This window comes from Chryseobacterium sp. sg2396 (genome assembly GCF_042610505.1).
Lineage (GTDB): Bacteria > Bacteroidota > Bacteroidia > Flavobacteriales > Weeksellaceae > Chryseobacterium.
The window spans coordinates 1-57,671 of sequence record NZ_JBHGAQ010000010.1 but is presented as its reverse complement, the minus strand read 5'-3'; the positions used below and the strand labels follow the sequence as shown (position 1 = coordinate 57,671).

Here is a 57,671-nt window from a genome sequence, read left to right as displayed (position 1 = left end):
TCAGCGGATTTTTTATATCAATAGACGATATTTTCAGTTGCTTGGGATCCAGGGCTGCTGCTTTGGCTACAGGCGCAGTAGTCTCAACAACACTTATCGTATCGGGTGAGGGCTGCAGGGAATCTTTTGCAGCTTCAGCTTTTTCATCTGTTTTTGCAGGTTCAGCAGTTCCTTTCGGGCTAACCTGTTTGTTGAATTCTACCGTATTCGGTGCAAGGCAAACCCTGTCATCGCAGGTCTGATAGGTAATTTCAGCAACAACATCGCCCGGCTTGGTTCCGTCCTTTAATTTAAATTTCTGCTTAAAGCCCGCTGCATTGGAATAATAAACGATTTTTCCGCCAAAAGCTTCTGAAAATTCTTCATGCTTTTTACCGGTTTCCGTAAACTTTCCAATCAGTTCGATGTTTTTTCCCGAAACTTTGTAATCCGTCGGAATACCGGTGTCCTCCGGAAGGTCTTTGGAGTAAATGTGCCAACCGTTTTCTATGATTGCATTCAGTACGGCTTCATATTGATTGTCGCCTAATTCGTTGATTGTAAATTTAAATTTTACAGGATTTTTGATTTGTGCATTGATTCCGGTTGCCAGAAACAACAGAATCAATAAAAACCAGTTTTTAAATTTCATTTTTACTTTTTATTAAAAATTTTGAGAACAGCTTCGGTATTCTCATCCCTAGAATATCTTCGGTCCTGCCGGAAAGGAATCACCCCAAGTACGGAATTTTCGCCATCGGTCAGAAGCCATATTTTTTGCCTTGCTAAAATAGATAATTTTTCGTCCCTAAAAAACTTGGAAACTTTCTTTTTACCTGAAAATCCCAAAGGATAAAATTCATCCCCTTCTTTCGGCCTCCGCAACCGCAATGGAAAGCGAAGTTTCAGTGCGTCAAAATCCCAGTTTATGCTTTTATTGATTTCCTCAATTCCCGTTATATTTTCGAGATTAATTGTCATCCGGTTTTCGGAAAAGTCGAATTTCTCCATCAAAATAATTTCGTGTTCAGATTCCTGTACCTCTTCTTCTGTTTTTTTGCTTAAAACAAGTTCATTATAATTTATCATCAGCTGATGGGTTTCCGATAAAAATAGGCTCCCGTTTCCGGCAGTAAAAATTTTAGGAATTTCCTTTTCCTGATGAAAGCCGTATTTTTTCAGAATCTCAAATTTTACAAAATCACTTTCATTGTTTAGCTTTTCCTTTGACAGAATTTTATGGGAAGGGTTAAATATCGTTATTCGGTTTTCAATATCCAGGATCTGCTGCTGAATAAACCCCCGGGCCTGATTGAGATAAGAAGAACTCTTTCTAAAATTTTCTAAAAAATGCTCATTGGTTTCCATCAACTTGGGAACTATCTCATTCCTGATTTTATTTCTTAGATAATCACTTTTTTTATTGGAAAGATCTTCCCGGTATTCAATCCTGTTTTCTTTCGCGAAAGTGTAGATTTCCTCTTTTGAAAAAGGCAGCAAAGGCCGGAGGATATGATTTTCATTGGCGGGAATCCCGCTCAGTCCATTAATTCCCGCAGCTTTGGAAAGGTTGATGATAAAGGTTTCCAGCTGATCGTTCAGATGATGGGCCGTCACCAGGAATTCCAGATTTTCATTTTTCCGGATCTGTTTGAAAAAAGTATACCTCAGTTCCCTTGCCCAGAGCTGGATGGAATTTTCAGGCTTCCGGTCTTTTTCCGAAACCGAATATAAATGAAATTTAATATAATGCCTTTTGCAGAAATCCTCCACTACTTTCTGGTCCTGCTCAGAATCCTCTCCGCGGAGTTTATAATTGATGTGGGCTACTTGAAATGCAATCCCTAACGTCTTAAAACACTGGGCCAATACCATAGAATCGGCGCCGCCGCTAACCGCAAGCAGATAGCTTTGATTTTCAGGACTATGAATTAACAGGGCCAGCTGGTTTTTAAATGCTGATATGTCCAACATAGAGATTCGGAATTTCTTTCTGCAAAGATAATCCATATAATTAAATTGAATTTTGTTACCTTTGATCCGTCTAAAAATGATTATTTATGAAAATTTTTAAAATTTTAGCAGTTTCTGCAATGGCGCTGGGAATGACATCTTGTATCAGCAAAAAGCAGTATGATGCGTTAAGCACAAATTACAAGCAGTGTATAGAAAACGTAGGAGAAAGGCAGAGGGAAATTCAGGATCTGAAATCTCAGAATTCAGCTTTGGCCAGTGAGAATAGTTTACTGAAGAGCCAGCATGATGCGTTGAAATCTTCATTGGATGCGTGTCTGTCGAACTCAGGGAAAAGCTCTGCGAATATCGATAAGTTAGTTGGGGAAATCAACTCTTCAAACTCATACATCAAGCAGCTGATTTCAAACAATGCGAAGAATGACAGTCTGAACATGGCTTTATCCAATAAACTGAAGAGATCTTTGGATAACGTAGCAGACAGCGATGTTCAGGTAAAAGTGCTGAAAGGCGTGGTTATGATTTCGCTTTCAGACAAAATGTTATACAAAACCGGAGATTACAATGTATTGCCTGCCGCTCAGGAAGTGTTAGGAAAAGTAGCGAAGGTAATCAACGACTACGACAAATATTCCGTACTGATCGAAGGGAACACGGATAACGCCGCTTTAAACTCACCGAACCTGCCAAGAGACAATTGGGATCTTTCTGCTTTAAGAGGAACTTCGGTAGCTAAAATCTTACAGACGCAGTTTGGAGTGGATCCGGCAAGGATTACTGCAGGAGGACGTTCAGAATACAATCCTAAAGCAACCAACATGAGTGTTTCCGGAAGAGCTGAAAACAGAAGAACCGAAATCATCATTATGCCTAAGCTGGATGAATTCATGAAACTGATGGACATCGCGCCGAAGAAATAATTTTAATCGTCTAACCGACATAAAAAGAAATCCCGAAGTCATTCGGGATTTTTTTATCTTCTCAAATTAAATCTTGTTGTTTTAATAAATAATTCTCTTAAAAAATGAATTGGATGTTTATGGGTAAGTAGTTTTTCAGAAAATATGTTTGCATATGTTTTTACTCTTAGACAAAAAATTAGACATATCTTATATTTTTACTGTAATTGCGCCCGGGATTTTCTATATCGGCAGAATATTCCGGTTTTTACACTCGTTTTTGTTATATTTAAGTAAATTTGAACTGCCTAAAATTTGTAGAATGAGCTTTTTTGAAGAAAAAAATCCGGAGATGGACAGGTATCTGGAAACACACGCTTCGTCGGAACCTGAAATGCTGAGAAAACTGAGACGTGAAACCTATCAGAAAACTACGCAGCCCCATATGATTTCCGGGTATCAGCAGGGAAGATTATTAACGATCATTTCCCAGATGATACAGCCGGAAAATATTCTGGAAATAGGAACTTTTACCGGATATGCCACGCTATGTCTTACTGCGGGAATGGCTAAGAACGGGAAGATCACCACTCTGGATGTGAATGAAGATCTGGCCTATTTACCAAGAAAATTTTTTTCGGAAAGCGAATTTTCCGGGCAGATCCATTTTAAGCTTCAGGATGCCAAAGAATTTTTAAAGGAAACCAATGAGATGTTCGACTTGGTGTTCATTGATGCCGATAAAGAAAATTATGCGGAATATTTCAGGCTGATCAAGCCGAGAACGAAATCGGGATCGGTCGTGATGTTCGATAACGTGCTCTGGTACGGAAAAGTGCTGGAAGAAAATCCAAAACAGAAATCTACTCAGGTGATTAAAGAACTGAATGATTTGATCGCGAAAGACGACGATTTTGAAAATCTTATTTTACCTTTGCGGGACGGGGTAAACTTCCTGAGAAGAAAATAGACGAATGAGTATAATGTGAGGATCATGTGTCATTTCTAAGCTTTATTTTCAACCTGTAAACCAAATATAAACTGATGAATAAAGGAATTTGTAGCGTTACGGTAGCACCAGTCCGGGCGGAAGCATCCGACCGTGCTGAAATCGTCACGGAAATACTCTTTGGCGAAAGTGCGGATATTCTGGAAGTGAATAAAAACTGGACCAGAATAAAAATGCATTACGACGGCTATGAAGGATGGATGGATACCAAACAGCTCCGTCCGGTTGAAGATGAGGTACTTGCAAAACGTAAAGTGACGGTTGTTACCGAAGATTTCGCTTCCGTATTGATGAACGACGGAAAAACACTGCTTTCGATGGGTTCGGAAGTGGAGTTTCCGGTGGTTGCTTCAAAAAGAAGCCATGAGGTACGCGAAAGCATTGCTTTGACGGCAAAAGAATTTATCAATGTACCTTACCTGTGGGGCGGGAAGAGTTTCTTTGCGGTAGACTGTTCCGGCTTTACCCAGCTGGTCTATAAAATCCACGATATAAAATTACCGAGGGATGCTTCCCAGCAGGTAAATGTTGGCGAATCCTTAAGCTTTGTGGAAGAAAGTCGGCCCGGCGATCTTGCTTTTTTTGAAAATCCGGAAGGGAAAATCGTACATGTCGGGATCATGCTGGAAAATCAGCGAATTATTCATGCTTCCGGAAAAGTGAGAATCGATACGCTGGATTCTACCGGGATCTTCAATATAGAACTGAACAAGCACACGCATAAACTGAGAGTGATTAAAAGTGTGCTTTAACTTAAAATCTGTCTGAAATGGAAAATATTCTATTTACTGTTTTTGATATTTTAAATTTCGTACTACTGGTTTTTCTGTGGTGGTTTACCGTAAAACAGTATAAATCTTTACCACAGGTCATTCCGATCCATTTCGATTTCGACGTAAAGGCGGATAATTTCGGGAATAAGAAATATGCCTTTCTGATGCCGGCGGTCTTAACGGGTCTTTATTTTCTATTTGCCTACGTGGTCAGAAGTCCGGAGTCCTCCAACTATCCTGTAGAAATTACCGAAGCAAATAAAAATGCACAGTTTTTGATTATGAAAATTTTTGTAAGATGGCTTTTTCTGTTGATTACATTGATCTTTCTGAACGGCCAGGATTATATGTTCCGATATTCCAAAGATGAGAAGGCAAAACCAAGGGTTGCCGTGTCTTCTACGCTGTTTTCGGTAATCGGAAGCCTGATCGTCCTGTTCATCTTCGTAGGTATTTTTAAATGATAAAACAATACGGTTCCAATGGTACAGACAGAAACACTTCTGTGGGTGGTTAAAATGGATGCTGTTTCAGATCCTTCAGCATAAATGATTGTGAAAAATTAAAATTGAATTATGATGGCTTTTCTGTATAATCTGTTCATCCATCTTCTCATTTTCGGGATGAAAATGTTTTCTTTATTTGATGATAAAACTAAAAAAGGCGTTGAAGGCAGGAAAGAATCCCTGCAGAAAGTAAAAACCGAGTTTTTAAAATCCGATAAAGTGATCTGGATGCATGCTTCGAGCTTAGGGGAATATGAACAGGGGCTGCCTGTTCTGGAAAGATTGAAAAACCATTTCTCCGATCATAAAATCCTGATAACTTTCTTTTCACCTTCCGGATATGAGCATGTGGTTAAAAAAGAAAATATTGCCGATGTGATCTGCTATCTTCCTTTTGATACAAAATCCTGTGTAAAAGAATTTGTACGCCAGTTTGATGTTCAACTATTTTTTACGGTGAAATATGATTACTGGTATCATCTGTTGGAAGAGCTGAAAAGCAAAGGAGCCAAAACCTATGTGATTTCTGCTTTGTTCTACGACCGCCAGTCTTTCTTTACCTCTTACGGGAAATGGTTTGTAGGGCAGCTTCAAAAAAATATTGACTGGTTTTTTCATCAGACCCAGATGTCTTATGCGCTGGCAAAAAATGTTGGATTAACGAAATCCTCAGTGACGGGAGACACAAGATTCGACCGGGTAAAGCAGCTACGAGACCGCAACAACCATGTTGATTTTATCCGGGAATTCATCGGAAAAGATAAAGCTGTTGTCTTCGGGAGTTCATGGCAGCCGGAAGAAAAAATAGTGGAAGAAGTTTCACAGTTGAGCCCTTATGCAAAGCTTATTGTTGCCCCGCATGATCTAAAAAGGGTTGAGGCCCTGAAACAGATGTTTCCGAATGCCCTTTTGTACAGTAAAATTGATTCTTCCGTAGCTGGTTTTAATTCCCATATTTTAATCATAGACAGCATCGGACTTCTGTCGAAACTCTATTCCTATGCCGATATCGCCGTAGTGGGCGGAGGTTTTCACGATGCGGGCCTTCATAATATTTTAGAAGCGGCAACTTTTGGTGTTCCCGTAATTTTCGGAAATCATTATAAGAAGAATCCGGAAGCTGATGAACTGATTTCCGTTGATGGAGGCAGAGCTTTTGAAAATACAGGACTTGCCGCCGATTTTGTTCTGTTTCTGATCAATAACGAAGAATTGCTTAAATCAATGTCTGAAAATGCTGAAAAATTCGTTTCCGAAAAATCGGAATCTACTGAATTGATTCTGAAGAAGATTCTAGCGTAAAAAGCCCCGGCTTTTAATGTCTTTGATAATTTGGTCGAAATTTTCGGGAATCCGGTCACTGGTCAGCCAATTGAAATCGATTCCGTTGTTGATGAACAGCTTAGACAGGTATTTGTTCTGAAGGATTTTTTCTTTCAAATGGTCAAGGTGTTCATCAATCTCCATCCAGTAATCAACATCCAGTTTTCTGGTTAGCAGAAGAGCCTTTACCGTTTTGTTGATTAAATACAAGTACAGTTTATAAACATTATCGAATCTCTGGCGGCTGAGGTCTTCGTTATGCTTCAGGATTTCATTTACCAAAAGGATATTCAGGGAAACTTCCCCGAACTTATCGGTGGTAATCTTTACATGTTCGGTAATTTCCGCACTGATCTTACGGATAATCGAAAGGAAATATTTCTGGTTGCTGATGTATTTTGAAGCCAGCAGAACTTTCTCCTGCACAATTTCTTCCATCGCATCGCGTTTATTATCGGTAGTTTCGGGATCGATCAGCTCGAAATACAGTTTTTTAGACAGCAGCTTGTCTTTCTTCAGCAGTCTGAAAATCAGCTTATCCTTTTCCACAGATGAAAAATTGCTGAGGGCAGCTTTAAACTCTTTTGAATATTCCATTTTTAAATTTAATTAAAAATTTTCGAATATTTCAAAAACCCGTTAAGGGCCCAGTTGGCGGTATAGTATAAAGAAGTTAGGGTGGAAAACCCCATAAACTCTTTGTAAACAAGATATTGGTCTTTAATGATGTTTTTCTTTTTGCGGGAAACACTGTTTTCGCGCATCCTGTATTTTGCCAGCGTCTTATTCAGAGGATAGCCTTTCGGAATTTCTTTCAGCAGATTCAGCCACATCACGTGATCTTCACGCTTGCTTTTTACCGGGAAGAAAAATTTTCCAACGCGTTGGGTGTCATATATTGTTGAAACAGGGGCCAGTCTGCACGTTTTAAGAAGATTGGAAAACGTAACAACCGTATCCGCTTCAAAATCCTTTAAAATCGGCTCCATCGAATGTTCATCACATCTTGAATAGTTGCAGTATACCAATTCTGCTTTGTTTTCCTGCATGAAATCCGTCATCGTTTCCAGATATTCCGGGAGCCAGAGGTCATCGGAGTCCAGAAAGGCGATGTATCTTCCTTCAGCCCTTTCCAGGCTTTTGTTGCGGGCATTTCCTGCACCGGCGTTCTGTTCCAATATCTGAAGTTTGATTCTGGGATCGTTGTATTGACGGATAATCTCAACCGTATTATCGGTAGAACGGTCGTCGGAAATCAGCCATTCCCAGTTTTCATAGGTTTGGTCCAGGACCGACTGTATCGTTTCCCCGATGAATTCTGCGGAATTGTAAGAAGGCGTAATAATGGAAACAAGTTCTTTCATTCGTGTTTTATAAAAATTTTTTCTCGTAAAAATGCCATGAACTTATCCCAACGGCGATCACCACAAGCATACAGGCTACAGCCATGAGATAAGGATTGTAATCCCTGAAAAGACCTAATGTCGTAAAAGTCCGGATAATCGGAAAGTGGAAGATGTAAATGCCATACGTGAAATCCCCGTACTTCCCGAAATTGTTGAGAAATTTAAAAGAATAAGCGATGTATAGCACAATAATCCCGATCATCATCGGCGAAAAGAATTTGATGTTAAAAATCAAATCGATCCAGACCGTAAGAATGGCGATGATAAAAAGCGTGTGCTTATGTTTGATGAACAGATCAAAATTAAAATAAATCAGCATTCCCGGAATAAAGTATGACAAAGTGCCCGGAAGCTGCTTGGCTACGGAGATCTTATTCAGCGATTCAAAATAATTAAGATAGATCAAAGAAAGGAAATAAATAACGATTAAGCTGATATTTCTATATTTATTATTCTTTCCGAAAAGGAGAAACAGCAGAGGAACAGAAAAATAATAGCTCATTTCGATCTTGAGCGTCCATAAAGCTCCGTTCACCGCCTGATTTCCGAAAACTCCAGGCAGCCACGGTGCCTTGAAATTCAGGAAGATGGAATTCCAGAACAGGTATTTGTAAACCTGGGTGTTGCTGAAATATTCCTGAAAAGTGTAAGTGCTGACAAGGCTCAATAAAACAGCGCAGAGGAAAACAACCAGCAGATAGGCAGGAACAATTCTCCGTATCCTTTTTTTGATATAACTTTTGAGGCTCGACGAGCGCTCGTAGCTTCTGGCAATCAGAAAACCGCTTACTACAAAAAATCCGAAAACAGCAATTTCTATAGGGCTGTTCTCAAAAATTTTAAGATCGGGAGAAGCACTCAGTGCCCCCAAATGCCCGACGAAAACGATAAAAGCGAGAAGAACACGGATGAAATCAAAATTATTTTTCGTTAAGTCCTGCATTTGCATTGTTTTGTGCAAAAATAGTTTTTTTCACAGAATACAAAAGGGTTGCGGTTGATGAATGTTTATTAAATAAAGGTCATTTAAAGGATTTTATAAAGGCCGTAATCAGAAAATGATAAATTTTAATAATATTTTTTCAAAAATATTGTATAATAATATAAATAAATCATAATTTTAGCCCTTGAAAAATTTGATACATGAAGAAATTAGCATTATTATTTGCAGGTTTATCATTATTCGTAGCAACGGGTTGTAACAACGATACCACGGAAGTGATGGAAGCTCCGCTGGTAGGAGTGTGGCAGCCGGTAAAAAAAGTAGTAACCAGAGTGCCAACCGGTGGGCAGCCGGTTTCCGATGGGATTTCTTTTGATACTACATGCCAGCAAACATCAAGATGGACTTTTTCCTCTGGAAACGCCGGGAAAAGAAAAGATATGGGAGACAGCTCAACGCCGGGAACCTGTACGCCTACTTTCGACAGAACCTTCAGCTATAGCTATGATAAATCAAGCAAAGCGATCCAGATAAAATATCAGGGAATTGTTGAGCCTGATCAGGGAAGGATCATCAGCATCAGCGATACTTCTTTAAATATAATGTTTGAAGATAAAACGGACCCTACAGAATTTCATTCCGAAACCTATACCTTCAAGAGAATTCCACAGTAATGCTCTGAACGAATTAATCAACATACAATACAGGATCTCATCTTCGGATGGGATTTTTTGTTTTATGAGATTTAATTCAAAATTAAATTTACATTTCTTTTAAAATCATTATTTTTGTGAATCTTGAATGAGGGATAAATTATAAAATAATCTGATTTCAAAAGTCTAACATATAATATCTATAATAATAAAGTGTTTTACGATCATCAGCAGATAGAAAAAAAGTGGCAGAAATACTGGGAAGAGCATCAAACCTACAAAACTTCCAACAGCACAGATAAACCTAAATTTTATGTTCTCGATATGTTTCCGTATCCTTCCGGAGCAGGTCTTCACGTAGGCCATCCGCTGGGATATATTGCTTCTGATATCTATGCGAGATACAAAAGACATCAGGGATTTAATGTGCTTCACCCGGTAGGTTACGACAGCTTCGGACTTCCTGCTGAGCAGTATGCGATCCAGACCGGGCAGCATCCGGCGATCACAACTGAGCAAAATATTACAAGATATGAAGAGCAGTTGAGAAAAATCGGTTTCTCTTTCGACTGGAGTCGTGAGGTGCGAACTTCCGATGCATCTTATTATAAATGGACGCAGTGGATTTTCATTGAGCTGTTCCATTCCTGGTATAACAAAGATGCAGATAAGGCAGAATCTATCCAGACCCTGATCAAACATTTTGAAGAAAGAGGTACAGAAGGATTGAATGCTAATCAAAATGATGAGCTTGATTTCACCGCAGAAGAATGGAACGCCGCTTCTGCAATAGATAAAGAAGATATTCTATTAAATTACCGTCTGGCTTACAGAGCAGAGACTACTGTTAACTGGTGTCCTGCTCTAGGAACGGTACTGGCGAATGATGAAGTAAAAGACGGAAAATCCGAAAGAGGAGGATTCCCGGTTTTTCAGAAAAAGATGATGCAGTGGAGCATGAGGATTTCTGCCTACTCCGAAAGATTGCTGCAGGGATTAAAAACACTGGACTGGCCACAGCCTCTGAAAGATTCCCAGGAATACTGGATCGGGAAATCGCAGGGCGCACAGGTTAAATTTAATATCGAAGGGCAGAATGAAACGGTAGAAGTTTTCACCACAAGACCTGATACGATTTTCGGAGCAACCTTTATGGTGCTGGCTCCTGAGAATCCTTTGGTGGAAGCCCTTACAACCGAAGCTCAGAAAACGGAAATCGAAAACTACATCGAAGAAACTTCCAAAAAAACCGAAAGGGACCGGATGTCTGACGTGAAGAATGTTTCTGGTGCCTTTACCGGAAGCTATGCCGTAAATCCTTTCAGCAATGAGAGAATGCCGGTCTTTATTTCGGATTATGTGCTGATGGGCTACGGAACCGGAGCAGTTATGGCCGTTCCCGCACACGATGAACGCGATCACCGTTTCGCCAAAAAATTCAATCTTGAAATCAAAAAAGTAGTGGAGACGGATGAGGATGTTCAGGAAGCTTCTTTTGATTCCAAAGATTCGGTATGCGTGAATTCCGATTTCCTGAACGGACTGAATTATAACGATGCCAAAGCATTCATCATTTCGGCTATTGAAAAAAGAGGAATCGGCCACGGAACAACAAATTACAGACAGCGGGACGCGATTTTTTCAAGACAGCGCTATTGGGGAGAGCCGGTTCCCGTATATTATAAGGATGGAATGCCTTACACTTTGCCGGTTTCGGCTTTGCCGCTGGAACTTCCGGAAGTAGAAAAATATTTACCGACTGAAGACGGTGATCCGCCATTGGGAAATGCCAAAACTTTTGCCTGGGATGAAATCGCTCAGAAAGTTGTAGATACTGATCTTATTAATGAAACCACCGTTTTCCCGTTGGAATTATCTACCATGCCGGGATGGGCAGGAAGCTCATGGTATTTCCTGAGATATATGGATCCGAATGACGATAAGGCTTTTGTGGAAAAAGAGCTTGCAGATTATTGGGGACAAGTAGACTTATACATCGGCGGAAGCGAACACGCTACCGGCCACTTGTTGTATTCCCGATTCTGGAACATGTTTTTAAAGGACAGAGGATATATCAGTCATAATGAACCTTTCCAGAAGTTGATTAATCAAGGGATGATTTTGGGAATGAGTGCGTTTGTATATAGAGTTGACGGTACTAATCAATATGTATCTAAAAGTTTGGCCAAAGATTACAACACCCAGCAAATTCATGTAGACGTATCCTTATTAAAAGGGACTTCTGATGAACTGGATACAGAGGCCTTTAAAGCATGGAGACCCGATTATGCCGATGCCGAATTTATTCTGGAAGACGGAAAATACATTACCGGCCGTGAAGTGGAAAAGATGTCCAAATCGAAATACAACGTTGTAAACCCGGATGACATCTGTGACGAATACGGAGCCGACGGATTGAGGTTGTACGAAATGTTCCTTGGACCCCTGGAACAATCCAAGCCCTGGAATACGCAAGGATTAAGCGGCGTTTACGGATTTTTGAAAAAATTCTGGAACCTGTACTTTGACGGCGATACATTCTCTGTTTCCGATGAAGAGCCGACGAAAGCGGAATATAAAGTGTTGCATACCTTAATAAAGAAGGTCGTTTACGATATTGAAAACTTCTCTTTCAATACATCAGTATCTTCATTTATGATCGCGGTAAATGAACTGCAAAAAATAAAATGCAACAAACGCAATATTTTGGAACCTCTTGCCGTTATCATTTCTCCGTATGCACCTCATATTTGTGAAGAGCTTTGGAGTTTACTGGGACACAACAAATCCATTGAGTTTGAAAAATTCCCTGTACTTAATGAAGAGTACCTGGTAGAAGACGAAATCCAGTATCCGGTAAGTGTAAACGGTAAAATGAAGTTTAAAATTTCGCTTTCTGCACAGCTTACCGCTAAAGAAGTGGAAGATGAGATATTGAAAGATGAAAAAATGCAGCAGGTTCTGGAAGGTAAAACACCTAAGAAAATCATTGTGGTGCCTCACAGAATTGTGAATATAGTAATTTAAATAAAATTTAACATTGGCAATTTAAAAAAAATGAAGGCTGAATTTTTTTAACTTTTTAATGTAAAAGCTTAAATTAAAAAATATTGCCAAAAAAAAAGAAAATAATTATAATATCGGAATTGTATTAAAATTTTGTTATCAAAAAAAAGCAAAATGTTTATTTAAGACTCTTGCATTTTAATTATTTTTGCCTTTAATTTACATCTTGTAAAATTTTAAAACAATATAATTTAGTTAAATATGGAAATGAATGTTTCAAAAAATGATGAGCAAGTAATTGCTAGAAAATCGGGAGGTCTAAACCCTGCTATTATTATTCCTATCATCTTTGCAATAGGAATTTGTATTTATTTATTCGTTCTGGGTAGTCCAGGAAACTTTAAAGATGCAGACAAACTTGGTGCAGGATCTGTTGCTTTCTCAGATGTTGAAGGAAAAGACATTCACCCAGAGTCGTTCTTAGGTATTATCTACAAAGGTGGTGTTATTGTACCGATCCTTATTACCTTCATGCTGACCGTAATCGTATTTTCCATTGAAAGAGCATTGGTTTTAGGTAGAGCTGCAGGAAAAGGTAACTTGGATAACTTCGTAATTCAGGTAAGAAGCCTGCTGAATCAAAACAAAATTGATGAAGCTTTGGAAGAGTGCGACAGACAGCAAGGTTCTGTTGGAAATGTTGTGAAAGAAGGTCTTACCACATACAAGGCTCTGTCTCATGATACTACGCTGAACAAAGAACAGAAAATGGTAGCGCTTAACAAAGCGATCGAAGAAGCTACAACGCTTGAGATGCCAATGCTTGAGAAAAACATGATGATTCTTTCTACTTTAGGTACTGTTGCAACGTTAGTAGCACTTTTAGGTACGGTAATCGGGATGATCAAGGCATTCTTCGCATTAGGTTCAGGAGGTGGTACTCCGGATGCTGCGGCTCTTTCTACAGGTATTTCCGAGGCCTTGATCAACACGGCTTTAGGTATTGGTACTTCAGCAATCGCTATCATCCTTTATAACTTCTTTACTTCTAAAATCGACGGATTAACTTATAAGATCGATGAGATCGCTATGAGCATCCAGCAGTCTTTCGCTGAATTTAACTAATCAGCAGAGAATTTGTCTAAGTAAAAAGAAGTTTAATTAAAAATCATTAATAATAATGGCGAGAGTCAAACCAAAAAGACATGGAGTAGTGACGGATATGACGGCAATGTGTGACGTTGCATTCCTGCTGCTTACATTCTTTATCTTGACCACTCAGTTTAAAAAACCTGATGTGGAGCAGATCAAACCGCCATCTTCAATATCAGAGAAGTTACTTCCAGATGCAAGCTTGATGACCATCAACGCAACTCCGGACGGAAAATTTTATTTCCAGCCGGTAGATAATGGATCGGAAAGAGTACAGCTTTTAGAGAATATGGGTAAAAAGTACGGCGTTACTTTTGACAATAACGAAAAAACTGCATTCAAAAAAGTACAGGCTATCGGCGTTCCTATGAACCAGCTGAAAAGCTATCTTGATTTGCCAGATGACGAACAGAAGAGTTTCAAGAGTCCTACCGGGATTCCTATGGATAGTACAAATAAGCAATTAGTAGATTGGGTAAAAGAAAGTTTGGCCGTTAATCCTGGTTATAAACTAGCGATTAAAGGTGACGTTACTACTCAGTATCCTAAAGTAAAAAGCTTATTTGAGGGTTTAAGAGATATTGATTTTCTTAAATTTTGGTTGATTACATCACAAGAAGGTAAACCTAATGAATAATATCATTTAGAAATGGCAGAAGTACAAGTACAGGAAAAAGGCGGGAAAGGCGGCAAGGTTCGATCCAAGAAGCAGAATACCCGCGTAGATATGACTCCGATGGTGGACTTAGGGTTTCTTTTGATTACCTTCTTTATGTTCACCACGACATTCTCTAAACCGAATGTGATGGATTTGGGTCTTCCGGCAAAACCGAAAGATGACAAGCAAAAACCACCTCCAACGGAAATTAAACTTTCAAATTCTATTTCTTTATTATTAGGAAAAGACAATAAGATATTCTGGCACCAGCAGGATAATACCTCTCTGACAGACCAGAATCTTAATGAAACAACTTTTGATAGAGAAGGAGTGAGAAAGGTGATTGAGCAGGCAAAAGCAAATGCGGCAGATAAATCCAAATTTACAGTGATTATCAAACCGACTGATGATGCCGTATACAAAAACTTTGTAGATATTCTTGACGAAATGGCCATCACGAAGAGTGAGCAGTACGGGGTTACCGATCTGAAACCTTGGGAGAAAGCTATTTATGACAGAAAAGTTGGTAATTCCGGAGCGGCTGCTGCTACAACAGCACCGGCTACAAAGTAATTTAAACCATAAAATTGTAAATCTATGGCAAATGAAAATGTATACGATTCTAATCTTACTTTAGATGAGATCGTATTTGAAAATAGAAACAAGGAATATGGCGCGTACGATTTAAGAAATCAGTATCCAAAACTTCTGACGAAATCTTTTATCATTGGAACCGCATTATTCCTTGTGGCTGCTTTGTCTCCATTTATTTATCTTACCATTAAGAGGCTTACCGCGCCGCCTAAACAGGAAGTGAAGGCAGACTTGGTAGATGTTCTTCAGGAAGATAAAATTATCGAGCAGCCTAAAGAAAAAGAACCACCTCCACCACCTCCACCACCGAAAGAGGAGAAGATTGAGGTGATTCAGAACGTAGTTCCTGAGCCTGTAAAAGCGCCGAAGGTTGAAACGCCACCGCCACCGATTTCCAAGCAGTTGGAAACGACGACAGGTCTTACAAATCAGGAAGGGGTAAAAGCTCCGGCATATACACCGCCACCTCCGCCGCCATCTACCGGTACCAGAGCTTCAACTGCCGAAGTTAAGCCTCAGGTTAATGAAAACCAAGTATATACGGAAGTAGAGCAGACTGCGGAATTCCCTGGAGGGATTAATGCTTTCCGAAACAAAGTTTCCAGTAACTTTGACGGTTCTGCAATGAATGGTGATGAAGGTACTGTAAAAACAGAAATTACTTTCGTAGTAGAAAGAGATGGAAGTATTACAGACGTAAAAGCGTCAGGGGGAAATTCAGATTTCAATGCTGAGGCAATCAGAACCATTAAGTCAATTAAAAACAAATGGACTCCGGCTAAAATTAACGGACAGTCTGTGCGTTACCGGTTCAGATTACCGCTGACAATGAACTTTGAAGGATAAATGTTATCTATCTTTTAAATAATATGAAAAAAGAGAAGCTTATGCTTCTCTTTTTATTTTTTTTGGTATTTTTGTTATATGATGTTCAATTGGTTATCCTTGGTTACAGGATTGTTTTACATCGTCCTTGGGGGCGTGGTGATTTTTTATAAATTCTTCTTTACAGTTCTGGAGCCGGGTGTTGCGTATGTATTAGGCACCCTTCTTATTCTTTACGGTATTTTCAGGATCTACAGAGCGGTTACAAAAATTAAAAATTCAGGAAATGAAGAATAATTTTAGACTGATGATACTGTTTTTCCTGGGTGTTATAGTATTGAATAGTTGTAAAAACGAAGACAAATCACCATCTTATCATAAAGGGGAAATGACGATTCTTACGGATGAATCTTTTAAAGGCGTTACCGAAGCTTTAGCGGAAGGCTATATGCTTAGCTATCCGGAAACCAAAATAAAGGTTTCTACGAAAAAAGAAGATTTGGGATTTCTTGATTTACTGAATGATAAAACAAGAATTATCGTCATGTCCAGAGATTTGTCTCCTGAAGAAATGAAAACTTATAAAGAGCGGGTGGACCGTAACTTTTTACCTGCCAGGTTCGCTGCAGATGCAGTACTTTTTATTGTTCCTAAAGATTCCCCAAAGAATAGTATTTCAATGGAGGAAATAACCAAAGGAATGCAATCTGATAACAAAGAATTCATTTTTGACGGGACTAATTCCAGTAACCTTAATTTTGTTGCACAAAAGCTTAATCAACAGCCGAAAAATTTAAAATTTTCTGTTATTCCGGGCAGTAAGAATATAATAGAGGAGTTAAACAAATATCCCAATAAAATAGGTGTTATCGGGTTGAATACCTTCAGTCGTCCTTATGATAAAGAATCGGAACAGCTAAGAAGTATGGTGAAAATTCTTCCTGTTGAAAATAAAGGAAAATTATACAGTACAGATTATGAAAACCTTCGAAACATGACTTACCCTTTTACCAGAGTTTTGTATTTTTTAACAAATGAAGGTAACTTTAATATTGCTAACGGTTTTATACGGTATTCCTGCACACAGCTTGGGCAGATGATTGTTCAGAAAGAAGGATTACAGCCTTATAACCTGTATAGGAGAGAAGTACAGATGCGTTAAAAAGTATTAAATTAATCCTTTAACCAAAATAAATATAGTATTTTGGTCTGGAAATTGTGTAAATATAAATCGGAATTTAGATTGAATTATAAAATGAAAGATATAATGAATATGAATGTAAAGAAGATTGCTTTGGGAGCCGCTGTGGTATTTTTTACCAATTTTGCTTATGCGCAGACCGTACAGGATGGTATTAACAGCGTAGACAGCGATAAATACGCTCAGGCAAAAACTAATTTTACGAACATGATTGCTTCAGCACCTACTGCTGAAAATTATTTCTATTTGGGAAATACATACTTGAAACAGGGAGAGCCTGACTTTACCGCTGCTACAGAAAATTTTAATAAAGGTCTTGCAGCCGACAGTAGAAGCTATCTGAATAAAATTGGTCTTGCTACCGTGAAGCTTGGAAAAGGGGATAAAAATGCAGTCGCTGAAATTCAGAAGATAGTATCCGATTCAAGAGAGAAAGACGCTGAAGTACTGTTCAGAGCAGCTGAAGCATTGACATTATTTGAAAAGAATAACTCTCCGGACCTTGCCATTCAGTTCCTGAATAAAGCAATCGAGCGAGCAGAGAAAAAAGGAGTTCCTGCTTACTACTACTATACTTTAGGAGATGCTTACCGTATCAAAAGAATGCCGGGAGATGCGATGACAGCTTATGACAAAGCATTGCCTCTGGCAAAAAATAAAGCTTCTGTATATACGAGAATCGGAACGCTATGGATGGCTGCGCAACAGTGGCAACAGGCTAAAACCAGTATCGACAAGGCAATTGCAACAGATCCTTCTTATGCACCGGCTTACAAAGCATTGGCTGCGTATGATATCAGATACCAGCAAAATGCTAAAGCGACTCAGGATTTGATCAATTATACGAAATATGCTGACGAAGATCCTTATACGCAGTTGGAGATTGCCAAACTTTATTTTACCAATGAAGATTACGCGAATTCTAAGCAGGTATTGGATAAAATTTTCGACAAAATCAATGATCCGATCAAATTTAAGCTCAGAGCTTATCAATTATACGCTGATGGCAAATATGCAGAAGCTAAACAAAATTTAGACAGTTTTATCTCTCAGGCTGAAAAGTCAAGAGTACAGCCTGCAGATCAGGGACTTCAGGGACTTATCGCAGCAGGATTAGCAAAAACTGAGACTGATGCATCTAAGAAAACTGCTTTGATGTCAGAGGCACAGCAAAAAATAGCTATTGCAAAAGCAGCTAAAGATGAAACCTTAAAGTGGGATTTGGAGTTAGTGAAAATTGCAGGAGGAGGAGCTTCTCAGGCTGATGTAGATGCGGGTCCTACCAACCCGACGATTGAAGGATTGAAACAGAAAGTTGCTGCCAATGCTCAGGATTCGGATTCCCTTTTCAAACTGGCAACGGCTTATCAGGATGCTAAAAACTGGAACGGAGCGATCCTTACATGGCAGAAGATGAATGCCCTTTTACCTGATTGGGCACCTGGTTATTACAGCTTAGGATATTCTTACCAGCAGGCAGGAAACAATGATGCAGCTAAAATGGCTTACGAAAAATTCATCAGTACCGTTAAGCCGGCTGATCAGGAAGCTAACAAGCAGACATTGGCATATGCTTACTTCGCAGTGGCGTATATGAATAAAGATTCTGATCCTGCAAAAGCAAAAGAATACGTAGCGAAATCAGTTCAATTAGATCCTACGTATCAGGACGCGGTAAAACTGAACGCAGAAATTAATAAATAATTTAAATTCTAAATTATAGATCATCAGCTTCCCATCCTAAGGTTTGGGAAGTTTTTATTTTAAATCTTATCTTTGAAAATATGAAAACAGATATACTTGCTTTTGGGGCGCATCCTGACGACGTGGAACTGGGGTGTGGCGGAACACTTGCCAAAATGGTTTCAGAAGGAAAAACCTGTGTCATCGTTGACCTTACAAAAGGAGAACTCGGAACACGGGGAAATGAAGAGACCCGGAAAGCGGAAGCGGCAGACTCAGTCAGAATTTTAGGAGTTGCGGCAAGAGAAAATCTTGGAATGAAAGATGGCTTTCTTGAAAATTCCGAGGACTATCAGATGAGGATCGTAAAAATGGTCCGCAAATACAGGCCGGAAATCGTCTTGGCAAATGCAATTGATGATAGACATCCGGATCATGCAAAAGGAGCGAAATTAGTGTCGGATGCGTGCTTTTTAGCAGGCCTGAGAAAAATTGAAACGGTTTTGGAGGGAGAAAGTCAGGAGGTCTGGAGGCCGAAGCATATTTTTCATTACATCCAGTGGAAAAATATCGAGCCTGAGTTCGTTATTGATATTTCAGACCATCTGGATAAAAAAATTGCTGCCTGTATGGCCTTTAAAACACAGTTTTATGACCCGGCTTCAAAAGAACCTCAGACTCCAATTACTTCAAAAGACTTTTTCGAAAGCCTGACGTACCGGGCTCAGGATCTAGGGAGGCTTTCGGGAGTGACTTATGCTGAGGGATTTACGTCTGAGAAGCTGATTGCATTGAAAAATTTTGACGGAATTATTTGGTAATTAAAAAATCTTTCCTATATTTGCACTCACAAAACGGTGATTGTAGCTCAGTTGGTTAGAGCGTCGGATTGTGGTTCCGAAGGTCGTGGGTTCGAGACCCATCATTCACCCAAACTAAAGTACACTTTTCAAAAGTGTACTTTTTTATTTTATATAAATTCAAGATTAAACGGATCAAGCACAAAAGTTGGGAACTAAGCAAAAAGTTTGGTTGATCTAAAAAGGGATCAACCAAAAAATTTGGCTAATCTGAATACTATAATTACATAAAAATATATTTTATAAGAGTGCTTTTCTGATAATCTTTTTCAGGCACAAAAAAAGCATCTTTTTCCAGATGCTTGTGTTTTTAGAATTATTCTTTTTTAAACTTCGTCGTCAGAATCGATCGTGTATGATCTGCTTTTGAAGTCTTTATCATGCTTTTCCGATATTACATCCTCACCCTTCTCGTTAATGATGAAATCTGTGGATTCATTAAACATCTCCTGAAAACTTTTAAAATCTTCTTTGTAAAGATAAATTTTGTGTTTCTCAAATGTAGCTTCTCCATTCTCTCCGAAATTCTTTTTGCTTTCGGTAATCGTAAGATAATAATCTCCTGCTTTCGTCTCGCGCACATCAAAGAAATAAGTTCTTCTCCCTGCTTTTAACACCTTTGTGAAAATTTCATTTTCATGGCGTTCCTTGTATTCACTCATTGTTAGATATTTTTTAATCTTGTTAGGAACAAATATAAAAGTTTTCTTTTAATCACAAAATTTTTTTTATGATTTATTTAACATTTGTGAATGAATAAGCTATGCGGTTATGGAATTGTTAATTTCGGTTAAGTTAAGGATTTTATCGGCCCGCTGTGCGCTAGACTCTCTGTGCGTGATGATTATAGAGGTAGCATTGCGGATTTTGCGGTCGATATTTTCAAGAATATTCTGTTCCGTTTCCGTATCGAGTGCGGAAAGGGAGTCATCGAAAATGATAATATTCGGGTCCTTAATCAATGCCCTAGTGATACATATTCTCTGCTTCTGGCCTCCCGAAAGCATGACGCCGCGTTCCCCAACCATCGTCTTGTACTGTTCCTTGAATCCCACGATGTTTTTGTCCACATCGGCTATTCTGGCATATTCAACCACCTTTTCATGGGAAGGATGGTCGATGGCAAAACCAATATTGTTTTCTATGGAATCGGAGAAGAGATAACTTTCCTGTGGAATATAGCCGATATAGTTCCTGTAATTTTCCAGATTATGCTCTTTAAGATTTTTACCGTCGATTAAGATTTGCCCTTCCGTAGGATCAATCAGGCGGCATAAGAGCAGGGCAATGGTAGACTTTCCGCTTCCGGTTTTTCCCATAATCGCCATAGATTCCCCGGCTTTCAGTGTAAAGCTTAAATTATCAAGTGCCTTAATTCCGGTATTCGGATAGATATAAGAAACATTCCTGAACTCGATGTCTCCTTTGATGCCGTATTTTTCAAAATTGGTGTTGACAATCTCTGATTTTTTATCCATAAATTCATTAATCCTTTGCATGGAAGCCTCAGCCCGCTGGTTCACGGAAGTCACCCAACCTACCATGGAGAAAGGGAAAATCAGGGTGTTAATGTACATGAAAAAGTCGGCAATTTTACCGATGCTAAGCTCTCCGGCAATGTATTTCTGGCCGCCGACCCAGATAATGGCTACATTCAGCAGACCGATCACAAATAAAATAATCGTAAAGAAATATGCTTCTGTTTTTGCTAAATCCAGAGCTTTGTCCTGATAATCGGTAACTTTCGCTCCATAATTTTTCTTAATGTAATTTTCCTTGGCGAAGAACTTCACCACCCGGATCCCGGAAAAGCTGTCCTGTACAAAAGTGGAAATCCCCGACTGGCTTTTTTGCATGATCTTCGACTTTTTATTGATGATCGAGCTTACTTTATAGATGGCAAACGATAGAACCGGAAGCGGCAGCAGGGTCCAGAGCGTCATCGAAATATTCGTTTTGAGCATATAGATCGCAGTGATGACGACCAGGACGATAAGGTTGGCTACATACATAACACCCGGCCCAAGATACATCCGTACCGCTACAACATCTTCACTCAATCGGTTCATTAAATCTCCGATGGTAGTTTGTTTATAATCGGTTAACGATAAATCCTGATAATGCCGGTAAATTCTGTTTTTCAGTTCATATTCGATTCTTCTTGAGGCTACGATAATCGTCTGACGCATCATAAAAGTGAAAAAGCCGGTGAGCAGTGAACAGCCGACAATAATGGCAACATAGATCAAAACCTGACGGTTGAAGCCAAGGTTTCCGTTTTTTGTAAGCTCGTCCACAGATTTTCCCACGAACTGCACTTTATAAATGTTGAAAAAGTTGCTGGCGATGATGAATAATACTCCCCAAAACAACAGGAGTTTGTGTTTAAAGAAGTACGGGTTTAATGTTTTTAGCGCTTTCATAAAGTTTTACAAAATTACGAAAATGTATCCGACTTCGAATTTCATAAATTTTAAATTTTGTATCTTTGCACCCATAAAAAGCTCTTTGAATGTTAGGAAGACGACAAATCCGTGAAAAAGTAGTACAGACTGTGTATTCTTATTACCAGAATCCTGTGAAGTTTGATGTGTTAGAGAAAAACATGTTCGCCGGAATAGAGAAAATCTATCATCTCTATATCTATGAACTGAATTTCCTGGTTTCCCTGAAAGAACTGGCCGAAAACCAGATCGAAATCGGTAAAAACAAATATCTGAAAACCGATGCCGATATTAATCCTAACCAAAAATTCATCAACAATCAGGTTTTAATTAAATTGGAGGAAAACCCGGAAAGGTTATTTTTCACAGGGCAGCACAAGCAATTGAAGTGGGACCTGCATGATGACCTTCTGGTGAAAACATTCCAGAGGATTACGGCAGGCAAGCGTTACCAGGATTTTATGAAGGAGGACGGCTATTCTTTTGAAGATGACCAGAAATTTATCGGAAAATTATTCTTAAGATATATCGCTGAAAATGACGACTTCCACGATTATCTCGGAGACAAGGAACTTTCATGGTATGACGATATCCACATAGCGAATTCCATGGTACAGAAAACCATCGGTTTCCTGAAAGAAGATGAAGAAAGCCGTACTTTAATTAAAATGATTAAAGACGATGAAGATAAGACTTTCGCCGTTAAATTACTGAGAAATACTTTGGACAGCTGGGAAAACAACGAAAAGAAACTGGAAGAAAGACTTGAAAACTGGGATCTGGAGAGGGTTTCTTTAATGGATAAAGTAATTTTATCAACGGCCATCGCGGAGCTGGACAATTTTCCTTTTACCCCTTCAAGAGTTATTATCAACGAATATATCGAAATTGCAAAAATATTTGCCACGGACCGTTCTAATATTTTCGTTAACGGTATTCTCGATAAATATTGTAAAGATTTAAATAGAATATAAATATTGAAATATGAAAAAGACATTATCAATCATCGCTTTGTCTGTAATAGCATTTGGAACGGTTTCCTGCAAAAAGGAAAATAAAGAAACTGCGGCAACGGAAACAGCGGTTGCACCAGCAGATTCCAGTGCTGTTACAACCCCTGCTCCTATGGGAGATTCAGCTGCTACAGCTCCGGTTTCAGAACAGACTGCTGCTGCTAACCCTGCTTCCAAACAGCCGCTGACAACAATAGCTCTTTCCGAAAGTAATTTCGATTTCGGAAAAATTAAAAAAGGAGATAAGGTTCAGCATGTTTATGAAGTTACCAATACGGGTAGCAATCCGTTGGTTATTTCTGAGGTAAAACCGGGATGCGGATGTACGGTACCTGATTTTACAAAAGAACCGATTATGCCTGGTAAAAAGGGAAAAATCACATTACATTTCGATTCTACCAACTTCGACGGAAATGTGAGTAAGTTTGCCGATGTATTTGCCAATGTGGAAAAAATGCCTATTAAATTAACGTTCACTGCGAATATTCAACCATAAAGATCATGAATCTACTATCAATATTTTTACAGGCTCCTGCCCAGGGAGGAAATTCTATGATGCTGATCATGATGGGAGTAATGTTTGTCGGATTTTATTTCCTGATGATCAGACCGCAGATGAAGAAGCAGAAACAGGAAAAAAACTTTCAGGAAAGCCTTAAAGTAGGAACCAGGGTAGTGCTTACTTCCGGTCTTCACGGAAGAATCGCGCAGGTTCAGGATGACGGTTTTGTGATCGAAACGTTATCAGGTAAACTGAAATTTGAGAAAGCTGCCGTTTCCAGAGAATTTACGGAAAACCGTTTCGGAGATAAGGCAAAAACTGCTGAAAAAGCGGCAGAGAAAAAAGAAGCGGAGAAAAAAGAAATCGACCTCGAGAAAAAATAATTTCCCGTTTTAAGATATCCGTTTCGGCGGGGTAAGCTTTGCTTACCCCGCCGAAACTTTTACAGGCATTCCATAGCAGTGCTCAGAGATACATCTTCTTTATAATCTAAGTGCATTTATTAATGAGAAACATTCGTGAGGTTAGTGTTTAAACAAATATCTTTGCCATTATGAATCAAAACACAAACAAGACCGTTCTCATTCTTGGTGCCAATTCCGATGTGGCCAAGCAATCTATTAAACTATATTTTGAAAAAGGCTTTTCAGTGATCGCTGCTTCCAGGAATACAGCTTCTCTGGAAGAATTTGTATCAGTAAACAATTTAGGTTCAAAAGTCAGTATTTTATCTTTTGATGCTGTAGATTTTGATTCTCATCAGGAATTTTATGATCAACTTCCCGTAAAACCTCATATTGTAATCTACGCAGCAGGGTTTTTAGTGGATAATGAAAAGGCTTTAAAAGATTTCCAGGACACCCGACAGATGATGATGGTGAATTACATGGGCGCAGTTTCCATTCTGAATATCATAGCTACGGATGAAAACAATGAGAATTTAGAAAGAATTATCGGATTGTCTTCGCTTTCCGGGGTTCGCGGCCGGAAAAGCAATTTCGTTTACGGAAGTACAAAGGCAGCATTTACCACTTATCTTGCCGGATTAAGACAGGAGCTTGCTTCAAGAAATATTAAAGTGAATGCTTTGGTCATCGGCTACATCCGCACCAAAATCAACGAAGGGCTTCAACTAAATGAATCCCTAATCATGGAGCCGGATTATGTCGCCAAATTCATTGTCAATGCCGGAAATTCTTTCACCATCGTTCCGAATTTTAAATGGAAACTCATTTATTTGATTCTGAAACTGCTGCCGGAAAGCCTGGTGGCGAAACTGCCATAAATTCAATGATGAAAGATGAACTTTTACAGGTAAAGAATTATATTGACGAGATCGATATTCATGGTACTTCAGAGAATTTCGAATATGACTTTTGCCCTTTTTTACAGAATATCCTGAATTCCTTTACACCGAAACAGCAGGATGATTTTGTGAGAGAAGTATTGCAGTGTGAAAATCCTTATCTTTATTTCATAGCCAGATTTTTAGATTTTACAGATTATGATTTGAAAGGCAGATATGAATCTTCTTACGTTTTCTGCGAGTGCTTTTCTAAAATTGAAAGGGTAGAATATTTGGAATGTTTATATGACAATCTGGAATTACATCTGATGCAAAGAAAATTTTTTAAAAATAGTTTAATCCTGCCTCTTGACGATATCGTTAACAATCTGTATCTGCTGATTAATCATCTCAAAGATGAAAACAGCATTGATCATTGCCTGAAAATTATCGATAATCTTGATGATTAATTTTATTCTGTATCTCCTAACAGCTCCAAAGCTTTCATCATATCAATTCCCTTACCTAAGACCGGTTTGAATAAATCCCCTTTTGCCTCAATTCTTTCCAGTGCATTATGAATATTGAAGTCTGTTGGTTTTAAGCCTTTTTTCAGTTCCTTCCATTCCAGAGGCATGGAAACAGAAGCTCCTTCTTTCGGACGGATGCTGTAGGCGCTGGCTAATGTCTGTCCGCTCCGGTTCTGCAAATAATCGAGGTAGATCTTTTTGTCATCCCGTTTCTGCAGGCTTCTTTCCAGCGTAGTGATTTTAGAAAGCTGATCGTGAACCTGCTTCATCAGGATATGGGCGAAATCTTTCACCTGGTCGAAATCGTATTTCCCGCCCATCGGAATATAGATATGAATTCCGGTACTGCCCGAGGTTTTGCAGTAGCCCTCGATCTTAACGGTTTTCAGGACTTCATTTACCTGTAAAGCGGTTTCAATTACGTCATCAAACGTATTTTTTTTGGAAGGATCAAGATCCAGAACCAGGAAATCAGGATGTTCCAGATCGGGGAGGGAAGCGTTCCACGGATTCATGTCGATACAGCCCAGATTATTCAAATAAGCCAAAGTAGCCTTGTCGTTACAGTAAATATAATCGATGTCCTTATCGTTGGATTCGGAATACACCTGCGTGGTTTTGATCCAGTCGGGGATGTTGTCCCCGGCCTCTTTCTGGTAAAAATTCTGCTCTTCAATTCCATTAGGAAAACGGTTTAAAGAAAGCGGACGGTTTTTAAGATGTGGCAGGATATAATCGGCAACCGACTGGTAATATTCAATCACTTCACCTTTGGTGATGCCATCCTTTGGAAAATAGATCTTATCCTGGTTGGTCAGTTTTACTTTATGGCGGTTTAAGGTAATTTCTTTTTCGTTTTCAGAAGGTTTTGTATTTTTCGGGGCGGTGGTTTTCATATTGATGATGTTTGAAGCCTCTTTTAATTCTCTGGCAGGGCGTTTCATTTCTTCGGATTCTTTGTCTTCACGGATGGCCATAAAAACGGGATGCCGGAAAATGCCGTCTTTGGTAATTTCGGAATATTTAATTTCACAGACAATTTCAGGTTTTGTCCAGGTAACGGGCATATTGGTTTTCGGGGCTTTCTCGAAAGGTGATGTCTTGGTTTTGATTTTCTCCAGTCTTTCCAGGATTTCATGGATCCGTTCACGGTTGAATCCGGTTCCGGTATGGCCGCAGTAGATCAGCTTTGCGTCCACATATTTCCCTAAAATCAGGGCTCCGAAACCTTCACGTGATCCGCGTGGTTCCGTAAACCCACAGATGATCGCTTCTTCGGTATTGTTGAATTTGATCTTCAGCCAGTCATTAGTACGATGATTTTCAGTATAGGGGCTGTTTGCCTTTTTGGCGATCATGCCTTCCAGCTTCATTTTCCGCATCTGGCTGAAAAAGTCGATGCCTTTTTCCGGGATATGGTCGCAGTATTTGATAACTTCCGTTTCCACCAAAGCTTCTTTCAACAACTCTTTTCGCTGGATAAGCGGCAGTTCTTTCGTAGAATGACCGTTCAGCCACAAAATATCAAAAATCTGATAGGTTAAAGCTAAATCCGGATTCTCCCCAATCTGTTGTAAAAGCTGAAAATTAGGCCGTCCGTTTTCATCATAAACCACAATTTCGCCATCTAGGATCATATTGTGAACCTGATTCTTAAAATCACGCGATACTTTTTCAAACTTAGATAAAAAAGAGATGCCGTTGCGGGAGTAGAAGAGGGGCTCTTCTTTGCTGAGGTCGGCGACAGCGCGGTAGCCATCCCATTTTATTTCGAAAATCCAATTTGGATCATCAAACGCTTCATCAGTAAGTTTAGCGAGCATCGGCTTAATATAGTTTTCAATCTTTTTTTCGCCGGCCAAAGAATTGAAGTGCTGGAAATCAGGTTTCGGTTCAGTAGCTAATGTGCTTTTTTGCCGCTTTTTGGGCTTTTTTTTTCCTCTAAAAATTTCGTTACTTCAGAACTTTTGGAAATATGGTCTTCCGAATCATAATCCTCTTCTGCAAAATCATCTTTATGTTTGATGAGTAACCAGGAGTTCTCTTCGGTATTTTTCATTTTTACCAAAGCGAATTCTCCATTTAGTTTTTTTCCGTGAAGAATAAATTTCAGAGATCCTGCTTTTAATCCTTTTAGCAATTCTTTTTCGTCGGATAAATTGGAATGGTTATCCAAAGGTTCATAAGTGCCGCTGTCCCAGATTTCCACCTGTCCGGCTCCGTAGTTGCCTTCCGGAATATTCCCTTCAAAATCTTTATAATCATACGGGTGATCCTCCACCATCATGGCAAGCCGTTTGTCTTTCGGATTGAGTGAAGGTCCTTTCGGTACGGCCCAGCTTTTCAGCACGCCATCCATTTCCAGGCGGAAATCATAATGCAGCCGGGATGCGGCATGCCTTTGGATCACAAAAATAAGCTTGTCTTTGCTCTTTTTCGTCTTGCCTTCCGGTTCGCTGGTCTCATCGAACTTTCGCTTTGAATTGTAATCTTTAAGTGCCATCAGGATGCATTTTTGGATTTGGGATTCTGTAAACTGGCTTTTAATTGAGCCATTAGATCGATCACTTTACCTTCTTGAGCAGGCTCCGCTTTTTTGGCTTTTATGGTTTTACCTTTCGCTTTCTGGTTGATGATCTTCATTAAAGATTCGGAATAGGTATCTTTATACATTTCAGGATCGAATTCCTGTGAAAGCTGTTCGATCAGGCTGACGGCCATTTTCAGTTCGGCCGGCTTCGGCGGTTTTTTAGCCGGGATTTTCAGGTCACTGTAATCCCTGATTTCCTGGGCAAATCTCAGCCGGTTTAAAACCAATACTTCATCGTTATAGGGACGGATCATTCCGATAGCCTCACTTTCTCGCAGAACGAAGGTTCCTACGCCTACCATTTCAGTTTTAGCCAGTGCTTTCAGAAGAAGTCGATAGGCATTTTCACCGTTTTTCTGCGGTTCGAGATAATAAGGATTTTCAAAATAAACCGAATCCACTTCATCTTCCTTTACAAACTGGTCGATCGAAAGGATCTTGGACTTTTCAGGACTTGCAGCCTCGTAATCTTCTTCATCAAGAATGATGTATTTGTCGTCCATGAGATAGCCTTTTACAATATTTTCCCACTTCACCTCTTTGCCGGTGTTTTCATTCACCCTTTTAAATCGGATATTTGAGAAATCGGACTTATCGAGCATGTCCAGATCCAGTTTGGTCGTCTCGGTAGCGGAATATATTTTTACAGGGATATTGACCAGTCCAAAGCCAATGGCGCCGTTCCAGATTGCTTTCATTGTACTTTATTTTGTTTAAAGCGTACAATGTCTGTGCCGTGAGGCGAATGTTTAAAAGATGTGGTATTTATTAAGGCTTTTCGATTTGAGCTTTGGTTTTAAGATATTCAATTGTTTTATTGAAATTAATTTCATCAATATTTTCTTTGTCTAAAATGAAACAAAGTTCAGGAAGTACCTTGATATAAAGAAAATTAGTATCTAAAATAAAATATGTTACTCCTTCCCAAAGAAATCTGAAATCATATTTATAATTCCTAAATCTGAAATATTCCGGTGCAAATTCCCAAATTACATCTTTGGAGTTTTTGTTAAGATTAATAATTTCTTTATTTAATTGACGTTCAAAATTTTTTTTATATTCGTTGTATTGGGACTTATAACTAAAATATGATGTTAGGCAAGCTAGTGAAAATCCAAAGAAAAAACCGGTAAAAGTGTGATTTTCAGAAAAAACAGCAATAAGGCCTGCTATGATAAAAATAATCGCCCAAACTAAGTTCTGGTTATTTTTTTTAAGATTTTTTTTCCAGACATTTTTAAAACTATGATGATGAATCTTAGTTAAAATTTCTCCTGAATTTGGAGTATTGTAAATAAGTATTTCTTTATCCATGGTTAAATAAGATTAAAAAAGCGGAGAAAAATTCCCCGCTCTAATTTATTATTTTAATCAATTCTTTTTAATTTTTCAAAAGCAATATTTAAATAAAGTTCATCCAGCTGTTCGTTGGCAATGGACGCCGGTGCGTCGATCATCACGTCCCGTCCCGAATTGTTTTTAGGGAAAGCGATATAATCCCGGATCACTTCATTTCCGTCGAGGATGGCTACCAGACGGTCAAAACCGAAGGCCAGTCCACCGTGAGGCGGAGCGCCGTATTTGAAAGCATTCATCAGAAATCCGAACTGGGCTTCCGCTTCTTCTTTGCTGAAACCTAGCAGGTCGAACATTTTGGACTGAAGGTCTTTATCGAAAATCCTGATGGAACCTCCGCCTATTTCGTTTCCGTTTAGCACCATATCATAGGCGTTGGCTCTTGCTTTCCCCGGATCGGTTTCCAGCAAATGGATATCTTCCGGTTTCGGAGAGGTGAAAGGGTGGTGCATCGCGTGGTAACGGCCGCTTTCTTCATCAAATTCCAATAACGGGAAGTCCACTACCCAAAGCGGGGCGAATTCGTTTCCTTTTCTCAAACCTAACCGGTTTCCAAGCTCCATTCTTAAAGCTGAAAGCTGGGTTCTTACCTTGTGCTCGTTTCCGGAAAGGATCAGCATCAGGTCGCCTTCTTTAGCCCCGAATTTTTCGATGATTCTGGTTAAATCTTCTTCACTGTAGAATTTATTAACGGAAGAAGTCTTCACGCCGTCGTTCTGGAATTTAACCCAAACCATTCCGGAAGCACCGATCTGTGGTCTTTTTACCCAATCTACCAGTTCGTCGATCTGCTTTCTCGTATAATCGGCGCAACCTTCTACGTTGATTCCGACAACCAATTCCGCTTCATCGAATATTTTAAAATCTTTTCTTTGTACCAGGTCATTCAGTTTCACGAATTCCATTCCGAAACGGATGTCTGGCTTGTCATTCCCGTATTTCTGCATCGCATCGGCAAACGTCATTCTTGGGAAATCTCCGAATTCCTGTCCGGTAATATCTTTCAATAGAGTCTTGGTCATTCCTTCAAAGACATTCATCACATCTTCCTGCTCCACGAAAGCCATTTCACAGTCGATCTGGGTGAATTCCGGCTGTCTGTCGGCCCGTAAATCCTCATCACGGAAACATTTCACGATCTGGAAATATTTATCCATTCCGCCCACCATCAGCAATTGCTTGAAGGTCTGCGGAGACTGCGGCAATGCGTAGAACTGCCCCGGGTTCATTCGGCTTGGAACAACGAAATCCCTTGCCCCTTCTGGAGTGGATTTAATTAAAACCGGAGTTTCCACCTCAATAAATCCGTTATCCGAAAGATAATTTCTTACTTTCTGCGCCATGTTGTGACGGAAGATCAGCTTATCTTTTACAGGATTTCTACGGATATCCAGGTAACGGTATTTCATTCTCAGTTCTTCGCCGCCATCCGTTTCATCCTCAATGGTGAAAGGCGGAAGCTGGGATTCGTTGAGAACCGTCAGTTTTTCTACTAAAATTTCAATTTCCCCGGTCGGGATATTCGGGTTTTTACTTACCCTTTCAATCACCTTTCCGGTCACCTGAATGACAAATTCACGACCTAGTTTTTTTGCATTTTCCATTAGTTCTGCCGTAGAACGATCCTGGTCGAAAACCAGCTGCGTAATTCCGTAACGATCCCGGAGATCGATCCAAATCATAAATCCTTTATCCCGGATGGTCTGTACCCATCCTGAAAGGGTTACTTCTTCATTCAGATTCTTAAGAGACAATTCTCCGTTGGTGTGCGATCGAAACATAAATTATTGGTTTAAAGTTGAAGGTCTAAAGTTCATTACAGAACTTTTGAATTTTCCGTTGGCAAAGATAATATTTTTGAAGGTTTTTTCTAAAACTATACGCGTAAAATTGCAATATTAAAAATTCCGGAACCTCTAAAGGCCCCGGATGATTTGTGTGTTGTGGTTGTGTGCTGAGCATAAGCATGTACACCCGCAAAATAAAAGAAGATTAACTGCTTCTTCACGATTATTAGTTTCTGGGGCAAAAGTAGGCTATCTCACAGATGTTTGATAAGATCAAACCTTTGATTTATGGGATTTTATTATTTCAATGTGGTATTTTAACAAATTATTTTGAATTATTTTCATAAAAATTCTTAATTTTTCACATATTCAAGAATGTCTCCCGGCTGGCAATCCAGGGCTTTACAGATGGCTTCCAGAGTAGAAAGTTTCACGGCTTTTGCTTTTCCGGTTTTTAAAATGGAAAGGTTGGCCTGGGTGATCCCGATTTTTTCGGCAAGTTCCTGCGACTGCATTTTGCGCCTGGCAAGCATTACGTCTACGTTGATAATGATCGGCATAATTAAATCGTTAAATCCACTTGTTCCTGAAGTTCCAGTCCTTTCTTGAAAAATTCCACGATGAACAATACCAGTGCTCCGAAAAACAAGAAGAGCATTACGTTATAATTAGGAGACAACATGGTTTTTACAGTGAATGGGATAATAGCCATCGTAATAACCGCATACAGGATATTGATCCATCCGAATCTCTTAAGCCAACGCAAGGCTTTGGCATTAAAAACCTGTTCTCTGCTTATTTCCCGTAAAAACCGGTAACCCGCGTAAAAAAACAAAGCTACGAAAACGGCATTGGAAATGTAATTTAAAATGCTTAAGGTATTGAATATTCCAGTCAATAGATTTTGCCGGGTAAAAGGAACAAAGATTTTAAACTTCATCAGATCATCCATCGTACGGGTCCATTGATTTTTCGCCCAGCCCACATCTGTCCCTGTAATAAAAAAGTCTGAAAGAATAGTATTTCCTGTTTTGAAATTGTATGCTAAAATAGCAAAGCCTATTATTTCATAAACACATTGAACAGCAAATAGAACGAACAGTACAAGCATCAGATAACTCAAAACGTGTGAAAGCGAATTTTTTCCAATAATTTTCATGGTTATTAATTTTTATTTATTGCAAATATATAAATAATTATTGTTTTAAAATAAAAATTTATTGATTTTATTTAAATTTTTTCTTGAAGAAATTGAGGCTGTAATTAAATCCGTTGTTTTTGAAGGGGTCTGAAACCTTTTTAAAGCCTCTAATAATAATCTGCAATAGTATGAGGTATTCCACCGGGATATGATTTTATAAAAATTTTAACAGCTGTAATTCTTGATTTTTTATGCTGTATTTTCTAATTTCGTAGTGAACCAACAAAATCTATTACTTATGGGAAAAGGAGACAAAAAATCCAAAAGAGGCAAAATCAACAATGGAAGTTACGGGAAAAGAAGACCGAGAAAAGCTTCAAAGTCAGCAGTCGTTTCCGAAGAGAAAGCCAAAAATTAGAAATAAAAAGACCGGAGAAATCAATCACCGGTCTTTTTTATAATATAACAAAATTAAAGTATTATTTTCCGAAGAATCCTCCGAGGATATCTCCCAATCCGCCGCCTTGCTGTTTCTTCTGATCGTTCCCTCCTAGTACGCTTCCCAGGATATCATTCAGCGGATTTCCTGAAGACTGTGAATTTCCACCGCCTAAGACGCTTCCCAGAATATCATTTAAAGGACTGGATTGCTGTTGTTGCGACTCATTGGAGGCATTGCCTAAGATACCGCCTAGAAGATCCCCTAAGCCGCCGGCGCCTACATTGTTCTGCTGTTTCTCCTTGCCGATGTAGCCCATGATTACAGGGGCCAGCATGGAAAGGATAGGTCCTATTTTATCTATTGAAATTCCCGTATTCTGGGAAAGCCTGTTTTCTACATTCGGTTTTTCGTCACCGAAAATGTGGTTTAGGATGGAACCTCCTTCAGATTGTCTGGCATCGGCCTGTGAAACATCATCCAAAATACTTCCGTCGTGGTCTTTATCTAGTGCATTATTCAGTGCTTCCGCCTCATTGGCATCCTGTGATTTTTTTCTCAGATAAGAAATGATCAGCGGTGCGGCCACTGCGAGCAAAGCAATCACCTGTGTTTTGCTGATGCCGAACTTGTTTTCTGCCTGTTCGGCAACCTGGTTGCCCGTGTTTCCTGTAAGTAAATCGATAAGACTCATAGTTTGTGTTTATTTGTATTGTTACTTAATGCATCAAAAAATATTCCTTATGTATTGTTGGACAAATTATTTCCACTAATGATGTTTAAATAGTTGATTTACAGGATTAATTTTTTAAAATAGGAACGTTGGAGCACGCCTCTCCGAACATCAGTGATTTTACAAGCGGCTGAAGCTGTTCTACGAGTTCGATATAGGCATTTTCCGGGATTTCTTTGTCAGAACATCCTTTTACCAGAACCCTTTTGCCTCTCATTTCTTCAAAATCATGTCGTTGAATGGCGTTGTGCATCAGGATCACTTCAAGGTCTTCGCGGTTTCCGAAGACTATTTTTTTTGTGACACCGGTAAGCTTAGCGGTAATTAAAAAATAAGCCCAAAGCGGAACAATGGCATCCGCCGAATTATAAACATATACATACGCATCGCGGTATTCCTCTACATCGATCGCTGCCACTTTTTCCCTAAAGTCTTTTTCCTTCAGGATCATTTCCATAAACAGAAAATCTTTCAGATCGATTCCTTTCCGCACCCCTTTCGGAACCAGATCGGTAAGATCAAAATTAATCAGTCCGCTTTCCGCTACTTTATTCCGTATTTCAAATTCTTCTGACATTTTTATCATTATCTTTGGACAAATTTACAAATTAAGACCGTACAACATCTTATTTGTTCTCTATTCCTTTTATAGAAACCTCCCATCATCAATTGTTTAAAAGAGGTTCTGAGGGAATTAAATTTAAAAGATTTCAGAAGAATGAAATATTATATTATCGCCGGTGAAGCTTCCGGAGACCTGCATGGAAGCAATTTGATGAAAGCTTTAAAGCAGAAAGACCCTGCTGCGGAATTCCGGTTCTGGGGTGGTGATCTGATGGCAAAACAGGGCGGAACGCAGGTAAAGCATTACCGTGATCTCGCTTTTATGGGTTTTCTTGAAGTCGCTATGAACCTGCGGACAATTTTGAATAATATTAAATTCTGCAAGGAAGACATCCGCAATCACAAGCCGGATGTGCTCATTCTGGTAGATTACCCAGGGTTTAATCTTAGAATTGCCAAGTTTGCCAAAGAACTGGGTATTAAGGTGATTTATTATATTTCTCCGCAGCTTTGGGCCTGGAAAGAGGGCAGGGTGGAGATCATTAAGAAATATGTGGATGAAATGATGGTGATCCTTCCTTTTGAAGAGGATTTCTATGAAAAGCACGGCGTCCATTCCCATTTCGTCGGCCATCCTCTGCTGGATGCGATTTCGACTTTGGAAGACATGAATGTAGAAAAGTTTAAGAAAGACCACGGCCTGAACGACAAAGAAATTATTGCCTTATTACCGGGTTCCCGGAAACAGGAAGTCGAAAAAATGTTGGCGATGATGCTTTCGGTAAGGCCTTACTTTAAGGAATACCAGTTTGTGATTGCCGGAGCCCCCAGCCTGCCGAAAGAATTTTATCAGAATTACGTAGATGATAACGTTCATTTTGTCTCCAATAAGACCTATGATCTGCTGAGGTGCTCCAAAGCCGCTCTCGTTACTTCCGGAACAGCCACCCTGGAAACTGCGCTGCTGAATGTCCCCGAAGTAGTCTGCTACCGTGGAAGCAAAATATCGTATGCTATTGCCAAACGCCTGGTTAAAAATATTAAATACATTTCTCTGGTCAACCTGATCATGGACCGTGAAGTCGTGAAAGAACTGATCCAGAACGAGCTGAATACGAATAACCTGGTTGAAGAGCTGAAAAAAATACTGACTACCGAAAAAAGGTCCGAATTGTTCCGCGATTATGAGCTGCTGAGGGAAAAACTTGGCGGAAAAGGAGCGAGTGAGAATGCGGCGGAGGTGATTGTGAACTGTAAAAAATAAATTCAAAATATGAAATCGTAGAAATTTTTTCTGCGATTTTTATTTTTCACGACGAATAGAATTCGTTTTGGAAAATTCCAGCCTTTTAATTTGCCTTTTTTTATACGATTGGATATTTTTGGATATCACAAATCTTGGAATTGAATAAACAGCCGATTCTTATTCTCGCGATCTGCTTCATCCTTGGAGTTTTTTTTCAGGATTGTTTTTCTTTGGATAAAAATGGCATTCTTTGGATTGGAGGAGTTTATCTTCTATTCTCATTCCCTGGATTTTTCAACAAATATTTTTTATTCAAAGTCCGGCCTTATTTGTTAGGAGTTCTGTTCTTCGTTATCGGCATCATCCTGCATTTTTTTAATAGCGGTTATTCTCAGGATTTAAAGATTTCCAAAAATGAAAACATTGTTTTTAAAATTTCCAGAAAGCTAAATTCCAGTGTGAAGTATCGGAAATATGAAGCGGAAGTACAGGCGGGAAAGGAGCATTTCAATGCGGTTGTGTATATTCCGAGAGAAGAACATGAGCTGGATTTTAAACATTATTATAAAACCCAGGCCTACATTTCAAAACCTAAAACACCGCAGTATGATTTCCAGTTTGATTACTCAAAATATTTAAAACGGAAAAATATAGAATACCAGTGTTTTGTCAGTGATATCATCGTTTCTGCAGAACATAGTGAATCAAGTTGGAGTGAAAATTTTTCACAGAAGCGGCTGGAAGTGCTGCAAAATATTAATAAAACGTCATTATCCCCAAAGTCACGGGAGTTCCTGAAAGGCATTATTCTGGCAGACCGAACAGAGATCGATCAACAGACGGTCCAGGATTTCAGCCGGTCGGGGCTTGTGCATTTTCTGGCCATTTCAGGAACACATATCGTGGTTATTTTTGGATTGTTTTACTTCATTTTTATAAAGGTTTTGCCTTTGAGATTCAGAAAGGAGGCCATCATTTCAAGCCTGGTATTGATATGGCTTTTTACCGCTTTCATCGGTTTCGGAAGTTCGGTAGTACGTTCCAGCCTGATGCTGAGCATTTATTTTATTTATGTACTGCTGCAAAGGAAAACGGATTTGCTACATTCTTTGTCATTGTCTGCATTAGTCATTTTAGTTTTCGATACCCAGCAGATATTTGATGTCGGCTTCCAGCTGAGCTTTCTTGCCGTTCTCGGTATTTACTGGCTGAATCAGCCGATACTCAGCTATTTCCCAAAACAGGATAACCGGCTAAAAAAACTCCTGTTCAATACGGTTTCGATTTCCATTTCTGCCCAACTGGCAACGCTTCCGCTGGTATTGTACTATTTCCATCAGTTTTCTTTTATATCTGTTTTTGCCAATTTTTTCATTGTTCCGTTTTCGGAGATTATTATCATTTTCTCTTTTTTAATGACCGCTTTCATCGCTTTTAATTTTAATTCTGGATGGATCAATACTATTTACGATCTTGTTATTCAGCTGCTGTTAAGGATTATCCATTGGTTTGCAGATTTTGATTCCGTGTTTGTGGAAAATATCCCGATGAATGAAATAGAAGTTTTCTTTCTTTTCGTCATCATCTATTTTCTGAGGTTTACGGTTACAAAATTCAATATCAAGACTTCAACAAGATTGATTATGTCTTTTTTTATATTCCTAGTTGTTCGTATGGGCTTTAATAGTTATGCACAACAGCAGCAGGAAGTTTTGATTCACGATTTTTCCGGACATAAATTTTTATCGGTTAAGAATGGGGAAGGAGTTTGTTTTTGGATTGGAAAAGATGTTGATGGACAAAAAGTTAAACAGTTTGTTGTTAATCCTTACTGCGCTTCGAGGCGCATCGGAAAAACAGAATTCAGAAGGCTCCCTGATAATGTACAAAAAGTAGTGTGTAACGGCAAAATCTATGACTTGAATTAATGCTGTATTTTTTTCTTCTTTTTCCTTTATTTATAATATTTTACGATCTTATTTAGAAGCATTACAAACTGGCTTTTTGTGAGATTTCTCACTTTTTGATGTTCTTAACATTTCTTAATTTTGTGGAAAATCAAATTTAAACTTATATGGCAGGTTTAACGAGTTCTACGATAGGTAGAAAATATGCTATGGCATTGTCGGCTATTTTTTTGCTGATATTTCTGATAATGCACCTTTCTGTAAACCTTTTGTCGGTTTTTGGTGAGGATGCTTACAACAATGCTTCGCAGTTTATGGGGTACAATCCTCTGATCCAATTTATAATGCAGCCGGTTCTGATCTTTGCTGTGGTTTTCCATTTTGTAATGGGATTTGTTCTGGAAATTAAAAACCAAAAAGCACGTCCTGTAAAGTACGAGTCAAATAATCCTTCTCACAATTCTACGTGGATGTCCAGAAATATGATTATTTCAGGGGCTGTGATTCTGGCGTTTATTTTTCTTCACATGTATGACTTCTGGTTCCATGAAATGAACTATAAGTACATCGATGGACTACCGGTTGAAGAATCTCGTTTCTGGGGAGACCTGCACGCAAAATTCAAAGATGTGTGGAGAGTGGCTTTATATGTAATTTCATTCGTTTTATTGGGATTGCACTTGGCTCACGGGTTCCAGTCTTCATTCCAGTCGATCGGGGCAAGACACCCGAAATATACACCGGTAATTAAAGCTTTCGGGAAATGGTATTCTATCCTTATTCCGGCAGGTTTTATTTTTATCGCAATTTATCACTTTGTAACTCAATAATATCAAGATACTAAATTATGAGTAAATTAGATTCAAAGATTCCTGGAGGTCCATTAAAGGACAAATGGAAAAATCATAAAGACCATATGAACCTTGTTGCACCAAACAACAGAGATAAGATTGATATTATTGTTGTAGGAACAGGTTTGGCAGGTGGTTCTGCCGCAGCTACTCTAGCAGAGCAGGGATATAATGTAAAGGCATTCTGCTATCAGGATTCTCCTAGAAGAGCACACTCTATTGCAGCTCAGGGAGGTATCAATGCCGCTAAAAATTATCAGGGAGACGGTGACTCTACTTACCGATTGTTCTACGATACCATCAAAGGTGGAGACTACAGAGCAAGAGAGGCTAACGTTTACCGTCTGGCAGAAGTTTCTGCCAATATTATCGACCAGTGTGTGGCACAGGGGGTTCCTTTCGGACGTGAGTACGGAGGTCAGCTGGATAACCGTTCTTTCGGTGGGGTTCAGGTAAAAAGAACATTCTACGCAAAAGGACAGACCGGACAACAGTTGTTGTTAGGTGCTTATTCTGCCATGAGCCGCCAGATCGGTAAAGGAAGGATTAAAATGTACAACCGTCATGAAATGATGGACCTTGTGATCGTAGACGGAAAAGCAAGAGGGATTATCGCAAGAAACCTGGTGACCGGTGAAATCGAAAGACATTCGGCTCACGCGGTGGTTATTGCTTCGGGAGGGTACGGAAACGTATATTTCCTTTCTACAAATGCAATGGGATCCAACGTTTCCGCAGCTTGGAAAATCCATAAAAAAGGAGCGTATTTCGCAAACCCTTGTTATGTACAGATCCACCCGACATGTATTCCGGTTCACGGGACTCAGCAGTCTAAACTTACGCTGATGTCCGAATCTTTAAGAAACTCCGGAAGAATCTGGGTTCCTAAAAAGATTGAAGATGCAGAAGCGATCAGAGCGGGTAAATTAAGACCTGAAAATATTAAGGAAGAAGATAGAGATTATTATCTGGAAAGAAGATATCCGGCATTCGGTAATCTTGTACCAAGGGACGTTGCATCAAGGGCCGCCAAGGAAAGATGCGACGCAGGATACGGAATCGAAAATAATGATACTCAGGAAGGTGTTTACCTTGATTTCTCTACGGAGATTATGAAAAAGGGTAGAGAAGCCGCTATCGAAAAACATATCCATAACCCGACGGAACAACAAATTTATGATCTGGGTAAAAAGTGGGTTGAAGAGAAATACGGTAACTTATTCGTGATGTACGAAAAAATTACAGCGGATGATCCTTACAAAACACCGATGAAGATTTACCCTGCGGTTCACTATACCATGGGTGGAGTATGGGTTGATTATAACCTTCAGTCTACGATCCCGGGATGTTTCGTAATCGGGGAGGCTAACTTCTCGGATCACGGAGCGAACAGACTGGGTGCTTCTGCTTTAATGCAGGGATTGGCAGACGGCTATTTTGTACTTCCTTACACCATTGCAGATTATCTTTCTGCAGACATCAGAACAGGAGCCATTCCTACCGCAACGCCGGCATTCGACGAGGCGGAAAAGGGAATTAAAGAAAAAGTGGAATTCTTCTTAAATAATAAAGGAACGCATTCGGTAGATCATTTCCATAAGCAGTTAGGAAGCATCATGTGGAATAAAGTAGGAATGGGAAGAACACCGGAAGGTTTGAGAGAAGCCATCAGAGAAATTGAAGAAGTAAGAAAAGATTTCTGGAAAAACGTAAAAGTTCCTGGAGATAACGACGGAATGAACACTGAGCTTGAAAAAGCATTCAGGGTAGCTGATTTCCTTGAGCTTGGACAATTAATGGCGATCGATGCTTTACACAGAAATGAATCTTGCGGAGGACACTTCCGTGAAGACCACTCAACGCCGGACGGAGAAGCGGAAAGAGATGACGTAAATTACAAATATGTCGGTGCTTGGGAGTATCAAGGAAACGATATCAATGCGGAAGTATTGCATAAAGAGGAGCTGATCTACGATAACATCGAAGTTAAAACAAGAAGTTACAAATAAGATGAAGAGTTTAAAAAAAGTATTATTATTTTTTGTAGTTCTCTTCGGAATTTCTACTGTTTTTGCTCAGAAAGTTACAACGCAGGCAATTGATAAACCATCGGAAGGAAAATCTTTGGTTTATATTCTAAAGACAGGAGCGGGAGCTTTAATCAACTTTAGGATCTATGATAAAGATGTATTCTTAGGGTCACTTCCAAGTGGAAAATATTTAGCTTATGAATGTGAACCCGGGCAGCATTTATTTTGGGCCGGCGCAGAAAACAGAGACTACGTAGAGGCAAATCTTGAGCCGAATTCAGTGTACGTAATTAACGCTGAAGGACAAATGGGAGCTTTTGTTGCAGGTGTAAATCTTAAACCAATGAATCCAAATGAGTTTAGAGATAAAAAAGTTTTTTATCAGGTTGTAAAAAATGATACCAAACAATTTTATACTAAATCCGACGAAGATAAATCTGAAAATATTGCAAAAGCAATGGAGAAATATCAGGAGTTGAAAAGTAAAAATTCAAATAAAATTGCAGTTCTGACTTCAGATATGAAATTTGAAAATGCAGATAAACCAACAAAATAATCTCCAACCTATAAATATACAATTATGAGTGCAAAAAAAGGCTTACATCTTACGCTGAAAATTTGGAGACAAAAAAATAACAAATCTAAAGGTCAGTTTGAGACTTATAAAATATCGGATGTTTCTACAGATTCCTCATTCCTGGAAATGCTGGACATCCTTAATGAAAACTTAATCAACGAAGGAAAAGAGCCGGTAGCTTTCGACCACGACTGCCGTGAAGGGATCTGCGGAATGTGTTCTCTTTACATCAACGGCAGAGCACATGGTCCGGATACTGGAATTACCACCTGCCAGCTTCACATGAGAATGTTCAAGGACGGTGAAACCATCGTGATCGAACCTTGGAGAAGTGCTGCTTTCCCGGTGATTAAAGACTTAATGGTAGACCGAAGTGCTTTCGACAGGGTAATGGCAGCCGGAGGGTTCATTTCGGTGAATACTTCAGGAAATACCCTTGATGCAAACGCGATTCCTGTTCCCAAAGAAGATGCAGACAAAGCCATGGATGCAGCGGCATGCATCGGATGCGGAGCTTGTGTAGCAACTTGTAAAAACGGATCGGCGATGCTTTTCGTGGGAGCTAAAGTTTCCCAGTACGCACTTTTACCGCAGGGTAGGATCGAAGCGAAAAGAAGAGTATTGAACATGGTGAAGGCTATGGATGAAGAAGGCTTTGGAAACTGTTCCAACACCGGAGCATGTGAAGTGGAATGTCCGAAAGGAATTTCTCTGGAGAACATCGCCCGGATGAACAGGGAATATATGGCGGCTTTTGCTGACAGAGGTTAAAATTAATCGAGATACATAAAAAAATCGTCTCCTTGAAGGATGGCGATTTTTTTAGTTAAATCTTTCATAAAAATAGCATTAAATTGCTTTTAGTTTATCGAAAAAACTATTTTTGCGTAATTATAAATTCAAAATGAAAAAATATCTTTTATTGTTTATCATCGCGGTTTTTGCGATGTCTTGCTCTAAAAAAGTAGAAGTAAAAGGAAAGGTGACAGGCGGTTCTCCGCTGGAAAGAATCGAGTTCATTGAAGCTTCGGGAGTAGCCACTTTACCATTAATTAATATCGGAGTAAATAAGGACGGTACGTTTGCAGGGAACTTTGAAGCTCCGAAAAGCGGAATGTACATGGTCTCTTACGGAGGAAAAAGAAATTTAATTTATCTGAAAGGCGGACAAAAGCTTGAAATTTCAGGAAATGCCATGACTTTCCCTACTGAATACACGATTACCGGAGATGCTAAAAAGAACAACGATTTCTTTATGGCTACCCAGAAATATCTTGCGACCTATGCTCAGACCGTAAATATGAATGAGCTGATGACGAAAGATGAAAAAACTTTCCTTAAAGGCATTGAAAAAGTACAGGCGGATGTAAACAAAAACATCGATGAGAACGCTAAGAAATTCAGCCCTGACAGCGAAGTGGTAACCTGGAAGAAAAACGACCTTTCCAGTACTTTACTTACGATTTTAAACCAGTATGAACTTGGCCACAAGCAGATGGGGAATCCTTCATTTAAAGTAACTAAAGCTTTTACTGATTTTGCTGACAAATTAGAGGAAAACAAAGATGTCCTGGTAAAAGAGCATCCTTTATACAGAGAATACCTTTTAACCAAGATGAGCCCTGATTTCCAGAAATTCGCTCAGGCAAAAACTGCCGGGAAAACGGATGTAACGACTTCAGAATTATTTGCTGAATATTTGAATAAAAATCAGAAGGATCTTTCACAGACCGCTAAAGATTACTTATTGGCTTTCGTGATGGCGCAGTCTGATATTCATCCGGGTACTCCTGAAAAAACAGTAGAGAAAATCAAAAAGATTATTGATACCGATATTAAAGATAACACCATTAAAGAAGATCTTAAGAAAATACAGTTTGCAATTAATGGTTTCAAAATCGGCGAAGCAGCTCCTGAAGCAGCATTGTTAAAAGCAGACGGAAAATCTTATAATCTTTCTGAGAATAAAGGAAAGCCTTACCTTCTTACCTTCTATGCATCGTGGAATCCGTATATCGGAGAAGCAACGGTTCCTGTATTGAAAGAAGTGGTAAACTTTTACAAATCTAAAATGAATTTCGTTTTTGTAAATGTAGACGATACGAAAGATCAGTTTGTGAAAACAAGCAGCTCATTACTAAAGGGTATTCCCGGAACAAACGTATATGCAGAAAACGGATTAAATTCTGATATTGCTAAAAAATACGGGGTTTACGGATTTAAGCTTCCTTGCTTTATCATTGTGGATAAAGACGGTAAAATTGCCAGTAAGCCGTTCTTCAACTTAGGAGATCCTGAATTGGTAACCGTTCTGGATAAGCAAACCGGGCTTTCTGCTCCGAAAGTAAATCCGAATGTTCAGCTACAGCCGGGAGGTATGGGAATGGATCCTGCAGCGGCTGCCCAACAGGCGCCTCAGCAACAGGCAAATCCTCAGCCGGCTCAGACAAAATAATTTAAATTGAATATAGATAGAAACCTTATCCCCGGATAAGGTTTTTTTATTTGTACTTTTGCAGACCGGAACAGAAATGTTCCGTTTAGGAAAAATAGAATCGGAATGAGTAGAAAGAAAAATAAAAATATAGTTCTTGAAAACATAAGGCTTGTCACTGCCGGAGCCAAGGGAATTGCTATCGGGCGAACTGAAGAAGGAAAAACGGTAATGGTTTCTGGGGCCATCCCCGGAGATCTTGTTAATGTAAAAGTAAAGAAGGCAAAATCCAAATATTATGAGGGAGAAGCTATAGACCTGCTTGAGAAATCACCGGATCGGGTAGATCCGAAATGTATTCATTTCGGAGTATGCGGAGGGTGCAAATGGCAGAATATGCGTTATGAAAAGCAGCTGGCATTTAAACAGGAAGAAGTTTATAATAATATTAAAAGGATCGGAGGAATTGATAATTTCGAAACCGTGCCAATCCTGGGTTCTGAGGAACAGTATTTCTACAGGAACAAAATGGAGTTTTCTTTCTCCAATGCCCGTTGGCTGACCCAATACGAGATCAGCTCGGAAGAAAACTTCGGCAATAAAGATGCCTTAGGATTCCATATTCCGGGAATGTGGAGCAAGATCCTCGACCTTAAAGAATGTTTCCTTCAGGAAGAACCTTCCAACACGATAAGGCTTGCCGTAAAAGAATATGCGGTAAAAAACGGACTGGATTTCTTTGACGTTAAAAATCATGAAGGCTTTCTGAGGACGCTGATGATGAGACAGAACTCGAAAGGGGAGTGGATGGTACTTTTCCAGCTTTTCAGGGAAGAAAAAGACAACAGAGAAAAGCTTTTTGAATTTTTGCTGGAAACGTTTCCTCAGATCAAAACGCTGGTGTATGCCATTAATCCGAAAGCCAATGATTCTATTTACGATCTTGATATTAATATCTACTTCGGGGAAGGCTTCTTGATGGAAGAAATGGATGGGCTGAAATTCAAAATCGGACCGAAATCCTTTTTTCAGACAAATTATAAGCAGGCACTCGAATTATACAGAAAAACCCTTGAATTTGCTGATCTGAAAGGTGATGAAGTGGTCTATGATCTATATACCGGAACCGGAACGATTGCACAATATGTGGCCAGAAATGCCAAACAGGTGATTGGTATCGAATCCGTTCAGGAAGCCATTGATGCGGCCATCGAGCACGCCGAACTGAACGGCCTTACCAATACGACTTTCTACTGTGGAGACATGAAGGATATCTTTAATGATGAATTCCTCGCCAGCCATCCGAAAGCCGATGTCCTGATTACCGATCCGCCGAGAGACGGGATGCATCAGAAAGTAGTCGAGCAGATCTTAAAACTGTCACCTGAAAAAGTAGTGTACGTAAGCTGTAATTCGGCCACTCAGGCCAGGGATCTGGCGTTGATGAAAGATCAGTATGATGTGGTAAAAATTCTGCCGGTCGATATGTTCCCGCAGACCCACCATGTAGAAAATATTGCTTTACTGATTAAGAAATAAATTAGTTACATTTGAATTCCAAATCTTACGATTCATGAAGTATTTTAAATTTCTGATGACCCTAGGATTCCTCAGCCTGCTGTTTTCCTGCGGCAGTGATGATGACATCTGTGAAAACGGGGAAGGAACACCGAGAATGAAAGTTTCTTTTCTGAGTGCTGAAAGCGGTAAAGAGAAAATAGTAGACTCTTTATATGTTGCCGTGGACTACGGTTCCGGTAAAGTGCAGCTTGGCGGCCAGGCGAAGATTACTTCCCGAATTATTCCTTTGAGAGTAGACAATTCTCCTTATACCGATATTTATTTCAGGATAACCAATAAAGGAGCTGAATCCAAAGTAAGGGTAAACTATACCACCAGATCGAGCTATGTTTCACCGGGCTGCGGTATTAAGATAAACTACGAGAATTTAAATGCCGTACTAGATCCGGTAACAACCACCACTCCGGTAAAGAGCATCCAGGCCGGGCAAAATTTTATAGAAAATGAGGACAAAACTAATCTTTACCTTCTTTTTTAGCATCATCAGCTTTTTGGGGTTTTCTCAGGAAAACAATACCAAAGAAGCTAAAAAAGAAAAATGGAAATATGAACCGAACTTTATGGTGGGGGGGGATGTTCTCAATACGGCAGTTTCCTTCTTTTCAGACAGGAAATTATACCAGGGATTTATCTCATCCCGAATAAAAGACAACATCCATGCTATTGCAGAAGCCGGTTTTGAATCCAATATTTATCAGAAAAACGGTTACGATGCCAAAGTGAATGGCCCTTTCCTGAAATTGGGCGCTTTTTATATGCTGGCGAAAGATCCGGAGAACCAGTTCAACGGTTTCTATGCCGGAGGAAAAGTGGCAGGCTCATTCTATACTCAGGAATACATGGCTGTTCCGGTACGGGGATACGGAGGAAGCAGCTCTTCCATTGCTTTCCCTTCGTCCACGCAGTCGTCTTACTGGCTGGAAGGGACTTTGGGAGGAAGGGTGCAGCTGTTCGATACCAATTTTTATATTGATGTTAATATGCAGCCCCGTTATCTGGTGTACACCACAAAACAGGAAGAAATCCAGCCGATGATTGTTCCTGGCTTCGGCAGAAGCTCATCCAAATTTACCATGGGCTTTGCCTGGAACCTGGCGTATAAGTTTTAAATAAGAGAAGGCTACCGTTTTTTTATAATCTTCGATTTACCTTTTAACAATAGATATAATCCCTCCAGTTCTTTTGGGGGGATTCCTTCATCAAAAGAGGCAGATTCATACGTCTTTCCCGCTGAAGTAATAATGATGGTGGAAGATAGGGCACTGTCGGAATACCTTCCGGTAGTTGGAGCTGTATAAGTTGAAATTTTTGATAGGTCGATTAAGGAAGCCTGTTTTATAATTTCATCCCAATTAGCCTTTGATAATTCTTTCAGGGTAGTGGTTCCGTTTAAAGAAATATTTAAAGATGCAGATTCAAAAGTGAACACTCGGTCTGTGCCTCTCGTGCGTTCTGTTAATTCTATTTTTTCGATTTGACCGAATCTTTGATTAATTTTTGAATTATTTATCGTATCTGTAGAGCTATTTTGTGAAATACATTTAATATTTGCTAAACAGCAGATTAATAAAAAGATAACATTTATTTTCATTTTGCTTTTTTATACTAAAATAGGATTTTTCTTGAGATTGTAATAAAAAATATGCCGTAAATTGATATATTTGTGCAATTAATAAAATATTCCTAATAATGAATTGTAAAATTACTTTTAAAGTACCTTTTCTATTCTTTGTGTTCTTATGCTGTTCAATCTTTGCTCAGAAAAAAAATGTTCAGGGACAAGATCAGATTGTATTTGGCAGAACATATACAATAGATGATTTAAAAAAAATGAATGGGGTTATCCGATGTGCTTCTACGGAATATGAAGCTATGCTCCAAAAACAGTATCCGGATAGAATGACGGATGCTCAATTTGAAGCGTGGATTGCTCCTCTAATCGAAAATTCAAAGACAAATAAGTCGCAGAATGGAGGGGTTATTACGATCCCTGTAGTCGTGCACGTTATCCATAGTGGCCAGGCTTACGGGGTTGCTCAGAATATTTCTGATGAACAGGTACAATCCCAGATTACTGTAATGAACAATGATTTCAGAAAATTGACTGGAACTCCGGGTTTCAATTCCAACCCTGTAGGTGCGGATATTATGATTCAGTTTGCTTTAGCAAAAGTAGATCCTAATGGAAATCCTACAAACGGTATTGATAGGGTAAATATGTGTCAAGAGTCTTGGACAACCGCTCAGGTTGATGCAAATGTAAAGCCTGCAACGATATGGGATCCTACTCAATATATGAATATGTGGAGCGTTAAGTTTGGCGGTGCAAGCGCAAACATCCTAGGTTATGCACAATTTCCATCAAACTCAGGAGTTGTAGGTGTTCCTGCAGGAGGAGCCGCTAATACGGATGGTGTTGTTGCGAATTATGGAACATTCGGAAGTTCAGATTACGGAACGAATTTTACATTGGGTGCTCCTTACGATAAAGGAAGAACCATGACTCACGAAGTGGGTCACTTTTTAGGGCTTAGACATATCTGGGGAGATGATGATGCTACGGATCCTAACGGATTAGTATGTGCTACCGATTATTGTAATGATACGCCTCCTGCGCATAAAGCTAATGGCAGTTGTGTTACGCCTATTGCAAGCTGTACTTCCGGGCTTTTCGAAATGGTAGAAAATTACATGGATTATACAAATGATACATGTATGAATATCTTTACTTTAGATCAAAAAGCCAGAATGACGGCTGTAATGAATAACTCTCCTAGAAGAACTGAGTTGAAAACTTCTGTAAAAGATATGCCAATTCCGTTATTTGCTAATGATGCAGAATTAAAAGCGGAAAAAATTTGTGGCGGATCTTCGTCTTGTGCGGGTACGGCTCCTGCTTCCTTTCCGTTTAGCATTTATAATAGAGGTACGTCCGTACTGACTTCTGCGGTAATTACGTATACTGTAAATAATGGAGCTTTACAAACGTACAATTGGACAGGCAACCTTGCTCAAAATAAATATGCAATATTTTCCATTACGGCTACGGAGAACTCTACCATTTCTGCACAAATTACCTCAGTAAACGGAACTTCTGATGCGAGAGCAAGTAACAATACAGCATTTTCAGCTGCAGGGAGCTACACTACAACACCTGTAGGGAGTACTGCCTTAACTTTTACACTTCAACCGGATTTCTATGGTTCAGAAACTACTTGGACGTTGAAAAACAGTGCCGGAACTACTTTATATTCCGGAGGGCCATATGCAGATGGGATAGCTGTTGGGAATCAAATCCAATCTTTACCGGCTTTGGTTACCCAAACATGGAATTTAACACCAGACTGTTATACATTTACTATCAATGATACTGAGGGAGATGGTATAATTTATTACGGTTACTATAATGTGAAAAATTCAGCTGGAAATACTATTATTTCTGAAGGAGCAACTAATTTTGGAACCACACAATCCAAAGCGTTTAAAGTATTGGTATTAGGTACGAATGAAACCAATGGAGGAGTAAAAAGCAATATTCAGGTATATCCAAATCCTGCAACTGATTTCCTTAATATTACTAAAGTTTCCAATAAATCAACATTTGAAATTCACAATGCAGTAGGGCAGTTGGTTAAAGTTGGTAAAATTGATAACAACCAGGTTAAAGTATCCGAATTGATAAAAGGTACTTATATCATTACTGTTAAAGATGGTAAAATTTCTGAAAGCATCAAGTTTATCAAAAATTAACATTTATTTAACGTAAATTAAAAAAAACAAATAATCCTCAGATAAGTCTGAGGATTATTTGTTTTTTTAACAATTATGGTGTCAAAAGTATTTTTTTTAGTTAAAAAGGTTAAGAATATAATATTTGTAGCACAAAATATTTATATTTGGCGGGTAAATTTAATTAAATGTTATGAATAAATTTTTTACTGCCTTACTGTTAACGGCTTTAGGGGGGTACTGTCTTCGGCCAATGGACGCCCACTTCATTTAAAAAAGAAGACAATAAGAGAAAAAGTGCGGAATTTACGGTAAGTAAATCTAATGTAAGAACCAACGGGTACTACAAATTAGACCTGGACTTACTGAGATCTCAGCTGAGAAATGCGCAGGAGATGGGAGCTAATGCAAAGCCGGTGACTATTTCTATACCTACCCTTAGTGGAAGAATAGAGAAATTCTCGGTATACAGCTTTCCTGTAGTGGTGAAAGAACTGGCAGATCAATATCAGTTAGGTTCTTATGTAGGAGTAGGAGTAGGAGTAGGAGTAGGAGTAGGAGTAGGAGTAGACGATCCTACAAAATATTTAAGATTTTCGTTAGCTCCAAATGATTTCCAATCCATGATTATCGGAGACGGGGGCTATGAATTTATCGAACCTCAAATTGGTGATAAAACCATTTATGAAGTACACCCTAAAACAAATAAAACACCGGGCAGTACATTTGTATGCGGTACAGACGAAACGGCATCTCAGAAAAAGCAAATTGCCGGACTGTTGAAAAATGGTAGTTCTTTTACCAATCAGCCAGGTAGTTTTTCTAAATCTTCCGATAAAAAATACCGGACTATGAGATTGGCAATGTCAGTAACCGGAGAGTATACTCAATTTTTTGCGACCCAGGCTAACTTGCCTGCTACCGCTACCGATGACCAGAAGAGAGCGGTAGCTCTTGTTGCCATAAATGCTACTTTAACCAGAGTGAATGGAATCTTTGAGAAAGATTTTGCTCTACATTTGAATCTTCAAAGTTATCCCTCAATTATTTACACCAATGCGGCTACGGACCCTTACTCTGATGCCGGTCCTGGAGTTGCCGGTGCCTGGAATGGGGAATTGATGAATGTTTTGCACACAAATGTTGGAGATGCGAATTTTGATATAGGGCATTTATTCGGAGCTTCCGGTGGCGGAGGTAATGCAGGATGTATTGGTTGTGTTTGCAGCAATGATATGACAACTGATCCAGACGGTTCTCCTGAAGCATACAAAGGATCAGGCTTCACTTCTCCTGCTAATAATATTCCTCAGGGAGATAACTTTGATATAGATTATGTTGCTCATGAGATGGGACATCAATTAGGAGGTAACCATACATTTTCTCACGATCTTGAAGGCTCCGGAGTGAATATGGAGCCGGGTTCCGGATCTACCATTATGGGATATGCCGGAATTACAGGACCAACTACTGATGTTCAGGCCCACTCAGATGCATATTTTCATGTAGCAAGTATTGAACAAATATTAGAAAATCTGCAAACTACAACTTGCGATGTTGAGAATTCTGTAGCTAATGATCCTCCGGTAATTACCGCTTTACCAACTTATAACATTCCTAAAGGAACTGCTTTCGTTTTAACTGCTTCAGCTACGGATGCACAAGGTGATCCAATGACTTATTCGTGGGAAGAAATAGATGATGCAAGTACAACGATTAATAAAAACAATTTAGGGACAACTTCAACGGGAGCATCTTTCCGTTCTGCTATACCTTCCGCCAGCCCTACAAGATATTTCCCTGCGCTTTCTTCTGTATTAAGTGGAGTACTAGACAATAGCAATAATACCTGGGAATCTGTATCTATGGTTCCGAGAACGACCAACTTTGCTGTGACGGTAAGGGATAATAATGCCAATGCGTTGCAACAACAAACACAGTATGCTACTCAAACTATTATAGTAGGAGACAATGGACCATTTAAAGTAACCACTACAGCGGCAGAAGCAAACGGTTCTCCTACACCTATCTCGTGGGCTGTTGCAAATACTACTGCTGCACCATATAATGTAGCAAATGTTAAAGTAGAATATACAACAAATAATGGTAGTACATGGACTTTGCTTTCCGCCTCAACACCAAATGATGGTTCTGAGAGTTTTACTTTTCCTACTTCATTGAATGGGACTACAATTAAAGTGAGAATATCTTCCATCGGAAATGTATTCTACGCTATTGGAAGTGTTGTGCTTAATCCATTATCGCCTTGTAGCAGTACGGCACCTTCCGGACTTACGGTAATTCCTTCACTGGGCGGAGCTTCTATCTATTGGACGCCATACTCAGGAACTTCTACTACTTATATTGTACGTTATAAGAAAACTACTGCAACTACCTGGACGCAAGTAACTACATCAGGATCTGCAATCAATGTTAGTGGCTTAACAGCCGGAACTTACGAAGCTCAGGTAGCTGCCGTATGTTCTGGTACTACAGGTTCGTATTCTGCATCCGTAAATTTTACAGTAACTACTTATTCTACTGTTACCTATTGTGATTCTTCTACAGTGTATGCGACGGGTGAATATATTTCAAATGTTTCTTTATCAAATGTGAACAATACTTCAGGAGCCTCTACTTATACTAATTATACAGCAAACCCTGCACTGCAGATTAACCTGGTAAAAGGAGCAGCCCCTTATGCTTTAACAGTAGGGGTTGGAAGCGCAACTCCATACGATGGTGCTTCAGTATGGATAGACTGGAATAGAAACGGAACATTTGAGGATTCTGAAAAAGTATTGAATGCTGCGGTATCGGCTACTGCTACATCTCAATATACTTCATCAGTTACAGTACCTTCTACTACAGTAGAAAATCAGCCGTTGAGGATGAGGGTAGTATATATATATGCAGGTGCTAATAATAACGGTGCATCTATTCCTTCTTCTTTCGCATGTGGTACTAATTTCTATTATGGAGAGACAGAAGACTATAATATAATGGTAGCATCAGTATTGGCCACAAACGACGTAGCAGATCCTAAGAACGGTATTCAGATTTATCCGAACCCGGTATCAGATATCCTAAACATTACCAAAGTATTAGACAAGGCAACTTACAAAATTTACAGTGCTGCCGGTCAGTTGGTGAAACAGGGGACGATTGACGGCGGACGGATTAATGTTGCGGAACTGATTAAAGGTGGATATGTAATTTCTGTTAAAGATAAAGGAAAAGATACATTCAATTCCAAATTTATCAAGAAATAATACAAAACTTCATTTCAATAATAAACTCCTCAGGTCATCCTGGGGATTTATTATTTACAGTCCATAGGAAATCTATTATTCAATAATGCATTTATCATTAAACCAGATAAAATAATTCTAAAAAGTGAGATATTAATATTTATATAAAAATGCTTATAATTTCTCTCATTTTAAAAACATAATTTAAATCGTTGTGATATAGATAGGAAAAAAATGAATGTATTTTTAAATTAATAATAAAAAATGTTTAGCTTTGTGTAATTAATAGAATATATTGAGAAAGTTATGAAGAAAATTTTTACTTCTTTCTTTTTCCTCTTTCTGTTTGCGGTTACCAGTGCACAATGGAGTCCTGCAACATTTCGGGGGGAAAAGACGAGAGTGAGTTCTGAAATAAAGAACTATTACTCTCTCGACATTTCTTTACTAAAGTCTCAATTGGCAAAAGCGCAGGAAACGGGAAAAAATGCAAAGCCCGTGACCATATCTTTGCCAACTTTAGAAGGAAAAATTGAAAAATTTGCCGTTTACAGCTTCCCTGTGGTCGTAAAAGAACTGGCAGATCAGTATCAGTTAGGATCTTACGTAGGTGTTGGGATTGATGATCCCGGCAAATATTTAAGATTCAGTTTGGCGCCTGGCGATTTTCAGTCGATGATCATCAAAGATGGTACGTCTGAATTTATAGAGCCGGTCGACAAAGGTAAAACGGTTTATGGGGTGCACTCAAAAACTGATAAGAGCAATGAAGGATTTCTTTGTTCTATGAATGAAGATAAACTATCTAAACAAGAGATAGCAAATCTTTATAAAGCAGGAAAGACATTTGCAAATCAGCCGATGAACTTTGCCAAATCTTCTGATAAGAAATACAGAACGATGAGGTTGGCAATGTCTGTAACAGGAGAATATACTCAATATTTTGGGGGAACTGTTGCAAATGCTTTAATTGCGATTAATGCAACCATGACCAGGGTAAACGGTGTATTCGAAAAAGATTTTGCTTTACACTTGAATTTACAAAATTTCCCGGGAGTAATTTACACAAATCCCGCGACTGACCCTTATTCAGCTGCGGCGGCAGGGGTTGCTGGAGCATGGAACACAGAATTACAGCAAACTCTAACAGCAAATGTTGGTAATGCCAACTACGACATCGGTCACTTATTTGGTGCTTCCGGTGGCGGTGGTAATGCAGGATGTATTGGCTGCGTTTGTGTAGACCCAACATCTTCTGTGCCTAAAGGTAAAGGTTCAGGATTTACTTCTCCGGCAGATGGTATTCCGCAAGGAGATAATTTTGATATTGATTATGTTGCCCACGAAATGGGACACCAGCTTGGAGGAAACCATACCTTCTCCCACGCTCTTGAAGGTACAGGGGTGAATGTTGAGCCGGGTTCTGGTTCAACCATTATGGGATATGCGGGGATTACCGGAGCCAATACCGATGTACAGGCACACTCGGATCCTTACTTCCATGCAGCTACTATCGGTCAGGTTCAGGCAAACCTGATAAGTAAGACCTGTGATGTTGAAACAAGCATCAGCAACAATCCGCCGGTTATTGCTGCTTTATCCACCTACAATATTCCTAAAGGAACGGCTTTCGCCCTAACAGCTTCTGCAACGGATCCTGAAAATGATCCGATAACGTACTGTTGGGAGGAAATGGATAATGCAAGCGTTACCATTAATAAAAATAATTTAGGTACCACAACTTCAGGTGCCTCGTTTAGGTCATTTAACCCTACCACAAGCCCTACTAGATATTTCCCTAAGCTATCTTCAGTATTGGCAGGGGTTTTAAATAACTCAAATAATGGATGGGAATCTGTTTCCACGGTAGCGAGAACTACCAACTTCAGGGTGACGGTGAGGGATAATAATCCTGATCCTGCGCAGCAGCAGACCCAATTTGCCAACCAGCAGATTATTGTCGGAAATGATGGTCCGTTTAAAGTAACTACCACTACCGCATACAGCAATGGTCCGACCAATGTAACCTGGGATGTGGTAAATACAACGGCAGCTCCTTATAATGTTGCAAACGTTAAAATTGATTATACTACTGATAATGGTGTAACCTGGACGGTAGCTTCTGCTTCTACAGCTAATGACGGAAGTGAGGTTTTAAATTTAACTGGTCTTACTGTCGGAGGTACTGTTAAAATAAGGGTAAGCTCAATAGGAAACGTATTCTATGCAATCGGAAGTGCTACGATCACTTCTTTGTTGAATTGTACAGGTGCTGCTCCAACAGGTATTGTTGTTTCTGCAATAACTCAAACTACAGCTACTGTAACTTGGGCGGCTACGGCAAATTCAACTTATGTGGTTCAGTACCGTCCTGTTGGAAGTGCAACTTGGATTACAGTTAACAGTACAACAAACTCTGTTAACCTTACCGGTTTAAGTGATGGTATTCAGTATGAAGTTCAGGTATCTACGGTTTGTTCAGGTGTTCAGGGACCGTTCTCTGCATCTACGAACTTTACCACTCTAGGTCTTACCTACTGTACAATGACATCTAGTAACCCAACAGAAGAATATATTTCTAATGTTACCGTAACTCCGGTAGGAGCTGGTGTAATGAGTAACAACTCTGCGGGTGCTACTTATACAGACTACTCTACTACGCCAAGTGCATTGGTAAATTTAGTGATTGGTTCTACAGGAAATACTGTTTCAGTTGGTAAATCCTGGACAGGAACCGTATTTAGTGAGGCTGTTGGTGTTTGGATCGACTTTAATAGAAACGGAGTTTTTGAAGCTACTGAGCAGGTAATGAATTCTGCGGCAAGTACTACCACTCCTGTTTCGGCTACGTTCAATGTTCCTGCTACTGCTTACAACGGACCGGCAACCACAAAAATGAGAGTTGCATTACAGTTTAGTTCTTCTCCGGTAATGTGTACAAGTTATACATACGGTGAAGTTGAAGATTATGCTGTAAAATTAATACAGCCTATTGCATGTACTAGTAATGCTCCTTTAAATCTTTCTGTAACAAATATTACTGCGACTTCTGCATATGCAACGTGGGATCCTGCTACAGGAGCTACTTATGTATTACAATACAGACCTGTAGGTTCTACAGCTTGGACTACAGTTCCTTTAACAACAAATGCTTATACTATTAGTGGTTTAACTGAATCCACTCAATATGAAGTTCAGGTAGCCTATGTTTGTTCAGGTACAACGGGTGCGTATACTACACCATATCAGTTTACTACTCCGGCGGTTACTTATTGTACAATCACTTCGACCAACAATACAAACGGGTATATTTCTAACGTAATGGTGAGCCCGACGAACTCTTATGTGATGAGTAACAATTCAGGAGCAAATACTTATACCAATTATTCTGCAGATCCTACCAAATTGATTACTTTGGTTCGTAACTCCACCAATAACGGTATTTCTGTTTCTAAATCCTGGTTAACGACTACCACGTCTTCACTTGCAGTAGGAGCCTGGATCGATTTTAACAGAAACGGTATTTTTGAAGCCTCTGAAAGAGTGATCAGTACAACAGCAAATACGACAACTCCTATCACTTCAACGTTTACGGTTCCTACAACTTCTTATAACGGGCCATTAACGCTTAGAATGAGAGTAATCTTCTCTACCGCTACGATCTCAGACCCTTGTGCTACTGTAGCCAATGGGGAGATTGAAGATTATGCAGTGAAGATTATTGACCTTGCGCCTTGTACTACTGCTCCTCCATCGCCAATTGCTGTAACCAATGTTACCGCTTCTACGGCTTTGGTTTCCTGGATCAGTGCGACAGGTGCTACCTATACATTGAGATATAGAACAGGTACAGGTACCTGGACGGTTATTAACCCTGCTACAAATCCTTACACGATTCAGAACTTAAATGCTTCTACGACGTATGAAGTGCAGGTGGCAACGATCTGTGGCGGTACTACAGGAGCTTGGTCAGGATCCGTAAACTTTACGACTCCGGCTTCAACTTATTGTACTCCTACCACAACAAGTGTAACCAACGGTTTTATTAATAATGTTACGGTAACGGGTACCAATACACCGATGATGTCGAATAACTCCGGTTCAAGTACTTATACGGATTACTCCAACGATGCTACAAAGATCATTACACTGGCACGTAGCTCCACAGGTAACGTATTATCCGTAGGACGTACGATTTTATCAGGTACCTATTCCACTTATGCATGGCTTGATCTAAATGGTGACGGTGTATTCGATAACAACCCAATCGGTACAGGCGGAGGTGAGCGAATTATGAACTTAGGATATTCTTCTACAACTCCGGTTACAGCTACATTTGCGGTGCCGGCATGGGCATACAGCGGTACGAACAAAGTGAAAATGCGTGTGATCGTATATTACCTTACACCAGCCAATGCATGCTCACCACTTACAAGTGATGGGGAAGTTGAAGATTACCAGGTGAAATTTATAGACATCCAGCCATGTACTACAGCGGCTCCTACAGGAATCACTGTAACAAATATTGCAGCAACCACCGCTACCGTATCATGGATCTCTTCTACAGGAGCGACTTATCAGGTAAGATGGAGAACCACAAACCCTGTAGGTACATGGACTACTTCTACTGTAATTGCAGGTAATACCTTTAATATTCCAGGTCTTACGGAGCAGACCGCTTATGAGGTTCAGGTTTCTACCATTTGTGGAGGAACACAGGGCCCTTGGTCTACATCGGTACCATTTACCACAACACCGATTATCTACTGTAATATGACAGGTACGGGAACTACGGATTACATTTCAAATGTTACCATGACTTCCGTTAACCCAGGTATTCCTCCGATGAGTAATACCTCAGTACAGACCAATTATATCAGTTACACAACTCCGGCTACCCTGATCAATCTTGAGATTGGTTCTAACGGAAATAAGATTTCAGTAGCTAAAGGAGGCGGGCAGAGTGATGCTGTATCTGCGTGGATCGACTTTAACAGAAATGGAGTATTTGAATCTACAGAACAGATTATGAATTCTGCAGCAAGTCCTACAACTCCTGTAACGGCATTATTCAATGTACCTTCAACAGCATATAACGGTCCGCTTACAACAACCATGAGAGTTGTATTGAAACGCTCAAGCGCACCGGTGATGTGTCAGAATGCAGTGAATGGGGAAGTTGAAGATTATGCGGTAAAATTGAGACCTTGCTCTACAACAGCACCTACAAATATCTCATTTAATACCATTACGCATACTTCCGCAAACGTAACATGGACAGTACCGACAGGAGGTCTTACGTTTATCGTGAGATATAGAGTTCAGGGTACTTCGACATGGACGGAAGTTGTCGTTTCAACATTGAACGGTAATCCGCCGTTGGCTTTAACCGGGTTAACTCCGGCTACAACCTATGAAGTACAAATGGCAGCAACTTGCGGAACGACTGCAGGAACATACACGCCATCGCAGACATTCACAACAAGATGTGATCCTACACCACCGGCTGTAACTGTAAGCAACGTTACCACAAACTCTGCGGTTGTAACATGGGCACCGGTTGTACCAAGTGCAACCTATGTGGTTCGATACAGAGTTACAGGAACATCCCTGTGGACAACAATAAATGTTACTGCAGCTCCTTTAAATACGTATACGCTAACTGGTTTAAGCCCGTATACAACTTATGAGGTACAGGTTGCGAATATCTGTAACGGGGAAACAACGGTAAATACCTGGTCTAACCCTAAAGTATTTACAACACAAAGAACATGTGAATTGCCTCCTCCGGGATTAACCATCACCAATCTTACACCGACAACGGCGATAGTGGTTTGGGATCCATTCCCGGGTGCGACGTATATCCTTCGATATAGAAAAGTGGGTATTCCGAGCTGGACAACGGTAACTTCCAATACGAATACCATTACCTTAACAGGTCTGTTGGAGTTGACACCGTATGAGATGCAGGTAGCTAACGTATGCAGCGGAACGCCGGGCACATATACACTTCCTTATTATTTCACAACACCAACGGTAGTGTATTGCCAAATGCAGGCTACGACGGCAAGTGCGAATTACATTTCAAAAGTAACCGTTACGCCTAATGGCAAACCTGTAATGACGAATGTGTCAGCAGCATCGAACTATACCGACTACACGGGAGATCCGACCACGTTCATCGAACTGATCCAGGGATCTGCGGATAATAAGATCAGCATCGATAAAACCACTTCA

General features: G+C 39.5%; 51 protein-coding genes and 1 tRNA gene (1 of these 52 running past the window's edge). 35 read left to right on the top strand and 17 right to left on the bottom strand.

Features of this window, described 5'->3' with window-relative positions:
• Both ACED20_RS11865 and tilS read right to left on the bottom strand, forming a co-directional pair.
• On the bottom strand, window positions 1–631 hold the 5' portion of the coding sequence (locus ACED20_RS11865) for a cytochrome c biogenesis protein CcdA (protein WP_378104743.1). 1,436 nt of this gene lie to the left of the window's left edge; only the first 631 of its 2,067 coding nucleotides appear in the window; it begins with the start codon at window positions 629–631; the stop codon falls past the left edge of the window.
• Window positions 632–633: 2 nt separating this feature from the next.
• Window positions 634–1,953, bottom strand: coding sequence for a tRNA lysidine(34) synthetase TilS (gene tilS, locus ACED20_RS11860; RefSeq protein WP_294236360.1), 1,320 nt, complete (start codon window positions 1,951–1,953; stop codon window positions 634–636).
• 86 nt (window positions 1,954–2,039) lie between these two features.
• Between tilS and ACED20_RS11855 the strand changes: the two genes are divergently transcribed.
• From ACED20_RS11855 to ACED20_RS11835, 5 genes are all read left to right on the top strand, one after another.
• On the top strand, window positions 2,040–2,873 hold the full coding sequence (locus tag ACED20_RS11855; protein ID WP_294199301.1) for an OmpA family protein: 834 nt from the start codon (window positions 2,040–2,042) through the stop codon (window positions 2,871–2,873).
• A 301-nt stretch (window positions 2,874–3,174) separates the two neighbouring features.
• Window positions 3,175–3,822, top strand: coding sequence for an O-methyltransferase (locus tag ACED20_RS11850; protein WP_378104740.1), 648 nt, complete (start codon window positions 3,175–3,177; stop codon window positions 3,820–3,822).
• 74 nt (window positions 3,823–3,896) lie between these two features.
• A complete protein-coding gene (locus tag ACED20_RS11845) occupies window positions 3,897–4,613 on the top strand; it encodes a C40 family peptidase (RefSeq protein ID WP_294199303.1) in 717 nt (238 codons plus the stop codon).
• Between the two features lie 17 nt (window positions 4,614–4,630).
• Window positions 4,631–5,098 carry a DUF1648 domain-containing protein gene (locus tag ACED20_RS11840; RefSeq protein WP_378104738.1) on the top strand — a complete coding sequence of 156 codons (468 nt, stop codon included), beginning with the start codon at window positions 4,631–4,633 and terminating at the stop codon, window positions 5,096–5,098.
• 114 nt (window positions 5,099–5,212) lie between these two features.
• Window positions 5,213–6,442, top strand: a complete 1,230-nt coding sequence (locus tag ACED20_RS11835) for a 3-deoxy-D-manno-octulosonic acid transferase (protein WP_378104848.1) — start codon at window positions 5,213–5,215, stop codon at window positions 6,440–6,442.
• On the opposite strand, the gene ACED20_RS11830 is transcribed toward ACED20_RS11835, so the two are convergent.
• Genes ACED20_RS11830 through ACED20_RS11820 form a run of 3 tightly spaced genes read right to left on the bottom strand, consistent with a single transcriptional unit; the run spans window position 6,434 to window position 8,812 of the window.
• Window positions 6,434–7,060, bottom strand: coding sequence for a deoxyuridine 5'-triphosphate nucleotidohydrolase (locus ACED20_RS11830; protein WP_294307879.1), 627 nt, complete (start codon window positions 7,058–7,060; stop codon window positions 6,434–6,436). The two genes, ACED20_RS11835 and ACED20_RS11830, sit on opposite strands and share 9 nt — an antisense overlap.
• Before the next feature lie 8 nt (window positions 7,061–7,068).
• Window positions 7,069–7,827: a glycosyltransferase family 2 protein gene (locus ACED20_RS11825; RefSeq protein ID WP_294220489.1), complete on the bottom strand. Its 759-nt coding sequence runs from the start codon at window positions 7,825–7,827 to the stop codon at window positions 7,069–7,071.
• Between the two features lie 7 nt (window positions 7,828–7,834).
• Window positions 7,835–8,812, bottom strand: coding sequence for an acyltransferase (locus tag ACED20_RS11820; protein WP_294236352.1), 978 nt, complete (start codon window positions 8,810–8,812; stop codon window positions 7,835–7,837).
• A 200-nt stretch (window positions 8,813–9,012) separates the two neighbouring features.
• On the opposite strand from ACED20_RS11820, the gene ACED20_RS11815 reads away from it, so the two are divergent.
• From ACED20_RS11815 to ACED20_RS11765, 11 genes are all read left to right on the top strand, one after another.
• Window positions 9,013–9,486 carry a lipocalin family protein gene (locus tag ACED20_RS11815; protein WP_294199308.1) on the top strand — a complete coding sequence of 158 codons (474 nt, stop codon included), beginning with the start codon at window positions 9,013–9,015 and terminating at the stop codon, window positions 9,484–9,486.
• Between the two features lie 192 nt (window positions 9,487–9,678).
• Window positions 9,679–12,492, top strand: a complete 2,814-nt coding sequence (gene leuS / locus ACED20_RS11810; protein ID WP_378104733.1) for a leucine--tRNA ligase — start codon at window positions 9,679–9,681, stop codon at window positions 12,490–12,492.
• A 240-nt stretch (window positions 12,493–12,732) separates the two neighbouring features.
• Window positions 12,733–13,596: a MotA/TolQ/ExbB proton channel family protein gene (locus ACED20_RS11805; protein WP_294199310.1), complete on the top strand. Its 864-nt coding sequence runs from the start codon at window positions 12,733–12,735 to the stop codon at window positions 13,594–13,596.
• A 55-nt stretch (window positions 13,597–13,651) separates the two neighbouring features.
• Entirely contained in the window at window positions 13,652–14,260 is a 609-nt protein-coding gene (locus ACED20_RS11800; RefSeq protein ID WP_294199311.1) for a biopolymer transporter ExbD, read from the top strand.
• Between the two features lie 12 nt (window positions 14,261–14,272).
• Complete coding sequence (locus ACED20_RS11795) at window positions 14,273–14,854, top strand: biopolymer transporter ExbD (protein ID WP_294199312.1); 582 nt, start codon at window positions 14,273–14,275, stop codon at window positions 14,852–14,854.
• A gap of 24 nt (window positions 14,855–14,878) precedes the next feature.
• Window positions 14,879–15,721 (top strand): energy transducer TonB, encoded by an 843-nt coding sequence (locus ACED20_RS11790; RefSeq protein WP_294199313.1) that lies wholly within the window; start codon window positions 14,879–14,881, stop codon window positions 15,719–15,721.
• A 78-nt stretch (window positions 15,722–15,799) separates the two neighbouring features.
• The gene (locus tag ACED20_RS11785; RefSeq protein ID WP_378104726.1) at window positions 15,800–15,997 is read left to right on the top strand and encodes a C4-dicarboxylate ABC transporter; all 198 of its coding nucleotides are present in this window, start codon (window positions 15,800–15,802) and stop codon (window positions 15,995–15,997) included.
• Window positions 15,987–16,862 carry a PstS family phosphate ABC transporter substrate-binding protein gene (locus tag ACED20_RS11780; protein WP_294236347.1) on the top strand — a complete coding sequence of 292 codons (876 nt, stop codon included), beginning with the start codon at window positions 15,987–15,989 and terminating at the stop codon, window positions 16,860–16,862. The genes ACED20_RS11785 and ACED20_RS11780 overlap by 11 nt, the downstream gene beginning before the upstream one ends.
• 93 nt (window positions 16,863–16,955) lie before the next feature.
• Window positions 16,956–18,605: a tetratricopeptide repeat protein gene (locus tag ACED20_RS11775; protein WP_378104722.1), complete on the top strand. Its 1,650-nt coding sequence runs from the start codon at window positions 16,956–16,958 to the stop codon at window positions 18,603–18,605.
• A gap of 80 nt (window positions 18,606–18,685) precedes the next feature.
• The gene (gene bshB1, locus ACED20_RS11770; RefSeq protein WP_294220471.1) at window positions 18,686–19,405 is read left to right on the top strand and encodes a bacillithiol biosynthesis deacetylase BshB1; all 720 of its coding nucleotides are present in this window, start codon (window positions 18,686–18,688) and stop codon (window positions 19,403–19,405) included.
• A gap of 35 nt (window positions 19,406–19,440) precedes the next feature.
• Window positions 19,441–19,516 (top strand) — tRNA-His (locus ACED20_RS11765).
• A 254-nt stretch (window positions 19,517–19,770) separates the two neighbouring features.
• Here ACED20_RS11765 and ACED20_RS11760 read toward each other — a convergent pair.
• Together ACED20_RS11760 and ACED20_RS11755 are read right to left on the bottom strand one after the other, a co-directional pair.
• Window positions 19,771–20,106 (bottom strand): DUF3276 family protein, encoded by a 336-nt coding sequence (locus ACED20_RS11760; protein WP_002976288.1) that lies wholly within the window; start codon window positions 20,104–20,106, stop codon window positions 19,771–19,773.
• A gap of 99 nt (window positions 20,107–20,205) precedes the next feature.
• Window positions 20,206–21,867: an ABC transporter ATP-binding protein gene (locus ACED20_RS11755; protein ID WP_378104717.1), complete on the bottom strand. Its 1,662-nt coding sequence runs from the start codon at window positions 21,865–21,867 to the stop codon at window positions 20,206–20,208.
• An 89-nt stretch (window positions 21,868–21,956) separates the two neighbouring features.
• Here ACED20_RS11755 and ACED20_RS11750 point away from each other — a divergent pair, with 89 nt between their 5' ends.
• The 5 genes from ACED20_RS11750 to ACED20_RS11730 all read left to right on the top strand — a co-directional run bounded on the left by ACED20_RS11750 (window position 21,957) and on the right by ACED20_RS11730 (window position 25,158).
• On the top strand, window positions 21,957–22,862 hold the full coding sequence (locus ACED20_RS11750; RefSeq protein WP_294202249.1) for a transcription antitermination factor NusB: 906 nt from the start codon (window positions 21,957–21,959) through the stop codon (window positions 22,860–22,862).
• 10 nt (window positions 22,863–22,872) lie between these two features.
• Window positions 22,873–23,397, top strand: coding sequence for a DUF1573 domain-containing protein (locus ACED20_RS11745; RefSeq protein WP_294222607.1), 525 nt, complete (start codon window positions 22,873–22,875; stop codon window positions 23,395–23,397).
• A 5-nt stretch (window positions 23,398–23,402) separates the two neighbouring features.
• Window positions 23,403–23,786, top strand: coding sequence for a preprotein translocase subunit YajC (gene yajC, locus ACED20_RS11740; protein ID WP_294202253.1), 384 nt, complete (start codon window positions 23,403–23,405; stop codon window positions 23,784–23,786).
• Between the two features lie 170 nt (window positions 23,787–23,956).
• On the top strand, window positions 23,957–24,688 hold the full coding sequence (locus ACED20_RS11735; RefSeq protein ID WP_294236343.1) for an SDR family NAD(P)-dependent oxidoreductase: 732 nt from the start codon (window positions 23,957–23,959) through the stop codon (window positions 24,686–24,688).
• Window positions 24,625–25,158, top strand: coding sequence for a hypothetical protein (locus tag ACED20_RS11730; RefSeq protein ID WP_378104852.1), 534 nt, complete (start codon window positions 24,625–24,627; stop codon window positions 25,156–25,158). The genes ACED20_RS11735 and ACED20_RS11730 overlap by 64 nt, the downstream gene beginning before the upstream one ends.
• 2 nt (window positions 25,159–25,160) lie before the next feature.
• Here the strand turns inward: ACED20_RS11730 and ligD are convergent, their stop codons facing one another.
• The 7 genes from ligD to ACED20_RS11695 form a co-directional block, all read right to left on the bottom strand.
• On the bottom strand, window positions 25,161–27,041 hold the full coding sequence (ligD, locus tag ACED20_RS11725) for a DNA ligase D (protein WP_378104712.1): 1,881 nt from the start codon (window positions 27,039–27,041) through the stop codon (window positions 25,161–25,163).
• Between the two features lie 77 nt (window positions 27,042–27,118).
• Window positions 27,119–27,721, bottom strand: coding sequence for a DNA polymerase ligase N-terminal domain-containing protein (locus tag ACED20_RS11720; RefSeq protein ID WP_294236338.1), 603 nt, complete (start codon window positions 27,719–27,721; stop codon window positions 27,119–27,121).
• Window positions 27,721–28,506 carry a Ku protein gene (locus tag ACED20_RS11715; RefSeq protein WP_294236336.1) on the bottom strand — a complete coding sequence of 262 codons (786 nt, stop codon included), beginning with the start codon at window positions 28,504–28,506 and terminating at the stop codon, window positions 27,721–27,723. Before ACED20_RS11715 ends, ACED20_RS11720 begins: the two co-directional genes overlap by 1 nt.
• A gap of 70 nt (window positions 28,507–28,576) precedes the next feature.
• Complete coding sequence (locus ACED20_RS11710) at window positions 28,577–29,122, bottom strand: hypothetical protein (protein ID WP_294236334.1); 546 nt, start codon at window positions 29,120–29,122, stop codon at window positions 28,577–28,579.
• A 53-nt stretch (window positions 29,123–29,175) separates the two neighbouring features.
• Window positions 29,176–30,945: an aspartate--tRNA ligase gene (gene aspS, locus ACED20_RS11705; RefSeq protein ID WP_378104706.1), complete on the bottom strand. Its 1,770-nt coding sequence runs from the start codon at window positions 30,943–30,945 to the stop codon at window positions 29,176–29,178.
• 359 nt (window positions 30,946–31,304) lie between these two features.
• Window positions 31,305–31,511 (bottom strand): helix-turn-helix transcriptional regulator, encoded by a 207-nt coding sequence (locus ACED20_RS11700; protein WP_294202265.1) that lies wholly within the window; start codon window positions 31,509–31,511, stop codon window positions 31,305–31,307.
• Between the two features lie 2 nt (window positions 31,512–31,513).
• Complete coding sequence (locus ACED20_RS11695) at window positions 31,514–32,110, bottom strand: DUF2975 domain-containing protein (protein ID WP_378104703.1); 597 nt, start codon at window positions 32,108–32,110, stop codon at window positions 31,514–31,516.
• Between the two features lie 280 nt (window positions 32,111–32,390).
• Here ACED20_RS11695 and ACED20_RS11690 point away from each other — a divergent pair, with 280 nt between their 5' ends.
• Window positions 32,391–32,510, top strand: a complete 120-nt coding sequence (locus ACED20_RS11690; RefSeq protein WP_294323700.1) for a 30S ribosomal protein THX — start codon at window positions 32,391–32,393, stop codon at window positions 32,508–32,510.
• A gap of 61 nt (window positions 32,511–32,571) precedes the next feature.
• Here the strand turns inward: ACED20_RS11690 and ACED20_RS11685 are convergent, their stop codons facing one another.
• Both ACED20_RS11685 and ACED20_RS11680 read right to left on the bottom strand, forming a co-directional pair.
• Window positions 32,572–33,225, bottom strand: a complete 654-nt coding sequence (locus ACED20_RS11685; protein WP_294202270.1) for a DUF937 domain-containing protein — start codon at window positions 33,223–33,225, stop codon at window positions 32,572–32,574.
• Between the two features lie 106 nt (window positions 33,226–33,331).
• Window positions 33,332–33,841 (bottom strand): DUF2480 family protein, encoded by a 510-nt coding sequence (locus ACED20_RS11680; RefSeq protein WP_294219748.1) that lies wholly within the window; start codon window positions 33,839–33,841, stop codon window positions 33,332–33,334.
• Between the two features lie 141 nt (window positions 33,842–33,982).
• Here ACED20_RS11680 and lpxB point away from each other — a divergent pair, with 141 nt between their 5' ends.
• From lpxB to ACED20_RS11630, 10 genes are all read left to right on the top strand, one after another.
• Window positions 33,983–35,092 (top strand): lipid-A-disaccharide synthase, encoded by a 1,110-nt coding sequence (gene lpxB / locus ACED20_RS11675; RefSeq protein ID WP_294236328.1) that lies wholly within the window; start codon window positions 33,983–33,985, stop codon window positions 35,090–35,092.
• Between the two features lie 134 nt (window positions 35,093–35,226).
• A complete protein-coding gene (locus ACED20_RS11670; protein ID WP_294236327.1) occupies window positions 35,227–37,002 on the top strand; it encodes a ComEC/Rec2 family competence protein in 1,776 nt (591 codons plus the stop codon).
• Between the two features lie 146 nt (window positions 37,003–37,148).
• Window positions 37,149–37,811: a succinate dehydrogenase cytochrome b subunit gene (locus tag ACED20_RS11665; protein WP_294202278.1), complete on the top strand. Its 663-nt coding sequence runs from the start codon at window positions 37,149–37,151 to the stop codon at window positions 37,809–37,811.
• A 17-nt stretch (window positions 37,812–37,828) separates the two neighbouring features.
• Complete coding sequence (locus ACED20_RS11660) at window positions 37,829–39,841, top strand: fumarate reductase/succinate dehydrogenase flavoprotein subunit (protein ID WP_345766591.1); 2,013 nt, start codon at window positions 37,829–37,831, stop codon at window positions 39,839–39,841.
• Window position 39,842: 1 nt separating this feature from the next.
• A complete protein-coding gene (locus ACED20_RS11655; RefSeq protein ID WP_294222561.1) occupies window positions 39,843–40,418 on the top strand; it encodes a hypothetical protein in 576 nt (191 codons plus the stop codon).
• A 24-nt stretch (window positions 40,419–40,442) separates the two neighbouring features.
• Window positions 40,443–41,210, top strand: coding sequence for a succinate dehydrogenase/fumarate reductase iron-sulfur subunit (locus ACED20_RS11650; protein WP_294202282.1), 768 nt, complete (start codon window positions 40,443–40,445; stop codon window positions 41,208–41,210).
• 133 nt (window positions 41,211–41,343) lie between these two features.
• On the top strand, window positions 41,344–42,894 hold the full coding sequence (locus ACED20_RS11645; protein WP_294323694.1) for a TlpA disulfide reductase family protein: 1,551 nt from the start codon (window positions 41,344–41,346) through the stop codon (window positions 42,892–42,894).
• Between the two features lie 105 nt (window positions 42,895–42,999).
• Window positions 43,000–44,412 (top strand): 23S rRNA (uracil(1939)-C(5))-methyltransferase RlmD, encoded by a 1,413-nt coding sequence (gene rlmD, locus ACED20_RS11640; RefSeq protein ID WP_294233381.1) that lies wholly within the window; start codon window positions 43,000–43,002, stop codon window positions 44,410–44,412.
• A 34-nt stretch (window positions 44,413–44,446) separates the two neighbouring features.
• Window positions 44,447–44,932, top strand: coding sequence for a DUF6452 family protein (locus ACED20_RS11635; protein ID WP_294233378.1), 486 nt, complete (start codon window positions 44,447–44,449; stop codon window positions 44,930–44,932).
• Window positions 44,898–45,563: a DUF6048 family protein gene (locus tag ACED20_RS11630; protein WP_294236321.1), complete on the top strand. Its 666-nt coding sequence runs from the start codon at window positions 44,898–44,900 to the stop codon at window positions 45,561–45,563. Before ACED20_RS11635 ends, ACED20_RS11630 begins: the two co-directional genes overlap by 35 nt.
• A gap of 11 nt (window positions 45,564–45,574) precedes the next feature.
• Here ACED20_RS11630 and ACED20_RS11625 read toward each other — a convergent pair whose 3' ends face one another.
• The gene (locus ACED20_RS11625) at window positions 45,575–46,045 is read right to left on the bottom strand and encodes a hypothetical protein (protein WP_294236319.1); all 471 of its coding nucleotides are present in this window, start codon (window positions 46,043–46,045) and stop codon (window positions 45,575–45,577) included.
• A gap of 98 nt (window positions 46,046–46,143) precedes the next feature.
• Here ACED20_RS11625 and ACED20_RS11620 point away from each other — a divergent pair, with 98 nt between their 5' ends.
• The 3 genes from ACED20_RS11620 to ACED20_RS11610 all read left to right on the top strand — a co-directional run.
• Window positions 46,144–48,204 (top strand): M43 family zinc metalloprotease, encoded by a 2,061-nt coding sequence (locus ACED20_RS11620; protein WP_294236318.1) that lies wholly within the window; start codon window positions 46,144–46,146, stop codon window positions 48,202–48,204.
• A gap of 374 nt (window positions 48,205–48,578) precedes the next feature.
• Window positions 48,579–51,455, top strand: coding sequence for a reprolysin-like metallopeptidase (locus ACED20_RS11615; protein ID WP_378104693.1), 2,877 nt, complete (start codon window positions 48,579–48,581; stop codon window positions 51,453–51,455).
• Between the two features lie 285 nt (window positions 51,456–51,740).
• A partial coding sequence (locus ACED20_RS11610) for a fibronectin type III domain-containing protein (RefSeq protein WP_378104690.1) occupies window positions 51,741–57,671 on the top strand: 5,931 nt, incomplete at its 3' end.

Bases quoted from the DNA above. Each gene is read 5' to 3' on its own strand.
- ACED20_RS11650 (WP_294202282.1), top strand. From the start codon at position 40,443: ATGAGTGCAAAAAAAGGCTTACATCTTACGCTGAAAATTTGGAGACAA.
- ACED20_RS11760 (WP_002976288.1), bottom strand. From the start codon at position 20,106: ATGAGTGAATACAAGGAACGCCATGAAAATGAAATTTTCACAAAGGTG.
- lpxB (WP_294236328.1), top strand. From the start codon at position 33,983: ATGAAATATTATATTATCGCCGGTGAAGCTTCCGGAGACCTGCATGGA.
- aspS (WP_378104706.1), bottom strand. From the start codon at position 30,945: ATGTTTCGATCGCACACCAACGGAGAATTGTCTCTTAAGAATCTGAAT.
- ACED20_RS11700 (WP_294202265.1), bottom strand. From the start codon at position 31,511: ATGCCGATCATTATCAACGTAGACGTAATGCTTGCCAGGCGCAAAATG.
- ACED20_RS11665 (WP_294202278.1), top strand. From the start codon at position 37,149: ATGGCAGGTTTAACGAGTTCTACGATAGGTAGAAAATATGCTATGGCA.
- ACED20_RS11795 (WP_294199312.1), top strand. From the start codon at position 14,273: ATGGCAGAAGTACAAGTACAGGAAAAAGGCGGGAAAGGCGGCAAGGTT.
- ACED20_RS11655 (WP_294222561.1), top strand. From the start codon at position 39,843: ATGAAGAGTTTAAAAAAAGTATTATTATTTTTTGTAGTTCTCTTCGGA.
- ACED20_RS11800 (WP_294199311.1), top strand. From the start codon at position 13,652: ATGGCGAGAGTCAAACCAAAAAGACATGGAGTAGTGACGGATATGACG.
- bshB1 (WP_294220471.1), top strand. From the start codon at position 18,686: ATGAAAACAGATATACTTGCTTTTGGGGCGCATCCTGACGACGTGGAA.
- ACED20_RS11660 (WP_345766591.1), top strand. From the start codon at position 37,829: ATGAGTAAATTAGATTCAAAGATTCCTGGAGGTCCATTAAAGGACAAA.
- ACED20_RS11630 (WP_294236321.1), top strand. From the start codon at position 44,898: ATGAGGACAAAACTAATCTTTACCTTCTTTTTTAGCATCATCAGCTTT.
- ACED20_RS11620 (WP_294236318.1), top strand. From the start codon at position 46,144: ATGAATTGTAAAATTACTTTTAAAGTACCTTTTCTATTCTTTGTGTTC.
- ACED20_RS11820 (WP_294236352.1), bottom strand. From the start codon at position 8,812: ATGCAGGACTTAACGAAAAATAATTTTGATTTCATCCGTGTTCTTCTC.
- ACED20_RS11685 (WP_294202270.1), bottom strand. From the start codon at position 33,225: ATGAGTCTTATCGATTTACTTACAGGAAACACGGGCAACCAGGTTGCC.
- ACED20_RS11755 (WP_378104717.1), bottom strand. From the start codon at position 21,867: ATGAAAGCGCTAAAAACATTAAACCCGTACTTCTTTAAACACAAACTC.
- ACED20_RS11730 (WP_378104852.1), top strand. From the start codon at position 24,625: ATGGAAACTCATTTATTTGATTCTGAAACTGCTGCCGGAAAGCCTGGT.
- tilS (WP_294236360.1), bottom strand. From the start codon at position 1,953: ATGTTGGACATATCAGCATTTAAAAACCAGCTGGCCCTGTTAATTCAT.
- ACED20_RS11720 (WP_294236338.1), bottom strand. From the start codon at position 27,721: ATGGCACTTAAAGATTACAATTCAAAGCGAAAGTTCGATGAGACCAGC.
- ACED20_RS11735 (WP_294236343.1), top strand. From the start codon at position 23,957: ATGAATCAAAACACAAACAAGACCGTTCTCATTCTTGGTGCCAATTCC.
- ACED20_RS11785 (WP_378104726.1), top strand. From the start codon at position 15,800: ATGATGTTCAATTGGTTATCCTTGGTTACAGGATTGTTTTACATCGTC.
- rlmD (WP_294233381.1), top strand. From the start codon at position 43,000: ATGAGTAGAAAGAAAAATAAAAATATAGTTCTTGAAAACATAAGGCTT.
- ACED20_RS11780 (WP_294236347.1), top strand. From the start codon at position 15,987: ATGAAGAATAATTTTAGACTGATGATACTGTTTTTCCTGGGTGTTATA.
- ACED20_RS11825 (WP_294220489.1), bottom strand. From the start codon at position 7,827: ATGAAAGAACTTGTTTCCATTATTACGCCTTCTTACAATTCCGCAGAA.
- ACED20_RS11815 (WP_294199308.1), top strand. From the start codon at position 9,013: ATGAAGAAATTAGCATTATTATTTGCAGGTTTATCATTATTCGTAGCA.
- ACED20_RS11840 (WP_378104738.1), top strand. From the start codon at position 4,631: ATGGAAAATATTCTATTTACTGTTTTTGATATTTTAAATTTCGTACTA.
- ACED20_RS11710 (WP_294236334.1), bottom strand. From the start codon at position 29,122: ATGGATAAAGAAATACTTATTTACAATACTCCAAATTCAGGAGAAATT.
- ACED20_RS11845 (WP_294199303.1), top strand. From the start codon at position 3,897: ATGAATAAAGGAATTTGTAGCGTTACGGTAGCACCAGTCCGGGCGGAA.
- ACED20_RS11615 (WP_378104693.1), top strand. From the start codon at position 48,579: ATGGGAGCTAATGCAAAGCCGGTGACTATTTCTATACCTACCCTTAGT.
- ACED20_RS11635 (WP_294233378.1), top strand. From the start codon at position 44,447: ATGAAGTATTTTAAATTTCTGATGACCCTAGGATTCCTCAGCCTGCTG.
- ligD (WP_378104712.1), bottom strand. From the start codon at position 27,041: ATGCTCGCTAAACTTACTGATGAAGCGTTTGATGATCCAAATTGGATT.
- yajC (WP_294202253.1), top strand. From the start codon at position 23,403: ATGAATCTACTATCAATATTTTTACAGGCTCCTGCCCAGGGAGGAAAT.
- ACED20_RS11690 (WP_294323700.1), top strand. From the start codon at position 32,391: ATGGGAAAAGGAGACAAAAAATCCAAAAGAGGCAAAATCAACAATGGA.
- ACED20_RS11775 (WP_378104722.1), top strand. From the start codon at position 16,956: ATGAAAGATATAATGAATATGAATGTAAAGAAGATTGCTTTGGGAGCC.
- ACED20_RS11750 (WP_294202249.1), top strand. From the start codon at position 21,957: ATGTTAGGAAGACGACAAATCCGTGAAAAAGTAGTACAGACTGTGTAT.
- ACED20_RS11680 (WP_294219748.1), bottom strand. From the start codon at position 33,841: ATGTCAGAAGAATTTGAAATACGGAATAAAGTAGCGGAAAGCGGACTG.
- ACED20_RS11645 (WP_294323694.1), top strand. From the start codon at position 41,344: ATGAAAAAATATCTTTTATTGTTTATCATCGCGGTTTTTGCGATGTCT.
- ACED20_RS11745 (WP_294222607.1), top strand. From the start codon at position 22,873: ATGAAAAAGACATTATCAATCATCGCTTTGTCTGTAATAGCATTTGGA.
- ACED20_RS11625 (WP_294236319.1), bottom strand. From the start codon at position 46,045: ATGAAAATAAATGTTATCTTTTTATTAATCTGCTGTTTAGCAAATATT.
- ACED20_RS11805 (WP_294199310.1), top strand. From the start codon at position 12,733: ATGGAAATGAATGTTTCAAAAAATGATGAGCAAGTAATTGCTAGAAAA.
- ACED20_RS11835 (WP_378104848.1), top strand. From the start codon at position 5,213: ATGGCTTTTCTGTATAATCTGTTCATCCATCTTCTCATTTTCGGGATG.
- ACED20_RS11855 (WP_294199301.1), top strand. From the start codon at position 2,040: ATGAAAATTTTTAAAATTTTAGCAGTTTCTGCAATGGCGCTGGGAATG.
- ACED20_RS11850 (WP_378104740.1), top strand. From the start codon at position 3,175: ATGAGCTTTTTTGAAGAAAAAAATCCGGAGATGGACAGGTATCTGGAA.
- ACED20_RS11695 (WP_378104703.1), bottom strand. From the start codon at position 32,110: ATGAAAATTATTGGAAAAAATTCGCTTTCACACGTTTTGAGTTATCTG.
- ACED20_RS11715 (WP_294236336.1), bottom strand. From the start codon at position 28,506: ATGAAAGCAATCTGGAACGGCGCCATTGGCTTTGGACTGGTCAATATC.
- ACED20_RS11830 (WP_294307879.1), bottom strand. From the start codon at position 7,060: ATGGAATATTCAAAAGAGTTTAAAGCTGCCCTCAGCAATTTTTCATCT.
- ACED20_RS11790 (WP_294199313.1), top strand. From the start codon at position 14,879: ATGGCAAATGAAAATGTATACGATTCTAATCTTACTTTAGATGAGATC.